Origin of the sequence: Paenibacillus sp. NPDC058367 (assembly GCF_042723305.1) — a bacterium.
Lineage (GTDB): Bacteria > Bacillota > Bacilli > Paenibacillales > Paenibacillaceae > Paenibacillus_AQ.
On record NZ_JBHXIZ010000001.1, the window covers coordinates 634,386 to 692,056 of the forward strand.

The window sequence follows — 57,671 nt, forward strand, 5'->3', positions numbered from 1 at the left end:
CCGTTCTTCTGCATTGCCGGCGAGCAGCGGACGATTCTGATCTCCACTAACGCGGGCAATAATCTCTTCTTCTGTTGCCGTTAGCGCAACCACATGCCCTTTACTCAGCATTAAATCTGTATTCCCCGGCGCCAATACCGCGCCACCACCAGTAGATATTAATTTATTCTCAGACTCTAGCATACGCTTTAGTACTGCTGTTTCCACGCTTCGAAAGTAATGCTCTCCATCTTCCGCGAAAATTTCTGCAATACTTCGGCCTTCAGTTTCAACAATGACATGATCCAGATCAACCAGCTCGTAACCCAGTTCCTCGGCCAAAATTGCGCCTACTGTTGACTTCCCAGTTGCCATCATCCCTACTAAAATAATGTTCTTATTTCTTTGCTCTTCGTTGAACTTTTTAAATTCTTCTGTATCCCCAGCCATGTCTATCCTCCAACCGCGATATTTGTCATATCATAACACAGGGTCAAAACATTAGACAATCTGCTTCACTTAGTAAATACACATCAAAACTTCAACAAAAAAGGCCCGAAAGCCTCCCCATTTCTGGTGAAGCAATTCGGGCCACTTTTTTAAAATATAAGAAAGTACAAGTTTCATGTTATACATTAACCTTATATTTCTCGCATAAACGCTTCTTACCGTCCTTTAGGGACGCCGAAGGCGTTATTGCTTATAACCGTAATAAACTAGATTATTCTGCAGACATCCAGTTGTGGTGGAAAACGCCTTCTTTGTCTACACGTTTGAACGTATGTGCGCCGAAGTAATCGCGTTGAGCCTGAAGCAGGTTCGCAGGCAGTCTTTCTGTACGATAGCTATCATAGTAAGCCAATGCGCTGGAGAATCCAGGTACTGGAACACCCATCGTTACAGCTGAAGCGATAACTTTACGCCATGCGGATTGGTAATTATCCATAACATCCTTGAAGAAAGGATCAAGCAATAGGTTCTTAAGATCTGCATTGTTCTCGTAAGCATCCGTGATGTTTTGTAGGAAACGGGAACGGATAATGCAGCCACCGCGCCAAATTTTAGCCAACTCGCCATATTTCAGATCCCAACCGTATTCGTCGGAAGCTACGCGAAGTTGAGCGAAACCTTGAGCATAGGATACGATTTTACTTGCAAACAATGCTTTACGCACGTTCTCAATGAATTCAGCTTTGTCACCATCAAATGGTGTAGCTTCTGGTCCGTTAAGCACTTTGCTTGCTTCTACGCGCTCATCCTTCATTGCAGAGAGGAAGCGTGAGAATACGGATTCGGTAATCATGGACAAAGGTACACCAAGATCCAGTGAGCTTTGGCTTGTCCATTTACCAGTTCCCTTTTGGCCAGCGGAATCAAGGATCACGTCAACCATTGGTTTACCAGTTTCTTCATCATACTGAGCAAAAATATCTGTAGTAATCTCGATCAGGTAGCTGTCGAGCTCACCGCTATTCCACTCTTTGAAAATGTTGTGAAGTTCTTTTGCATCCAGACCTAGAACGTCTTTGAGCAGCTGATAAGCTTCACAGATCAATTGCATATCACCATATTCGATACCGTTGTGCACCATTTTAACATAGTGTCCCGCACCGTCTGGTCCGATATATGTACAGCAAGGCTCACCGTTAACTTTAGCTGAGATTGCAGTTAGGATTGGTTCAACTAGCTTATACGCGCTTTCTTGACCGCCAGGCATAATGGAAGGACCTTTAAGAGCTCCTTCTTCACCGCCAGAAACCCCAGTTCCGACAAAGCGGAAACCTTTTTCTTCCAGATATTTACTGCGACGAACCGTATCAGGGAAATAAGCATTTCCTCCGTCGATAATAATGTCGCCTTGATCAAGATGCGGCAACAGTTGCTCGATGGTAGCATCAGTAGCTTTACCAGCTTGAACCATGATCAGAATTTTGCGCGGTGTTTCCAGCGAAGCTACAAATTCCTCAACAGAAAATGTGCCTACGAGGTTTTTACCTTCCGCCTCAGCAAGAAGATCATGTGTCTTCTCCGGTGAGCGGTTAAACACGGATACGGAAAAACCTTTGCTTTCGATATTTAGAGCCAAATTCTTGCCCATTACCGCCAAGCCAATAACGCCGATTTGTTGTTTTGCCATCTGGTCCTCCACCCTTTGCACCCTATATTTTTGGGAAATCCATTTCTCGCAGTATAAGAATACCACCCTTTATTAGAGACAGCAAAGCCTGCCCTGCGAATAAAGATCAAATTCATCGACAAAACCATTGCCAATATGAAAATGATCACAATGACTATTTTAACGTTTTTAGCACCAGAAGTGAACCCCTGTCTGCAAGTTATCAAACAAATCTAAGACACCCCGAAATTCGGGGTGCCCCTAAGCAACTTATTTCGGCACCTTGTTTACCATTCTAACATATACAATTCCTTCGTCAAAAAGGTAAGCTGAGCTCGGCATTTCTCCGCGCGAATCATATCCTCAGCCTTAAGTGCATCATTTAATCGATCCAGCTGCTCATCCACTTCAATCCTGCGCTGGCGAATTCGTTCCTCTCCTTCAACAGAATAATAGAGCTTGGTCAGCTCCTCATCGGTGAGCATAGGACCCTTCTGGTATAAGACTCGCTGCTGATAACCCGAGATTTCGACAAGACGAATCACTTCGCCGAACAAAATATTTTCAATAATAATCTGACGGTCTCTGAAGCGCTTTACAATGGCATGGCCTCGCATGTCCCCAATTAACTTCTCCATCCATTCTGACAAGCGAGCATCACGAATCATATAGTCACCCACGAGTTTATAGCCATCTTTGATCCTTTGAAAACGTAATTTCACCAGTTTACGACCCGTACGGACCGAAATTACAAAGACCTGTTCGTTCTCGCTCCAATATAGGGAATAACCTTTTTGAATCAAATCCTTGATCAGGTCCTGGATATGCTGTCTGTCGAAACGCAGCTCCAGGTTACAATACTCCACCTCGTCGTTTTTGTTCACGGCACTCCCCCCTAACTGCTTCACATCTGCAAAGCCAACACAATTGTTCAATTTCCGATTATTTATGGCTGCCGGACCTCTTCAAGTAGTAGTTACTTTTGCGTTCGTCTTAGTCTTATTTTATACTTCAGTTTATGTAGCGGTAACTTGGTTTATTGACTATTTTTACCCGCAACAGACTTTCTCCAAACGCTGATTGAATTTTTTATTTCTTTTAGTCCTTTTAATTCCTAAAAAAAGCCGCTGACAACTAATTCTCAGGTTGTCAGCGGCTTTTCACATCTAAGGTCAACTAGTTTTAAATTTCAACTTCGTTCTGTGTACAATTAGTAAATGCAGCCCAAAGAGTATCAACATAACAATTGCACTCATCAGAAACGGAACACCGTGACCTACATGGTCCCATAGTCTCCCTGATATCACTGGTCCTGCCACCATCCCTGAGCCTTGCAAGGTCAAGAAAAGCCCCCAGACAGTCCCTCGTTCCCCCTTAGGCACTTGCTTAGCCAGAAAGGCGTTCCATGCCGGGAGAATAAGCGCGTAGCTTATACCGACCAATGCCACCGCGATAAAAGCAAGCGGGAGCCAGCGTACCTGTGAGAACAGGGCAAGGGAAAAGGCGGCAAGCAAAAAGCCAATGTTCAGAAACACAGTTGTTCCTATTCGGTCCACCAGCTTGCCTGCTGGAATTAGAGCAAGCACCGTAATTCCCCCACCTGCAATCAGAAGCAGACTAAATTGATTCGGACTAACATGAAGCTCCGTACGTGCAAACAAGGTAACTACAGGCGTCATCAAGCCAATGGCAAAAGCCTGAAGAAATAAGGCCGGATATAGTAGGCGACTGACTTTAAGCGTCGTTCTGACCTGATGCAGTGTTCTTTTTATACTTTCTAATGGACTGATTTTTTTACGCTCAATAGCTCCGCCGAGCCCCTGCATGTCCCTTACAACTGCATGAGTGCCACTTGACGAGATTCTTTTAGGTAGAAAAAGCGCAACTACAACTACTACAGCAGCACACCCTAGCAGGACCAAAAAGGCTACACGATAGCTTTGTCCACCCTGATCCATCAAAAAATTCACTACAATCGGACCGATTCCCGTTCCTGCGAGCGATGCCATCTCTACAGCACCCATAGCTGCTCCACTGCTGCCGCTTTTAGTAGATCCCGCCAATTCCGTTATTCCGGTCATCACACAAGGCCAAAGCGGGGATGTCCCGATCCCAAGAATAAGACAGGCAATCGAGAGCGTAACTGCTGTTTTGGCATATATTATCATTCCAACAGCTACTAGGATCAACAACAAGGCACTTGTCATGGTCCAGCGAAATCCTATGCGCTCCATAACCCAGCCAGAAGGACTGCGGAATAGATTATCCCCCAAATACTGGAGTGCAAAGGCAAAGCCTACTACCGTAACAGATAGACCCAAAATATTCTCCATATATACGGGTAACAAAGCGACAAGTAGCGACCCTTTAACAAACTCAACTAAAAAAATAATTACCCACATCTCCATGATAAATGGCGACGTCAAACTGATATGTGTACGTTGCGCAGCTTTTGTGGACATTCTATCACATCCAAATCCTAGTATTCTGTAGATTGTTTTGTTATACTGATGCTTGCCTTAAATTTTAATATTCGCGAAAGGTTGTGACAGCATTAAATGAATCAACACCGTACTCCCCTCTTCACAGCTTTAAAAAAGCATGCCGCCGGCAATCCCGTTCAATTTCATATCCCGGGGCATAAGAAGGGGCTAGGAACCGATGCCGAATTCCGTGAGTTTATCGGCGATAACGCTCTATCCATCGATCTAATCAACATCGCACCGCTTGATGATCTACATCAGCCAACTGGAGTAATCCAGGAAGCTCAGAAGCTGGCTGCGAAGGCTTTCGGCGCCGACTATACGTATTTTAGCGTACAGGGCACGAGCAATGCCATCATGACGATGATCCTCTCTGTCTGCTCACCGGGTGATAAAATAATTGTGCCGCGCAACATTCATAAATCTGTGATGTCGGCCATTATCTTCTCCGGAGCCAAGCCTGTGTTTGTCTCGCCTGTTCAGGATGAGAATCTCGGGATAGATCACGGCATAACGACCAGTTCGCTGGAACGAGCGTTAAGGCGTCATCCAGACGCCAAAGGAGTTCTAGTAATCAATCCCACGTACTTCGGTGTATGCGCCGACCTGCGTTCGATTGTCGACCTGGCTCACCGTTACGGTGTACCCGTATTGGTGGACGAGGCACATGGAGTACTGATTCATTTTCATGAGGATCTGCCGGTATCGGCCATGCAGGCCGGCGCGGACATCGCTGCCACTAGTGTGCATAAACTTGGCGGCTCCATGACGCAAAGCTCGGTACTGAATCTTAATGCTAAGACGGGTCTGATTAACCCGCAACGGGTACAGACCATTATGAGCATGCTGACTACAACATCTACCTCATATATTTTATTAGCGTCTTTGGATACATCAAGACGTAATCTCGCGCTGAACGGTCATGAAATGGCGGAAAGAACCATCAGACTGTCCAACTACGCACGCGAAACGATCAATACCATCGAAGGCCTGTACAGCTTTGGAAAAGAGATCCTTGGGACAGAAGCAACATTTGATCATGACCCAACTAAGCTCAACATTCATGTGCGCCATTTAGGGATCACAGGATACGAAACCGAAAACTGGCTGCGCGAAAAGTACAACATCGAAGTAGAACTAAGTGACATGTATAATATTCTTTGCCTTATTACCCCAGGTGATACCCAAGAATCAGTAGATAAATTATTAGCTGCACTTAGGGTGTTGTCCGCCATTCATTACAGCAAGGGTGAAATCTACGAACTTAAGGTTCAGGTTCCAGAAATTCCACAGCTTGCTCTGATTCCAAGGGACGCTTTTTATGCGGATACGCAGTTAGTTCCATTCCGTGAATCTGCTGGCTACATTATTGCAGAGTTTATATATGTATATCCGCCTGGAATTCCTATTCTTCTCCCTGGCGAGGTTATCACTCAGGATAACATCGATTATATTATTGACCATGTGGAGATCGGACTTCCGGTTAAAGGTCCTGAAGATCGCAGCATCACGAACATAAAAGTGATTGTAGAAGCCGATCCTATTTCCTAAGATCCATCATTTTCCTAAAAAACTTCATTCATTTATACAAAAACCCGATACCATAATAAGTATCGGGTTTCTGTATATAAACATCAACTGTCATATACACAATAGAACAGCTTAATTTAGTCGCTAAAATCTATTCTTGCTGAGCAAGCAGATTGTTGTAAGCTTCTTCAACAGCTTTCCATTCTTCTTCATCTTCGATATTGTACAATACCATTTCTTCGTCTTCTTCTTCCATACGCAGAATAATGCCATCCGCTTCAGGATTTTCCTTTTCTAACAGCAGCGCGTATAGTTTCTCACCGATGTCGAAAGTTTCAACCAATACCATTTCAACATCTTCGCCCTGCTCGTTCGTCAAGGTCAGCACAAACTCCTCGTGCTCATGGTCGTGATCATGCCCGCAACCGCATGCTTCACCATGCTCATGTTTGTGATCGCTCATTGTAATACCTCACTTTGAATTGTATTATCCTACATCTGGTATACTACCACGTTAGATTAGTTCAGGTCAATTTAGAACCCTTAATTAAGAGCTGTAATTACCTTTTCTGACACAAGAACGTAATCCGCATTTTTGGAAGCTTTCATGTAGAAGCCTACCCGATATTTGCCGGTTTCTTTAAAATCATAAGTAAACTCCGAGGTCGGAAACCAGAAATTATCCTTCTGCGAGCCTTCAAGCTCCTGCGACTGAATATCCTTAACATTACCAGAGGGGTCCGTTATGGCTACTTTTACAGCTGAAACCTCTTCTGTTAAGCTATCTACCTGGGTTAATATTTTAATCTTAAGCTTGCCTACGTTTACGTTACCAAAGACCGTATTATCCTTAAAAAGAACAATATGAACATTAGGCTTAAGAATCGTCACTTTTCCAGATCCATCCCAATTCACTACCCCGCCCGCTTCTCTAGCGGGAATATATGTTTTTCCATCAATCAAATAACCGCCGTCTACAATTTCCGTCCCGTTGTTCCATACCCTGATTTTCTTACTCACAGAATCGGCGAACAATAAGGAGCCACCCATCAAGGAAAAAGCAAACACACATAAAGTGACTTTTTTCCATCTATTCATTTGAAACCCTCCAAATAATTCATGCTATTAATGTATACTTACTTTGTCTCAGCAAGTTGCGCTAATTGTAGGTAAATATTTCATTCATCTTCCGAAAAATGATATTATGTACTTGTTCAAAGTTGATATATTAGCTAACAGCGATTTCAGGAGGGTACTTTCTTATGAGTCTGAGCCTACAAATGCTAGGAACTGGCAATGCTTTTGCTAAAAACTATTTTAACAATAATGGCTTGCTACTAGCTGATGATTATACCCTACTGATTGATTGCGGGATTACAGCCCCACTTGCCATGCATACCATCGGGAAATCCTTCAGTGACGTTAACGCTACTCTAATTACGCATATTCATGCGGACCATGTTGGAGGTCTGGAAGAGCTAGCACTTACGCTAAAACACGTATACGGGAAAACAATGAGATTACATTTACCAGAGACGCTTGTTGAGCCACTTTGGAACAACACCTTAAAGGGTGGATTATATCAAAAAGATGCAGTAGCCTCCCTGACCGATATCTTCGAGGTTACATCTATGAAACCCGGAATTACGTACAAGCTCGCGCCTTCTCTTTCGCTCGAGATCATACATACGCCGCATATTCCTGGCAAAGATAGCTATTCCCTTCTAATAAATAATGAGATTTTCTACAGCGCAGATATGACTTTTCAACCGGATCTACTTATAAGCCTTGTCCGTGAGCGCGGCATCCGAATGATTCTGCATGACTGTCAGCTTGGTGGATCAGGTGTTGTTCACACCACACTGGAGGAGTTAATGTCTTTACCTGAAGATGTTCGACGTATCATCAAGCTCATGCATTATAGCGATGAACAACCTCAATTCGTCGGGCTTACTGGAGAGATGGAGTTTATTGAGCAGCATGTAATTTATAAACTCTGATTATGATTAAAAAAAGACCGTACATTGACGTCTGATGACGTGTGTACGGTCTTTGCCTTTAGAACTATGAGAAACTCGGAAGATTATCCAAATTGTTGGTTGGATCCCCATCCGCGTCGCCGCGAATATAAGTTCCTCCGTCTTTACCTTTAAAAGCATTCACTCCGGCAATATTTCCGGCCTGTACTTCTTGAAGCGCTTGATCATACGCCAGGACACGTCCTGTAGAGGTCTGGAAACTGGTTAAATCTCCGTCTCCATTTTTCTGTACAGCTACGAAACTTTCGCGTTCGTTATTTGGCACTTCAGTTCGCCCCTTGCTCTTGGATTTGCCATCATATGGCACATCCTAGCTTGCGTAATGAGACGGTAAATTATGTGTGCAAATCTTAAAGCGTTTTCTGCATCCGTACATGTAGAATACCTGCGTCATAAAAAGGTTCCGTTGAAATCACTTCATATCCTAGCTTCTTGTAGAAATTCTCAGCTTGGCACTGTGCATCAAGAATCGAAGCTTCCAGTCCAAGTTCCCGAGCAAGCTCTTCCATAGCTAGCAACAGAACACGTCCGTATCCTTTGACTCGATAATCTTTCAGTACGGCGATACGCTGCATTTTGGCTGTACCTGCTTTGTAATAAATCAATCTTCCTGTAGCCACAGGTACACCTTCATCTATAATTAGAATATGGTGCGCATTCGGACCGATAACATCGTATTCATCAATTTCTTCCTCAGCCGGTACCATTTGTTCCTCTACAAATACTTTGGTACGAATATCCAGCCCCATTTGAAGCTGTTCCTCTGTAGTTACCCGTAAGATTTCTGCCGCCATGTTAGTCCCAAACTCCTCTCTCTATATATATCCAACGATAGTTGTCTATTATATAAAAATTCGACTAGAAAGAAAAGCCTGAGCATGAGAAATCGTCTTCTGTCACTACTCTAATCTGCAGAATATACTTCTTCAGGAATCGAACGATTGTATGTGTCTTGCATCACTGGTGACAATGGAGGGTACTGACCTTTTGGCTTTCCATCTAGGTTAGTCATTTCTTTGATTTCCATGATTTTTGTTGGCTTCGCCTCGGAACATCCTCCCAAGACCATCAGTAACAGCAGACAAACGCTGACTTCCCATTTCAAAAATTTAGGCATGGTTTTACTCCTTTCACCGTTCAACTGCGGTTATTCTCATTACAGCTTTGACGGTTCATGAGTTTTATAAACCATTGGATCACTTCATTGCCCGATTCTAACCCTTATAGATTCACATTTCCAACGGCATGGACCATGTACATCATTCCTCCCAAAAAGCCAGCTAATACAAAATAAGCGATACCGTATTTCCAGCGTGAGCTAGCCGGCACATCGTAATACTTGTCGTTCTCATAGACAGAATAGCTGATATCACAATTCATCTTTAGATGAAGCCCATTCTCTAAGGTCACAGGCTCTAGCTGCGAGATACGTACCTTTTCAATGATGCATTGCTGCGGAAGCGTAGCTCTACCAATGTAGTTCAGTTGATCCCATCTCACCCCTACATACTGCTGTCTTTCCAAATCACTGTAAGTAGTAAAAGGTAAATCTCTTCTATGCTCTGGTCCTGGAATCATGTAGCCTGCATCTCTAAGTGGCTCTACTGGAATTAAGAAACTCTTCGTTACAGAATAAAGGCGATTGTTAGTGCGTCTCTTCACATATTTGTTATACAGATCGTAAGCAAATAACGCCCAAATAATAAAGAACAAGATCGAACGCATATAGATGATGATGGCTAAACCACCCACGAGCCCCACAAGCCACAGCCAGCGCGTCACCGCGGTTGCAATACGGCCGCCGTCAAGCGGGTGAATCGGCAGCAGATTGATCAGATTAAGTAAAAAACCTATATAAGCCAAGGAATAGAGAAGTGGACTATCCATGTAATAAGCCGCTCCAAAAACGGCTGTAGCCCCAATGGTTCCTAAGATCGGACCTCCAAAAGCAATATAAGCTTCTGTCTGGGCATCCAGCGGCTGTTTCTTCATTGTAATTAAAGCTCCCAAAAATGGTATAAACAGCGGAGCGCTGACTGGAAGCCCGATCCGTTTCGCTGCTATTACATGTCCTAATTCATGGACTAGCAGGAGCAGGACAAAGCCCACGGCAAACCCCCACGGATAAATCAAAGCATAAGCCCATATTGAAATCATCATTGATATTAACGGCCCGGCAATTTTACCTATTTTCAGAAGAGACAAAATCGCCTTTCCTTTAAATAGGAGCATCGCCGCCCCGCCCCCCAACCATTTCCATGGCGTGGAAGAATTCTTTTTCTGCTCATTTTGCGGCAAGATCTCAAGCTCCTTTTTCTTTCAATTTTTATCTAACTGCTGTACATTACCCTCCATTTTATCATAAGCGCTTAAGGAGTATTTCCATAAAAAAGCACTTGGTTAAGTATACGACGCAACTTTTAGAATCGTTTCAACGTCAAACAAACAGATAATGGATAATTTTCACTATTATTCAAGGGTAGAAAGTGATTCCGCTCCAATACACAACCACCACCTCACACAAAATAACCCAAATTTTATGGTTGCCCTATGGGCTAACGCCGTGAACGTTATAGGCTACGAACCATAGACTGTTATCAGGGTTATTCAATTGAGGAGGTTATTTATGGATACAAATGCAAATTTACATCAACAGGTCAGTTGGAATTGTATGAACAAATACGTTGGTATTACAACGACTGACGGTCAGTCCTTTGATGGCTTTATTGCCCATGTAGATCAAAACTATGTTACTCTTGCGGTTCCTAGCAACGAAATGGTAGAACGTTTAAACGGAATGCCTACACACGAATCGGCGTATAGACAATTTGGCTTCCGGCCTGGCTTTTTCCCAAGACGTCGCTTCTTTCCACGACGCATCCCTTTTTTCGGCATAAGCGATATATTTCTACTCCCGTTCTTTATCTGACGTGGCTCATGGGGATGGAGCGGCATCCCCTTTTCTTATTATTATTTTAAAGACTATGTAAACTATCATCCCTATAGATTGTAAAAAAAGAATTGCCATCCTACTCTATCGTATGGTATTATGAAATTCGTCGCAGGACGGTAGCTCAGCGGGAGAGCACTATCTTGACAGGGTAGGGGTCATGGGTTCGAACCCCATCCGTCCTATATCGAAAAGCCTTGAATTTCAAGGCTTTTTTTGTTTTCTATTCACTTATCATTCTATTAAAAACCCCTGTGATACGAATTTGATACGAATCGCGATTACTTTTCGTATCAGTTCATGTGATCCTCTGGGAAAATATCATCGCTTCTATCCTCCAACCAATTCCTAAATTCCGCTTTACTGATATATAATTTCCTTCCCACTTTTGCAACATGAAATACGTGGAAGCCTGTTTACAATCCTTTCAATTCTATCGCTGTCCATGCCATCTTCAGGCTCATGGAATCAGAGCCAAAAGAGAAAGAAGCCGCTACTGAAAGCAGCAGCAATATTCCTAGGAGTAAAAACAGACCGAAATACGATTTCCCTCTTAAATTAGGGATAACAGCTGTTTTATCATCTAGCTTTCTATTTTTTTCATATGTTGACACTAGCTTCTCAACTACAAAATCTAGCTGCTTATCAAAAGATTAGATATCGGAATAATACGAAAAATCAATATTTAGCCTTGCAGCTTATCCCCAGGCTCCATCACAGCATGTCGAATATCCAGCACATTAACGGCTGCATAAATCCATGCGGCAATATGATCTTCCAACTTCATCTTACATTTCACTCCGATCCGTTACACAATCTATTTAAGTTAATTACATCTCAAACATTGATAATGATTATCAATTATATCTGGAACCCTTTATCTCTCCTTATGGGGCCTCATCCCTATGATTCCTTATCTAAATGTTATTTGAACTAAACAGGAATAATCTCTCAATATTGCATCTCCTATAATTTAGCATTAATATAAAATAATGAGACTTACTGAAAATCGTTAATGAGTATCGTTTTGAGGATTATTGCATTTTCGCAAACTCACTAAGGAGTAGGAGTGTTTTTTATATGTTATAGGGGAAAACGAATATTGGGACCAATGACTGAAGCTGATGCTCTACGTGAATGGTTTACTCTTTCCGGTACAGTGAAGGACATTTATATTATTGAGGTTGATGAGAACAATAAAGTAAGGCGCCAGATTGGACCTACAAAGAAGAAAAAGAAATAAGCATAGCCTGCAGCAACCTACTATAACTTGATTGAAAAAGAGATAAAACGTAAAAAAGCCCCACCGACCTTTATAGGTTGATGGGGTTTTTTATTAAAATGGAAATTTAGTAAGGGAGAATATTAAGAGTACCATCCCAACAATCGAAGACAGAGCAGCCATTTTATCTTTAGTTTTAAAATAGGTAGCTCCTCCATTAAAAATCAGAGCTCCACACATCCCCATCATTGTCCAAGACATGATCACTTGATCCTGACCGCGGAAAAATAGTATTGCCAGAATGATTGTTGCTGCACTAAATAAAATACCGAACAACCTTAGTGCTTTCAGCAAAAAATCCCCTCCCGAAATATAATGGGCTAATGAATTTGCAGCTTACTCGATATTACAAGAAAAAATGTAGCCAATGGGCCACAAAGCAAAGAAATTAAAAACCAATTTAATCCACTCCTATTTTTACCTTGTGCTAACCCAGCATTTATTAATGCTAATGTACCCCATCCAACAAAATACCCATTATCCATCACGCACACGACCTTTCAACATCATTTTATAGGAATACGAATATCCAATATAATGGTTTCATCATAAGCAAATGTTGCAGGGATTTGTTATACATGCTGAGATTTCAACAACTACTTTATTCTTGTGGCGATAAGCTGGATCGTTTCATCAGAGTCTTTTACAAGACATTTCAAAGTAATGCCCAGGGCAAGTGAAAATAAAGAGATCATAAAACTTATGACTGTAATCATTGCTCCTCTTAAGTCATTTGTGAAATTATAACGCAAGATTTCTGAGAAGCTGCTAGTAGAAAAGAAAATAATAGTCAAAATAAAAAACAATCCAAAAACACAAAATAAAATGTTTGATATTTTATTAACTCTTTCAAAATAGCTCATATATTCAACTCCTCTGATCAAGATAATAATCCACCAAGACATAAATGGAACCGGCAATACCAAAAAGGATAATGGCTATACTACTATTCAAATGATATTCCTGTATAAAGCGTTCATCGTATGCCTTGTAAAAGAAAACATATCCCCCGATACCACTCAGAAGCAATATCATTATGCGGGTAATCAAAGGATTTGCAATCATTCGAACAACCCAAGAGAAAGGAAAAATTATAATTGGGTAAAGAACGGCTGAAAAAAGAAATGCTAAGAAAATAAAAACAAACCCTATATTTTGAAACCCATAGTATTCAGTCGTACTGATCTTATTTCCTTCCCATAGCTCTAATCCAAAAGTGGCCAAGGTGAATAAAATCGTCGAAACAAACCATAACATGATATGCTTTACTACACGCAAAGTAATCCCACCAATTTTATGCTTTATATATCAGCCATTTTATTCATAAGTTCTATTGTTAAATCTGCTTCCAATAATCATTTAGCACTTGGTTCTATTGAAGTTAAAAAAGGTTTTTGCCCTATTCTACTATTATAGGAAACAAAGTACTCCTCATTTATATTAATCAACTTAAATATTCCTTTTGGGATTGTGACTGTAGTTTGATCACCGCTCATATTTTGTACTACTATTTCTCTTTTATCTACTGACACTACATTAACAACAGCAGATGTACTTGCCATCAAAAGGTACCATATTATAAATAAAAAAATGATCAAAGGAAGAAATGAGAAGATTTTACGATTATTCATATCTATCACCTCAGAGTAAGGATCATCTAATGGGCATGGTAGTTACCTCCTATCCATTGCCGAACAATTCTTGTATGTATTTTTCCGACATATATTCTCTAAATTCTTTATCTAATAAGTATATTTCATCTTGTTTTATCCACTGGTAGTTAAAAACAGTTCCACAGTCCTCTCCTTCACCCTCTCCAGTGAATCTCCACTTTTCAGGTAATCTTGTTTCTGGAATCAGAAGGTAGTCATGTCTTTCAACATTTGCATCTATATAATCCTTATAATAATATTGTGTTCCTATTTTCTTTACTAATTTAAATTGTTTAAGTCCACTTTCTTCTTGAATTTCCCTGAATAAGGCTTCTTCTTCTGTTTCCCCGGCATCGACATTACCACCTACTAATCTAAAGGGTACTTCTGGTACATTAAGATAAACTAATAAGGTCTTTTCTCCAACTTCATTGTCTTGCAAAATAAATCCGTATACCTTCTTTCTAATCGGTTTCCCTATCTTCATCGTGTCCCCCTATTTAGCTTCTTATAAACGAAAATAAAAAAGTATTTGATCATTGATCAAATACTTGCTCAGTCGTAAGGTGTTATGAATATATGCTCCCTTGTGGTCATCTACGTTTACGCTATTCGAACATCCATAAATTTACTTTATTGTATTCTGAAAACCTAAATTAAACAAGTGTAACTCTTTAATTCCCACCGCTGATCAAAATAGCACTCCGCTTCTGTTTAGCACATTACAATCTATTGTGCATTTTATATAGAGAAGCTTAATAGAAAGGGGTGGATCAGAATGGCAACTCGTCAACCTGATTTGGTATTGATCACTTGGAGCAGAAATCCTTTGGTTCGTGGCTCTGCACGTAGGATTATTTCTGTCCGCATCATTGGAAATGCTGAGCCTTGTCGACCTAGCTTAAGACCCAACGGGCTACTTGACACCGCCTTAGCTTGTTTATTAGATAATGACATAGGTTTTAAAGTGGTGTTTCGTAAAAAAACTTCAAGGATTAGCGGCTATTTGCTGTTACAACGCCATTAATATTTTCAGAGGGCAGCTAAGTTGCTGCTCTTTTTTAACGTTGAATAGAACCTGAATCTGATCGAAATTAGGTGAGTCCATGAACTTACAAGATGTAAAGAAGAGCTATGATTTAATCGTAAGCTTAGGTATGTCTTGTGCTCCTGCTATAAATATGCAAAGAAATAACTTGAGAACATTCTCCATGCCTCTTGACTGGATGATTTCTTATTCATTAACTGATGTAAACAGACTTTATAAGAATAGATTTCAGAATTTCATGGAGTTAACAAATCTGAAAATGCTCGAAGAGACACATTTTTTTCTAGAGGATGGAGTGCCCGCTTATCCTAATGGAAACAAGAATGAGTTAGTGAAATCGTATTTTATTCAGGATACCTTTTATAACATTATCTCGGTACATGATTTTCCTATCACCTTAGGTAAACATTGGTCTACGACCTATCCATCTTATAAAGCAAAGCTGGATTTACGAATTAAGAGATTTTGGGACAAATTACTAAGCAGTAAAAAAATTCTATTCATTAGATGGTTCGCCACATACGAACAGGCTGTAGAGCTACAAGCGACTTTGTCTGATATATTAAAGCCGAACGAATTCACTGTCCTTATCCTTTATCCCGTTCGTGAATTAACATCAGTACGAGAAATCCATTGGAATATTAATCATATTTGTGTGTTAGAATTTCCTGATGATATGAACGATTATGATAGCTGGGATTATATTTTGAAAGATATACAAGTAACGAGCGATTAATTTATCTCTTATTAAAAAATGACCCTCTCATGGGTCATTAATGTTGACGGCTTCGGTCAATCAAATGATTAATCATTTCTTGCGCAGCAAAAACATATGGATTCAGATATAACCTACTGATACCTACAAATATAGCAATAGGGTTACTGACTCCAAAATCGCTTTGGCTCCAAAGTGATTTTGGATTTGTAAGTTCAGGCTGTACAAGATCATACTTTTCCATCAGCCTTTCCTTTGTTCCACTATCCATTACAGCTCCGTTTCCTTTATCCGCGAAGACTGCTCCTGATGAAAAACACGCCATGATCAGAACAAAGGAAAAAATGAGTATTGCTAGTTTCTTTTTACACATAATACAGCTCCTAATTCTTTCTATGGTCTACACTAAACTCTAAACCTTGTACCAACTCAAATATTTCTCGGGTAATCGCAGGAAATCTATGTATTCGACAATCTTGATCAGTTCTAGATCATATTCTATAAAAATAATGGGATAAAAAGTATTAAATTCTATAATACACCTTTCTCTATATAAAAACAAAAGCACCCCACAGCTATAATTAGTAGGGTACTTTTGAATAATTTCCGTATTTACAATAGCAACATCCCACTAAATATTCTATGGGGTTGGAGTTCCGCCATTGGCATTTAGCGTTTCGCCACTTATATAGCTCGATTCCTGGCTAGCAAGAAATACATATGCCGGAGCCATCTCTGCAGGCTGTCCCGGACGGCCTAGTGGTGTGCTCGCGCCGAACTCCTTCAGCACTTCCTCTGGTTGCCCACCCACCACCTGAAGAGGTGTCCATACGGGACCTGGTGCCACTACATTAACTCGAATGCCCTTATCAGCGACTTGCTGAGCGAGAGATTTACTGAATGTATTGATCGCAGCCTTGGTCGTCGCGTAGTCCAATAGGATCGGCGAAGGGTTATAGGCTTGAATGGAAGAAGTGTTGATGATGGTGCTACCCGGCTGCATATGTTTCACTGCCGCTTTACACAGCCAGAACATGGCATACACATTCGTCTTAAATGTATCGTCAAAATGCTTCGTAGTAAGATCAGCAATATCGGGGACGAATTGCTGTTTGCCCGCTACATTGGCTAAAATATCAATCCCACCCAGCTGCTTGACCGCAGTATCGACGAGCTGTTCACAGTACTCCTCGTCCTTAAGATCACCTGGGATGGCGATTGCGGTTCGTCCTGCTTCCTGCACCAGCTTGAGAACCTGCTTTGCATCCTCTTCTTCCTCCGGCATATAGGATAAGACAACATCTGCGCCTTCACGAGCAAAAGCAATCGCAACAGCTCGGCCTATCCCGCTGTCTGCCCCTGTAACAATCGCTTTTCGTCCAGTCAGACGTCCGGTGCCTTGATAGGTATCTTCACCTGTATCAGGCACGGGATTCATCTTCTTCTGAAGCCCCGGCTCTTGTTGCTGCTGTTGAAATTCAGGTCCTGCCTTGGTGTACTGAGTGGTAGGATCTTGCATCGTATATTGGTTAGACATCGATCAATTCCTCCTTTATTTTTAGAAAACCATTTTTTATTTAACGAACTCTTTTTTTATGTAAACACAACAGTACACCGCTAAACATACCTCATCGATAGCATAGTCCTGAATATTTCCACAAAAAATACCCCAACTACCTGTTAAGGTAGCTAGGGTATCTCATACTTTAAGTATCATTAATCATTTAATGGCCTTAAATTTCCTCTGATCTGTCTGGAACCGACTCATAACGAGTACGTATTTCACGATTTTTAGCGTAGATGTATAAATCTAAAGCCACTATTCCTCTACGTGCCAATTTTACTAGCAGGACGAAGAAGTAGATTCCCAAGCCAATTGATATCAACCAAATTAAAAAGAACAAAACACCTACTCCCCCTCCGAAAAAAAGACCTGTGTGTTCCATACGATTTATCCGCTCCTTAAGCAATTTTCATTTTTTATCAGTCTATATTGCATAAGCTTAAATAAATATATGGAAACTCACACATGAATCGGGACACCCTCCATACAGTTTCGCGTATACATTACATAAAGGAGTGATAAATCATGGGCTTTTTTATTTTCCTCTTTGTTCTGTTAGCGCTACTTAACATCTTTTTCCCACGATTCGGATGGTACATGAGATACGGATGGATGGTCAAAGGTGACGTTGAGCCGAGTGAGGCTTATTTATTAATGACCCGCGTCAGCAGTATAGTGGCACTTATTGTCCTCTTTTTTATCTGGTCTAGTTTCTGACTTATCCTAACGCTCTTAATACATCCTCAATCTTACGCTGATGCGACAATACGCCGTAATTCATCCAGGCCATGAAATCCACCTCATATACGCTGCCGTTACGTACAGCAGGTAAGTTGCGCCAGAGTTGTGTATCCAGCAGTTCCCGTCCTCCCCCTTCAAGCTGATCAAAGGTAATAAACAAATGATCCGCAGTCAGATTGGCAAGCTCTTCTTTTGTCAGGTTCACCCGATTCTTTCCACGGGTCAACTTCCGAACCAAGCTATGGGGTTGCAAGCCCAAATCATGATGAAGCACACTTCCTGTATACCCCAAATGCTCACATCCATAAAGAGTGATTCCGTAGACTGAGATTCTTAAACAAGCTATGGTCTGACTATGGACGGAACGGGTAAGCAGCTGCTTGGCTTGCTGTGCCTGATGCTCATAATTGTCGATCACTTCCTGGACACGTTCCGTTCTGCCAAAGACGGCTGCTGCGGAATACAAAGTGGCACGCCAATCCTCTTGATGAACAGGTAGCTTGAACAACGGAGCGATCCGGCTGCACTCCTCCAGATGCCAACGATGAAAGCCATTATCCAGCAAGATCAATTCGGGCGTATACCGGGAGAGCTCCTGCCAATTACGAGTCGAAATATCTACCTCAGGCACATTGTGGAGAGCCAAGTACTCTTGTTTGCCCCACTCGGCGTGAGAATATTGCGCCACAGGCGTAATATCCAGAGCCAATAGATAATCTTCCAAAAAAGGAGCAAACACCCTCAATCCATCCTGATGGAAGCTTCTGTATTGGCCTGGAGTAACACCCACCGATCTTTTAAAACGCCGATTAAAATAATACTCATTACTATATCCGACGGATACCGCGATATCATGCATACGATCATTCGTCAGCAGTAGCTGCTGCTGCGCTCTTTCGATACGAAGCCCGTTCAAATGCTCCAAGGGAACCCTCCCTGTCACCTCTTTAAATGTTTGTGTGTAACGCGCACGTGTAATACCTGCAACTTCAGCCAACTGATCAACGGTTACGGCTTGGTTATAATGCTCCTCCATATAGTGAATGGAACGCTGTATTGCCTCATGATCACCCGTGACCTGAACGAAAGAGGAATTTGCACGCATGATTAGCAGTAGCAGCTCCTGAAAGCGCGTATGGCCTGCGAACCATTCGATCTCATCTGTGCTTCTACGGCTATGGTAGATAGCCTCTAGCAGTAATTTACATTGTGAAAAGGGTCTACAGCTTAACAAACCAGATCGAAGGATGTCCTCTTTAGTCCTTCCTTCTATTTCACTCTGCCTGTTTTCCCCGGTTTCGATGATTTCAAAAGTAAGCCGATAAAAGCTAAGCCCCCGCTCCTCGGCATTGATTTTGCTTAATAACCCTGGTTCGAACAAGAACCCAGTACCTTTTTCCAGTGGAAACTGCCTCAACTCAGCCTCAACATACCCCTGTCCTTCCGATACAATGAGTAATGTATGATCCTGAAACACCTCACTCTGTCCGCTTCCTGACAGGGATTGGGTTTCTATATTTATCAAGCTATAGAATAGCTTCCTTCTATGGCTGTCTTGCAAATCTTTTGCCATTCTCCCGCCCCCAATTGAGAACCATTTTCATTCACTTCAGTGTAAAACAAAAAATAAGGTCTATCAAGGGTGCTGATAGACCTTATTTTTGCTATTCCTTCAAGGCGGCTGCCATTTATTTCACCATAGCTTCCAGCAGGTCATCAAGCTTCATCGAATTGGCCGTGATGGCACCAGTCTGCCAGTGGGAACGTTCCATTCTATAAACATTCCCGTTCTTCACTGCGGGCAGGCTCTTCCACAGCGGCCCATCAAGAATTTGGATCGCTTCCTGATTACCTTCAGTATCCCAGCCCCCGTTGTCAGGGAATACGATGATATGATCCGCTTCAAGCTGAGGAATAAGTTCTTCGGAAATAATAGATTGATATTCGGTCATTTCTGCAGCCATAGGCACGGGTGTCAGGCCAAATTGAGAATAAATCACACCGATAAAACGGTTTTTAACACCGAACAAAGCAAAGGTCTTATCCGCTACGTTGAGCCGGATCACTGCTACTTTTTCTTGCCCCAGAGCCTGTTGCAGTTTAGCTTTTCCATCTGCCACTTTCTGATCATACTCGGCGAGCACAGCCTCAGCCTTCTCCGGAATACCGAGCGCATCTGCAATCGCTGTAAGCACTTGTCTTGAGTCCTGCAGCGCCGCCTCAGGGAGACGATACGTTGGTGCTATCTTGGAATATTGTTCATACCTCGCCGCATCCGCGCCTCCGTCCGCAATAATCAAGTCAGGGTCTTTCTCCAACAACGCTTCCAAGCTTCCGGTGATATCAAATTCTGGCACATCGAGATTTAAGTAATCCTGTTTGCCCCAGCTTGGATGATACCACTGAACCACCGGGGTAATCCCCAATGCCTTCAAATAATCTTCAAGGTAAATCCCGGCCACCCGTTTAGGGTTGACTGGAATCTCAACATCTCCGAATTCCCCTGTAATCGTCCGAGTTGCAACCTCTTCCGAAGCATTTCCACTTCCTTCGCTCGGTGTGCTGCTAGCTGAGGTTGATTCCTCTGCATTCTCTGTTTTAGCAACATTATCTTTCGTAGTATTGCTATTCGTTCCGCATGCCGCCAGCGCGGTCAATGCCATAATAAGTACTGCTGACCATAAAAACTTCCGACCCCATCTTACCATTATCCCTTCACTCCAATGCTATATTTTCATTGATTATCATTCTCAATAATCATTATCACAATAGTAGCATGACTTTTATAGCTTTCAATGCACTTTCTCTGCAAAAATCTTATACAAACTATTAACTAGTTTCTTCCCTTCTTCACAAATTTCTTATTATTTACGATTGATTTATACAATGCTTTCGCTTACAATAAACTCATAAACGCGCGTTTATGAAAAGAGGGGAAACATGCGCAGCGAAGATATAGCTAAGTTGGCCGGGGTTTCCCGAAGTACGGTATCCCGCGTGATCAACAATTATTCCAACGTCCCTGAAGAGACCCGGGCCAAAGTGCTGCGGGTGATTGAGCAACATCAGTACGAACCGAACAGCTTTGCAAGGGCTTTAGCCGGTAAGAAGACCGATACGATCGGACTCTTCGCCATCAGTATGAACGAGAAGGAGAATACTACCCGAATTTATCAGAACAATTACTTTGCTCCATTCGTTGATGCCGTAGTCGACACCTCGAATGCCCGCGGATGTTATGTACTGATTCATACAGTTTACTCTCCCGACGATTTCATCAAGGTAAAGCAAGCTTTTCTTCAAAAACGGATTGACGGCGGTATCATTGTCGGCACTCAGAAGGATATTAATATCGTCCGAGAAATGGTAGGGCTCGACTCTCCTCTCGTATTAATTGATTATGATATTTCTGAGATTATGTCGGAGCATCTTGACCGCAATCATCTGGCCATTGTGAACTCCAAAGATTACGAGGGCACCACTGAAGCGATTGAATATTTGATCGCTCTGGGTCATCAAGAGATTGGCATCATCTGTGGGCAAATGAATACGTACTCTGGACGAGAGCGTTATACGGCTTATGAAGATACGTTGAAGAAACATGGCCTGCCTGTAAATGAGAGATTTATTCTGAAAGGTGATTTTCTGAAAGAGACTGCTTACGAAGAGGTTAAGAAGCTTCTCGCTTCTGGAGAACCTTTGCCAACGGCCTTCTTCTCCTCCAACGATGATATGGCTATATCAGCGATGGAAGCGTTCTCCGAGCACGGAATCATTGTCCCTGAAGATCTCTCCATGGTTGGATTTGATGACATTCAGCTAGCATCCCGTATTCAGCCTAAGCTGACCTCTGTACGCTTGCCGATCTATGAAATGTCTAAGGCTGCAGTTGAAAAAGTAATCGAGCTGTGTGATTCACAGCAGCCGACGTTTAGCACGATCAGCTTTCCAGCTCGTTTAGTGGAGAGAGATTCCTGTCAACCGCCGAAGAAATAGCTTAAGATCAATCCTTCGCTGAAGAAATCTACATATTTTTCCGTGAAGCTGCTATTTGATTCGGTATCGAAACTACTGCTTTAATTGTCTTGCTTAAAAGCATTGAAAAAACTCCCTTCCCTCGAGGGAATTTTTTCTGAAACTTATAAACGCGCGTTCACAATCGAAAGGAGACTTTCTCACATGAAATTCGGAACCTTTGACGACACTCGAAAAGAGTATGTAATTAACACACCTAAAACCCCTTACCCTTGGATTAACTATCTTGGTAATGAGCAATTTTTCGGACTTATTTCCAATACAGCTGGTGGCTACACCTTCTATAGGGACGCTCGTCTCAGAAGATTGACCCGTTACCGTTATAACAATATCCCACTGGATACCGGCGGCCGCTACTACTATCTTTATGACGATGGTGATTTCTGGACCCCAGGCTGGATGCCAGTAAAACGCGATCTCGACTTCTATGAATGCCGTCACGGTCTTGGCTACACTTCCATTACTGGCGAACGGAACGGAATTTCTGTGAACCAGCTTGCTTTTGTCCCTATGGGTCATAATGCTGAAGTACATCGTCTTGTAGTGAAGAACACGAGCTCTGCTAAAAAATCCGTGAAACTGTTCTCTTTTGCAGAGTTCTGTCTCTGGAATGCACAAGATGATATGACTAACTTCCAACGCAATCTCAGCACCGGTGAGGTTGAAGTGAAGGATTCCGTTATCTATCACAAAACTGAATATCGTGAGCGCAGAAATCACTATGCTTTCTACTCCGTAAATAAAGAAATCGCTGGTTTCGATACTGATCGTGAAGCTTTCGTAGGGATGTACAACGGTCTGGAAAGCCCACAAGCTGTAGTTGCAGGCGAACCTACTAACTCCGTAGCTAGCGGCTGGTCCCCTATCGGATCACACGCACTTAACATTACGCTTGAACCAGGTGAAGAACAAAGCTTCATCTTTGTACTCGGCTACATCGAGAACCCTGAAGAAGATAAATGGGAATCCCTGAATGTAATCAACAAAAAACCAGCAGAAGCTATGATCGCGCAATTTGCTACAGATGCACAAGTAGACGCTGCGCTCGCTGCACTTGCTGCTCACTGGGATAACCTGCTGTCTAAATATCAAATCCAAAGCGGCGACGAGAAACTGGATCGCATGGTTAACATCTGGAATCCATATCAATGTATGGTTACCTTCAACATGTCCCGTTCTGCTTCCTACTTTGAATCCGGTATTGGCCGTGGTATGGGCTTCCGTGATTCTAACCAAGACTTGCTCGGATTTGTTCATCAAATTCCTGAACGTGCTAAAGAACGTATTCTCGATATCGCGGCTACACAATTTGAAGATGGCAGTGCCTATCACCAATACCAACCACTCACTAAAAAAGGTAACAACGAAGTCGGCACCGGCTTTAACGATGATCCGCTTTGGTTGATCCTAGGAACGGCTGCTTACATTAAAGAAACTGGCGATACCTCGATTCTTGATGAGCAGGTTCCTTTTGACAGCGATCCGAATAACACCGCTACGCTGTTCGAGCACTTGAAACGTTCCTTTGAGCATGTGACTAACAATCTCGGACCTCACGGCTTGCCACTGATCGGGCGCGCAGACTGGAATGACTGCTTGAACCTCAACTGCTTCTCTACTGAGCCGGGTGAATCTTTCCAAACCACTGCCAACATCGAAGGTCGCGTTGCGGAATCTGTATTTATCGCGGGTCTGTTCGTCTTCGTTGGACCGGACTATGCTGAAATCTGCCGGATGCGCGGACTTAACGATGTAGCTGTGGATGCAGAAGCTAAGATTGACAACATGAAAGAAATCACATTGACGCACGGCTTCGATGGCGATTGGTTCCTGCGTGCTTATGATCACTATGGCGACAAGATCGGTTCCAAAGAAAATGAAGAAGGTAAAATCTTCATCGAACCACAAGGGATCTGCGTAATGGCCGGTATCGGTGTGGAAAATGGTCAAGCTGAAAAAGCTCTATCATCCGTACAAGAGCATTTGGATACTAAATACGGTATCGTATTGCAACAGCCACCGTATTCCAAGTACTATCTGAACCTGGGTGAAATTTCTACGTACCCTCCGGGCTACAAAGAAAATGCCGGTATTTTCTGCCATAATAACCCTTGGATCATGATCGCTGAAACTGTACTTGGACATGGCGACAGAGCGTTTGAAATTTACGCAAAAATTGCTCCTGCTTACCTGGAGGATATCAGCGAAATTCACCGCACAGAGCCTTATGTCTACTCCCAAATGATCGCAGGTAAAGATGCCGTTCGTCACGGGGAAGCTAAAAACTCCTGGTTGACTGGTACTGCTGCATGGAACTATGTAGCCATCACTCAATCGATCCTTGGCATCCAAGCGGATTTCAATGGTCTGAAGATTGATCCTTGTATTCCTACTGAATGGGATAGCTTTGAAATCACACGTGTCTTCCGTGGAGATACTTATGTGATTCAAATCAAAAACCCGAACCATGTATCCAAAGGTGTAGTTAGTCTTACCCTGGATGGCACAGCTGTAGAAGGTAACATCATTGCTCCAGTTGGAGACGGTGCAGTACACCAAGTAGTTGTAGAACTGGGTTAAAAAAATCCGCTCAACCGTTCACTTGAACGATTGGGCGGATCTATAATTAACGCTGGATGACTCCTGAACTCTTCAGGGGTCTTTTTTTTACCCTTCCACAACATCTGCTCTTAAATCACTCGCAACCTCAAGCATTCTCGGGATCACAGCTTCATTATTTCCAGAAACGTAAATATCCCCTTGATAATGCCTAAATGGGATTGTAGTATCACCAAAGCTCCACATAAAGAAATCTCCCTCAATGGACATCGTAGTGGCGCCTGCTACTGTATAAACTGATGTATAGGTGAAATCAGGTTTGGATGCGAAATACTGCTTGCACTCTTCTAAAGATATGGTTTGTGTTGAACCTCCATCATTTTGCATAGCTCGTGTAATTCGATAACGTTTGCTCATTGTGATGCCTCCAATATTTTCTGTAAAATGATCAGCTACCTTGTCCCGATCAAATATAGCATACAATAAAGCGTAAATCCCTGCTATCCTAAACCTTAAATTACTTTGCCTGTCCCATAACTCACATACTACCTTCCGGAATCCATACCTTCATTTCACCACTGCCACGATTGCCCCACAAGTAATAGGGAACAGCTTTGACCTTAACGGCTTGAAGAGGTGCTTTCTCTCTGCTGTAAAGTCCACCACTCCAGCTCTCTTGATCAACACGCAGTCCATCTGCCTCGACAACAACAGCGCCACCAAGCAAAGTCTCATCAAAACTCGCCGTGAGTTCACTGTCTTCTTTTAAAGAAATAGAGCTTAAAGGTTCACCATTATCGATACTTTCAAGGCAATACACAAGCGGTCCGCGTTGAATCGTTACTTTTTGAGCATCTGCTCGCAAATTGGGATGAGCGTAAATGCGATGTGCCTCCATTGGGTCATTCACTTCGATTATGTCTCCTGCTCTCCACATTCTCCGAATAACAAGGTATCCCTGCTCGATGTTCTCAGCAGTGTTCAGCGCTTCACCATTGACTCTGATCTCCATTCCTAGACTCCACGATGGAATCCGTAAAGCAATTCCGAACTCCGCTTCGTCTGCCGGATTGATCTTCATCGAGACTGTACCTTTCCATGGATAGTTGCACTCTTGCTGAATCGTAACATCCGTTCCACTCAGCTTAGTGTTCAGATTACTTCCAATATACAAATTCGTATAGAGTGTATCGCCATGAACCGTGTAAATATATTGATTGAGCGAAGTTAGTAGACGCGCAACATTCGGAGGGCAGCAGGCGCAGCCAAACCAGCCTTGACGTTCAGACTTCACATGATGTTTCTCCGGGTTGCAACTGCATGCCTGAGGCCATACTTCCAGTGGGTTCACATAAAAATAGTGCTTGCCATCCTGTGCCATCGAGCCCAGTACATTGTTGTAAAGCGCCCGCTCCATGACATCGGCATAACGTGCATCCGGTGATATTCTCAGCATACGCTGTGCAAAAAAGATCAACCCAATAGAGGCACAAGTCTCTGCGTACACCGAATCGTTAGGCAGATCATAATCGAAGGTGAACGCCTCCCCTCTATGTGTAGAGCCGATCCCGCCTGTAATGTACATTTGCTTGTTCGTAATGTTATTCCACAGTCTCTCGCATGCTTCACGAAGTGATTCATCTCCAGTAATAGCGGCAAGATCAGCCATAGCAGTATACATATAAACCGCACGTACAGCATGGCCTACAGCCACCTTCTGCTCTCTTACTGGAAGATGACTCTGGTAATATTTTAAATCAAGATCCCCCTTCCGACCTGTGAAAAAATTGATCTTCCCCAGATTATCCCATTGTTCCTTTAAGAAATTCGGCTGTTGACCTCGCTCATTAATAAAAAAGCTGCTGAGCTTCAAATATCGTTCCTCACCTGTCAATCGATACAGCTTAACGAGCGCGAGTTCAATCTCCTGATGCCCATCATAGCCCTGCATTTTACCTTCTTCCGGTCCAAACATAGAATCAATATGATCAACCATTCGGCACATGATGTCGAGCAGTTTTCTTTTGCCAGTAGCTTCATAATAAGAAACGGCAGCCTCAATGAAATGTCCAGCACAGTACAGCTCATGACAATCGTTCAAATTGGTCCAGCGTTTACCCGGTTCTTTTATCGTAAAATAAGTATTTAAGTATCCATCTTCCTGCTGCGCCTCGCCAACGAGGTCAATCACTTCATCCGCTTGACGCTCTAGCTCAGGATCACGTGTGATGCTTAAGGAATAACCAACAGCCTCCAGCCACTTAGCCACATCACTATCTTGAAATACCCAGCCGTAAAACTCGCCAGTCTTCCGGCCCGCAGCAATCTCAAAATTAGCAATGGCATGACTGGGTTCAGCTCCCAGTGCTCTATCGTGCAATGCCTCATATTGATAGGGGATAACAACGTTCTGGACCAGCCTAATGTATCCGCCCCAGAAATCATCTTGAATGGTAACAGTTTGATCTTTTACAACTTCTTGATCCTGTATAATTTTGTTCATCTTCATCTTCCCCTCAGCCTTATTTCATACTCGCTAATAATAATTATAGGGGGTAGAATAGATTAAAAATACGATCAGAAGCAACCCCTTTTTTGTACTATTTCACACTTTAGAAAGGAGGGATAATTACAAAATGGGCCTTTCATTTATACATTTCGCTGCGCCGCCATTTCCTTATTTTCTAGAATGCAATCGCACGGTTTATCAACCCGGGGATCAGCATCCAAATAGAAGCCATATTGGGGTGTTTGATCTACTTATTGTAGAACAAGGCTGTCTATTTATCGGGGAGGACCATAATCAATGGGAGGTTTCGGCGGGACATACACTGCTATTGCTGCCCGATCGCTATCATTACTCCGTTAAGCCATGTGATGAGACCACTTCATTTATATGGATTCATTTTCATACCCTTGCAGATTGGTCTAGCTCTGAGGGTGGACCCGTGTATATCAACCGTGAAACACATTTTCGGCAGTTTCTTACTCATCCGTATACCATTCGAGTGCCACAGTTCGGTCCCCTCCCTGACCCTTTTGAACGGAGTGGACAAGCCGAGATGCTATTACAGCTGTCTACGGGCCGGCGTTCCAGCGCAGTTTGGCAGCAGCAACGGATATTTGAAGAAATACTGCGGATGATGGATCTGGCACAGCATGATACTTCAGAAAGTCACGCGGTGGAAATCGCAGAGCAGACGGAGACTTATATCCGTAATCATTATGCGGAGCCTCTCTCCAATGCCTCACTAGCGGACGCACTGCATTTTCACTATAACTACCTTACTCGCTGCATGAAACGAGTATATGGGCTGACTCCGATGGAGTATTTGACGGATTACCGTTTGGAACAGGCTAAGCTATTGCTGCTTAAGACTGAGCTTTCTATAGCCGGAATCGCAGAACGTACCGGCTTCGAGAGTGCCGCCTACTTCTCGCGTCGATTTGCTCAGCAGATCGGAATCTCTCCGCTTCGCTTTCGTAAGCGTTACTTCCGTTAAAAACACAAGCAGCACGTCTCCGATTATTGGACACGTGCTAATTCCTCCATACAGTAACATTCATACTTTCATTTCTGAATTGTTTACGCTTAGTTACTTGGTGTCTTTTGAGCGTTAGGAACCGGCTATCCCTCACACACTATGTAATATAAGACTTTTTAACCCTGATTCATAATCAGGTTTTTTTGTTCAACTGCAATTTTTTGGAAGTGACAAGCATATTTATAGACATGCCTTTAATGTGGAGATGTTAAATATGCGGCCATTAAGATACCTTATCATACTTTTAGGAAGCTTACTCGTTGCTGCGGGAACTAATTTTTTTCTCGTACCATATAAAATCTTGGATGGGGGAATAATAGGGATAGCCCTCATTATTAATTATTTATCCGGCGCTAAAATTGGCGTAGCTATAATTCTCTGCAGCTTTCCTATCTTTCTGCTCGCTTGGTTAAAGGAACGCGATATCTTTTACAACAGTGTACTCGGCCTATTGATCTCATCATTTCTGATCGAGCTTCTCGGTCCTTTCCAATATCACTTTCTATATTATTTTGAGTTTGGTTCCATTTCTAGCGCCATTATTGGCGGTTTTTTGATGGGAACGGGACTTGGGATTATGCTGCGGTTTAAAGCAAGTACGGGGGGCACCGATCTGCTCGCTCAATTTATAAAAAGGTATGTCCCGCTGAACCTTGGATTCATCATTTTTTTGACCGACTTTATGATTATCGGCGCGGGAGGACTCCTGATTTCCAAGGAAACCTTCTTCCACTCCATCCTCACGATTATCTCTGGGGGCGTGGCTACGGGTCTATGCACACTTGAGACGAAATAAATGGAAATAAATAAGAATACACACGATCATACGTTCGTATTATAATAAGGAGAAAAAATATAAGGTATCTCTACCTCACCTGGAGCGTGTGAACCTATGAATAAAGAGCGTGTCATTATGCTATCTGATTGCCAAAGCTTCTATGCCTCTGTGGAAAAAGCCTCTAATCCGCAGTACAGCAATAAGCCGCTGATCGTTGCTGGAGACCCAGCTAGACGGAGCGGTATTGTGCTGGCTGCCTGCCCTATAGCCAAATCCTATGGCATTACTACCGCTGAGACGTTGAAGGAAGCGCTGGCAAAATGCCCCGAAGTCATCGTGGTCAGACCACATATGCAGCAATATATCGATGTCTCCTCTCAAATCACAGATATTTTACGTAAGTTTAGCGACCAGGTAGAGCCCTATTCTATCGATGAACAGTTTATTGATGTCAGCGGTAGCCTCAGCTTATTTGGCAGTCCAAGGGAGATCGCTACCGCCATTCAGGATCTAATTCGTAGAAACACAGGTGTGCGTGCGCGCATCGGCATTGGATATTCCAAGGTTACCGCCAAAATGGCTTGCGACCTGTGGGCCAAGAAGAACGCGGATGGTATATTCACCCTCGCTAACGAGGAGCTTCCGAATGTGCTCTGGCCTCTCCCCATTAGCGAGCTGTTCATGGTAGGTCGCCGCATGTCCGCCCATTTCCAAAGCATGGGTATTACGACAATTGGACATTTGGCACAGATGCCGCTAAGCGAGCTGAAATGGCGCATGCGGGAGAAATTTCACAAAAAATGTGATATCGACGCCGAGCTATATTGGCGGATAGCCAATGGCATCGATGACAGCCCCGTGAGCCCAAGCACCTATGAAGTCGCACCCAAGAGTGTCGGGCACCAAATGACGCTGCCAAGGGATTACTATAAGCTGCAAGATATTAAGACCATCATTCTTGAGCTATCTGAGCTTGTATGTAGACGTTGCCGCAAATTGAAAGTACATGGTGCAGTCGTGTCTATCGGCTGCCAAGGTGCCAGCTTTGATGACCCCACAGGCTTCTCAAGACAAACTACAATGAGCGATCCTACGAATGCCACCTTGCTGGTATATGAGGCAGCTCTTTCTCTCTTCAAGCTCCACTGGGACGGTCAGCCTGTGCGTAGAATCCATTTAAGCCTGTCCAATCTATCTGACGAAAGCCAGTACCAGCTAACCCTATTTGAGTCTCGCCCTCGCTATCGTGAACTCGAACGTGCGACCGATGCCCTCAAGAATAAATATGGGGAGACGATCATTGGGCGAGCAGCTTCTTTTACAGATGCCGGGCAGCTTAAGGACAGATCTGGAAAAATCGGCGGACACTATAAATAAAAACTATATTAAAATACACACCTTATCGTTTATAATGCTATATTGGGATTGTTATTTTCACGTAGATGAAGCGACAATCGAAATATGTAAACATAGATAATCACATTCCAGAGGAGGACCGGAGAAGTTGGATAGCACGAGCAACACTAACACTACGTATTATGAAATCGTTGATCTCTGTCTTCTTGCTGGCAAGATCATGCTGCAGAATGGTGCAGAAACATCCAGAGTTGAAGATACGATGACACGAATGGCAGGATCCCTCGGGTTCCCAGGAGCACATAGCTATGTGACGCCAACCGTTATTATGTTCACCACAAATAGAATAGAACCTGTTAAGTTATACAGAATTGCGGAGCGAACAACAGATCTGCAGAAGGTATCGGAGGTCAATGACATTTCTCGGCGTCTAAGCGAACGTCAGATTACAGCTGAGGAAGCTCGTGCAAAATTAGGAGAAGTCGATGAAGCCTCACCTGTCTATCCCGTATGGCTGCAGATCTTAGCAGCCGCCCTTACTGGTGCTTGCTTCACCGTTATGTTTAAAGGCAGTTTGTGGGATGCTCTCCCCGCCTTGCCGATTTCCGGACTGGGCTTCGCTGCGGTCATTTATCTGCATCGTTTAGTGCAGACTAAATTCTTCGCAGAGTTTTCTGCTTCCTTCCTGATCGGACTTCTAGCCTTCTGTTCTGTAAAGCTGGGGATTGGTCAAGAGATGGACAAAATCATTATCGGCTCCGTTATGCCTCTAGTACCCGGACTACTCATTACTAATGCCGTTCGTGATCTGATGGCCGGTCATCTGGTCTCAGGCATATCCAAGGGAGCCGATGCCTTTCTAACTGCATTTGCGATCGGTACAGGTATCGGGCTTGTACTATCACTATTTTAATATCCATGTGAAAGAGGTTAGCCCTTCATGATTTTGCAACTTATAACCAGTTTTATCGCCGCGGCAACCTTCTGTATTCTATTTAATGCGCCTAAGCGCTCACTACTACAGTGTGGTTTTGCCGGAATGGTGGGCTGGATGGTGTATGTGCTTCTTAATGTAGAGTTCGGGCCTGTGGTAGCTACGTTTGCAGCTAGTGTAATAGTGGGCATCGTCAGCCAATTTTTTGCGCGATCCTTCAAAATGCCGGTTATTATTTTTAGTGTAGGTGGTATTATCCCGCTTGTTCCGGGTGGTCTCGCTTACGATGCTATGCGTAAATTTGTGGAAGAGGACTATACTCTGGCTGTTGAAATCGCTGTTCGGGCATTAATGCTCTCTGGCGCCATTGCAGCTGGACTTGTGCTAAGTGATGTAATTGGACAAATGTTCCGTCGTCGTGCAATCAAATAACAGCATACTTCTTCAAAAAAAAGAAATCGCCTGTTGGTACAATGGTGGTCACCCATCCATCTCCCAAGGAGCGATTTCTTTGTTCATCTCTATGCAAATAACGCTTCAGGGAAGACTAAAGGCGCAGCACCCGGATGAATACTATTGATGCTAGTGTTCTTGATCCAGGACAGCCCTACAGTACCCTCACCCGCATGAACAGCCACAGCAGGAATATAGGTCATAATCTCAGTTCGTATGTCAGGCGCCATTGCTTTGATGTCCTCTTCTAGCTTGAGTGCCATCTCTAAATTATTCGAATGCATGATACATACATCACTAACAAGCCCTACATCCTGTTTAAATATCTCCAAAAGCGCTTGTTGCGTCTTCTTCATTGTACGGATTTTCTCCACAACAACGACCTTCCCTTCGTCAAAACGAAGCAGCAAGTTTATACGCAGCAATTGGCTAAGTACAAATTGTGATCCAGAAACACGTCCACTGCGATGAAGCTGTGTCAAGCTTGCAGGAATTAAGTAAAAGGACATATTCTCAATAATATTTTCAATCTTCGCTTTAATTTCTAGTCCAGAAAGACCCTTCTTCTGCCAATGTATACCGCGCATGATCATTTCTCGGATTGGATAAGCGCCAACCTTGGCATCAATTCCAATTACATTGGCCTCCGCTATTTCGGCGCCTTGCATCGAAGCATTGTAAGTGCCACTGAGCTCTGAAGAAAGATGTACAGCAATAATTTCATCGTATTCTTCCTTCAACCGTTCGTATAGCTCAATAAACTCACCGATTGGAGGCTGTGAGCTGCCTACCTTTTCATGCTGGCGCATTTTCTCATAGAAGTCATCGATCGTAATATCTATATTCTCTTTATAACATTCGTTGTTAATAATAATCCGTAACGGAATAATATATACATGATTATTCTTAGCGAACTCCGGATCTATGATACTTGTACTGTCGGTTACCCAGGCAATTGATTTCATGGTCATTTGTCACTTCTCTCTCTCATAAAAAGGAATAGTAGAATGAAAGAGGAGACAAGGGCCAAGAATTCCAGACCAGTGAATCACACGCTCATCCTGAATAATCAACTTAAGAATTGAACAGCGGTTAAGTAATCCGCGTATTCGTAAATTATACAGGATAACAAGCGTTAATATAGGCAAAACAGGTCTTTCATGCAAATTTCAATCCATTTAATTCAACATTATTCGACATTTTTTCACATTATATATGACGAATATACCTATCCTAATAGAGCCACTTCATGTTATGAAAAAGCTAAACCACAGCAAAAATATCCCCGTTCCCGGCATCTGTCAGTTTTCCAACTTCAACTCATCCATCTGCTTCTGAATCTGAGCGACATCTACCGTTCTTTGAAAACGAACCTCCGAGCGACTGTAACGATCCTGAGTAATGGAAGTCTGTTCAAGCAAATCGCTAAGCAGCTTGCGTAGCTGTAGCATTTTGTCCCGTTCCGCTAGCGCATCGGCGATCGATTGATCACTCGGATCAAAATCGTCTGTTCATTCACAGCTCTTTCTAACTCCTGCAAAAGAGCTTCAGGTTGTTCAGCCGGCTCCTCACCCTCTTGAACTTTAACGACTCGCTCCAGCCGCTGCTTTAGCTGCGCGATTTTACGGGTTAGATCACTTCGCTTCACTAACGCTTCCGCAAGTTTCAGATCTGGATTCCCCCTAAAATTTTCTGATAGCTAGCGAATAAAGCTCGTGTGAAGAGATGCCGTGGTGTTCAGTACAGCTAATCCTCCCAAATCGATGTCTCTAAATGATCTACGAACTTGCGTAATTTACCAGCTAGCTTGCGGTTAATGGTTCCATCCTGATACATTTGCTGCACCTTATCCCGCTGCTCTTGAATGGCTTTCAGCTTCATTTCAAGCTTTTGATCATCAACAAGCCCATCCTTTGTCCAGCCTTTCCCTTGCTCCAGACGAGAAATTAACTGCTCATAACTGCATGCAACCTTCTCAGCTGCACTTCGGTTGTTCTCGTTCTTACAGACATTAATAGCAGCTATAGCAGCATGGGCCATGGCAATTTTCGCTTCTCTAGCACACTCAGCCTGTTGCAGCATTTGTTGGCTAGCTTCCCCTTCATTCTGACCTGAGAACATTCCCGCAAACAGTCGTCTGATCTCGGTAATCGATATTCTGATTTGTGAATTTAGACTTCTGGCTAGAAAGACCTCACTATGATCCAAGAATTCTCCCAGCTTCTGAGCCACTGAGGCGGGAATCTCATTGTTCTCTAGCAATCGGTTCAGTTCTTTACGTTCAGCTTGCAGACCCACAATCCTCGCTTCAACACCCAGTCGGCGGAAGTTCTCGAGTGCTGGATCATTCGATTGGTCCTCACGGTTTAGACTATAAACCTTTTCTCTAAATTCACTCAAAGCCGGTTGTGCGGATTCCTTACTTTCTTCTGTCATCATACTTTGCAGCATGGTCAAACCGGCAGCAATAACTTTAGACTTGGCCGCCTGCTCGACTCCTGTCTCACCTGATTCAGCAACTGGCTCTTCTTTACCTGCTAGAATTGGCAAAAAGATACTAGCGATCAGCAGCGACATTAGAATAACACCTGCGGCGATAAAGATGATTAAATCACGCTCAGGAAATGGCGATCCATCCCCAAGAAAAAAGGGAATCGAGAACGCACCGGCTAAGGTAACCGCTCCACGCACTCCTGAAATCGTGAGGATTAATAGTGACTTAACAGATGATTTCTCCATTTTCCGCAGACGAGATCCTACTAAAGAGAACACATACACCCATACAAACCGTAGTACAAACAGCAGCAAAGTAATGGCTAATACATAACCTACAACTATAAGATTATCCACGGCCGTATCACGGTAGATCACTTCAATAACATCTGGAATAGATAAGCCAAGAATAAGAAAGACCAGGCCATTCAATATATAGAGCAGAACAGACCATGTACTAGCGGATACCAGTTGTAGCTTATACTGCGGAGATACGGCACGGTCCTTCTCAACCGCATGAATAATTCCCCCTGCAACCACTGCCAAAATGCCAGATACCCCTATCTCTTCACTGATCAAATAAATAATAAAAGGAGTTAGGATTTGCAGCAGCACATGCACTGTGATATCCTCCATCCCCAGTCTGCGAATAATTACGCTTAGCCGAATCAGAAGAAAAGCCAATAATGCCCCAACGATCAACCCACCTGCAGCTATAATTACAAAGCTAATGGAGGCTTTCGGTAAAGAAAACATACCCGTAACTGCTGCAGCAATGGCAAAGTTAAAGGCAACAAGCCCGGAAGCATCATTCATTAATGATTCGCCCTCTAGAATGCGGTGAATACTCTTAGGAAGATGCACTCTTCCAGCGATTGCGCTGACCGCGACCGCATCTGTAGGTGACAAGATCGCTGCCAGAGCAAATGCAGCTGCTAGCGGGATCGTTGGAATCATCCAGTTGATCGAATATCCAGCAATAAGCACCGTAGCAAAAACCAATCCCAGCGCCAGCATTAATATCGGACCCCGTAAGTTCCATAATTCATTTCTTGGCGTCCGTTTCCCATCATTGAACAAAAGCGGTGCAATAAACAATACGAAAAACAGCTCTGGTTCCAATGTCATATGTATTCCCAAAGGCATTAACACAACCATTACACCCAGACCAATTTGAATTAACGGTATTGGCACAAAGGGAATAAATCGGTTTATGATGTTGGAAATTGCGATAAGGCCCAGTAGGACGAGTACAACTAGAAAAGTCTCCAAACCACATCAACTCCCTTTTTTATTTGGTTATTATATCGTAAAGCTTCGGGTAAGGGAAAAATATAGAAATAGAAGTTCTCAACAATAATGTCCCCTAGAAATCACACAAAAAATACACCAGATATATATTGACAAAAATATTTATTTATGTTATAATAATAAATTACGCTATTGAAATTACATTTTATTTTAAGTATTATATGCATTAGCCTAACGGCATCGCTCTTATCATCAATCATGGAGGGATCTTATGCATATTGCTAGTGGAATAGAAATGTTAGAGATTACAGCACAGGTTATGGGCGGGAGTGATACGATTTACCCCACGCTGCTCTGGGATCAAAATTCTGCTGTACTCGTAGACACTGGATTTCCGGGCCTGCTCCCAAAATTCAAAGAAGCTCTAAAAGAAACCCATGTGCCTTGGGAACAACTGCGCACCGTAATCATCACACATCAAGATCTAGATCACATCGGGAGCTTACCTGATTTACTGTCAGAAGAATGTCTAGAACTGACAGTTCTGGCTCACGAAATCGAGCAGCCTTATATTGAAGGAGAGCGAATGCTCCTTAAACACACCCCCGAAGCTTTAGCTGCGGCAGAAGCCATGATCCCCCCTCATGTACCAGAGGAATGGCGCCGCGCTTTCCTATCCGTGTTATCTCATCCCCCTAAAGGAAGAGTAGATCAAACCATAGTGGATGGGGAAATACTGCCTCTTGCCGGTGGAATTACGATTATCCATACACCAGGACATAGCCCTGGACATCTGAGTCTATACCATCATGATAGCCGTACGCTAATTGCCGCGGATGCTCTTACCGTTCAAGGCGGTGAACTGCACGGCCCCACTCCTTCGGCAACGCCTGACATGAAGCAAGCTTTAATCTCTCTGACAAAGTTCGCCGAGTATGAGATTGAAACGGTCATTTGCTATCATGGCGGAATTTATCGCGGACACGCAAACAAACGGATTGCTGAAATTGCGGAAGCAAGAGAATAGACTGATGCAAGAAAGCAGAGCCCTTATCTGGCTCTGCTTTCTTTTTATATATAGTCCTTACTCGTTATACTCACTTATGATTCCGAAACAACTGTAAACCGTTCACGAATATGCTGCGGCTGTTCAATTTCATCTACAATAGCAATCGCATAATCTTCATAGCTGACATAGCTCTCACCTTTGGAATTCACAAGCAGATGATCTTTGCCTTTCACATAAGAACCCGTTCTTGTCCCAATTGCAAAATTAGCGGATGGACTAACGAAGGTCCAAGACAGCGAGTCTGTACCTTGCAGGATCTCCAGGTTCTTCCCTTGATTCGTAGCCGTTGGCTTGATAAAGTCAGGGAAATCAGGGGTATCTACCACTTTAAGCGTCTTAGCTTCATCTACATATAAACTTCCCGCACCTCCAACTACAATCAATCTTGTATTAGGGGCATCCTTTAATGCTTCAATAAGCACATTTCCGGCATCCACATGCAGATGCTCTTGTCCAAATGGTGCTCCAAAAGCATTCACAACAACATCAAAACCCTTCAAATCTTCAGCGGTAAGTGCAAATACATCCTTTTCGATGACCTTTGCCTTACGATTTGCAACTTTCGATGCATCCCGTACAATGGCTGTAACTTCATGGCCTCTATCTAGCGCTTCCTGAGTGATTCGGCTTCCGGCTTTTCCACTTGCTCCTACAACTGCGATTTTCATATTATTTCCTCCTGTATATGTTTACGATGTTTTTACTTTAGTATTTATATCAAGGAGATCCTGAACGATGCTTCTGTCGATATCGAGATCAAACTTTCTCCCCCAAAAGCATTCTGTACCCGTACTAGTGATCCGGTCATAATCTTCTATCGTTAGTGTTCTTGGATAATCCGGTCCTGTTTCCCAGTCTGTATACCTCTTAATTTCACTCCGTACATTGTTCTTAAACCCACTATTCAAAATAATCGTATGGAAGAAGATTTCATCTCCACATAATGTGTTCTTAAAAAATCTAACATACTCTGGAGAAGTAGAAGTAAACTCCATGATGTATTCCATACATTCACCTGTAATAGACATCCAGTTAGAGCCTTTATACAGCGATTTTGGCAGAACACCCAACCTTCTATGCAAGAATGGAACGTTCATTACTGCTTTAATATACCTCATTCTAATGGCAGCCATACGCCTGGTTCTTGAGATCAGGAATCTAGGATAATAAACCGACACCCGCTCATAACATCCCCACGTTTCAGAAGTATTCGGTAATTGCTGATGCTTCACAAATTCGTTCCCCTGATTCTTCTTAAAGAAATCAAGAATAACTTCGTTGGAAGCTAAGGGCAGATCCTGACCACTTATGATGTGTATATAATTGAATTTCCCATGTTCTTTGATCAGCGCAAAACACTTCAAAACACATTCAATCTGACTGTAATGTCCCCACCTTACATCAATAGGCTCTTTCACAAAATGAATATCGTTACGATGAGTAATATCACCTTCAATACCACTCTTCTGATCGACATGTAGGAAAAACTCGACGGAGTCATTAGTTAAACTATCGATTAGCATATTGATCTGCTCAGGATTTTTGTGACAAAGGATCACATACGCCATTTTGAATGATTCCAACAACCTTCACCCTTCCGCCCATCTTTTTTCCAAATATTATAAAATAAATGGACAAAAATGGATAGTTCTTTCTATCCAGAAAAAGGTGAATTCGCTGGGTGATTAGTTACTTCGTATGACTTTTCACTATAAGTCTGATTCCAATGTTCCATGGATCTTTGAATGTAGGGGCTCCATTCTCTTCAACAACGGTGTAACCCGCCTGCTTAACACGCTCCACTACAGACGTACGCTCCTCTTCATTCGGAAGAAGTAAGGTGAAATAATCAATTCCTACTGCATCAGCAGGTGCCACAGGTGCGCCTTGCCCTGCCCATATATTCAATCCAATGTGGTGATGATACCCACCTGCTGAGATAAACATTGCCGCACTGCCATAATTAGCTACTAGATCAAAACCAAGCAAACCAACGTAGAACTCCTTCGCCTTAGTTAAATTACCCACATGAAAGTGTACATGTCCGATCACCGTTCCGGCTGGCAGCCCGTTCCATTGTAAACCTTCAGAAGCCGCCAACAAACCATCTACATCCACTGGGTCCGTTGTCATCATTACATGCCCTTCCGCATCATACTTCCATGTATCCCTAGGACGATCTCTATAAATTTCGATTCCGTTGTTATCCGGGTCCTGAATATACAGTGCTTCACTCACCAAATGATCTCCCTGACCCACTTCAATTCCCGATGCGATCAAATTGCGTACAACGAGTCCCAAGCTAGGACGATCCGGAACAAGGATAGCAAAATGATACAATCCAGCCACTGAGTTCGGACGAAGAACCTTTGCATTCTCAATCTCCCGCAGAATCAATAACACATTCTGACCGTCAGCAGTCATTTCCACCTCACGGCCAGATTGCCGCAAGACACTTAACCCCACCACGTTCTGATAAAAAGTGAGCGAACGCTCTAAATTACTTACTCTAATTTGTACCAGACCAATCTCTACATCCGGATGAAGTGTTGTTTTAGTTGTCATTATATTTCCTCCCACTATTCCTGTAACTTAATCAGTTACAAATTAACTATCTTTAGTATAGTTACCTTCTATATGTTTGTCAATTACCAACAAAAAAATCATGCTGACTGATTCACAGCCAAACATGATTCATAAGAACACCTCATCCTTAGGAGTGCCATTCCTGTAAATATTCAGATACACTGGATTCAAGAAGTCCAATTAAGTCTTCATCCATATACTTATAATCATCTGATATATTCAAACAAATTATTCTTTTGCCGATTACACCGTCTCTGAATTTATCTTGAATTCTTCGAACATGCTTCTTCTCCATCACAAAAATAACATCCGCCCAGCCCACATGTCCTTCAGAAAGTTTGATTCTGGCATGATCCTCTGTTCCAGCAGATCTCACTTCATGACCATCAATTCCTTGAAATATCTTCTCCGCAGTTAAACTCCGCCAGCGATTCTGGCTGCAGACAAACAGTAGTTTAATAGAGAGCACCTTCCTTATCCGATTAATACCTTATTTCGTTTGTCGGTTTAGATAAACCCTCCTATTTAAGGAGGCATCCGAAACCCATGTTGTTAATAAGTCTTTGTTAAAAAGATATTCATTACCAACTCTGATATAAGGGAACATAGTCCCTTCAAAAATGCCCGATCTACTTAAATTCTCATGCTCCGTTTTAATAATATTCATCACTTGATCTTCAGTCAGATTTAAGTATAAGGCCGTCTCTTTAATATCCATCAAAAGCTTATCTGCCGTTACTATGGATGGAGTCTGGTCTTGATCAACTTCCAACTCTTTATCGCCATTAGTTATTGAACATCCAATAATAAATGAAATCCCTAGAATAAGACTCGCCACGATAATTGAGATTTGATTAGACTTCATTGATCACCTCCACCGTACACTTCATAAAGAGGTCTGTAGCTTGGGTGTTCTTCGATTTGCGTAACGACAACACCTTGCTCTGAGTCCATCACACGGTAGGCTTTAGATTCTTCTCTTGTCGACATCACCTTATATTCATTATCCTTGTAGATGATGGCACAGTTATTATCCACTGCGATTCCGAGCAAACCTCCGTCTTTTACCATACGCGAAAAATCCTCAACCCGAATATCCTCATTATAATGCGGACAATGAATACCTGGCAGAATCCCCATCGCTTCAAGCTTAATATACTGCCAGTTCCCTTGGTCGTCGAACGCTTCAGAGTCACTATGCCCATATTCAAACCAGCAAATGGAACCTGCACTCAGCCCTGCCAAAATAGTCCCCGAGTTGTACGCTTCTTTTATAAGAGCATCTACGCCGGTATTTTTCCAAATCTCCAGCATCTTTCGGGTATTACCACCACCAACATAAATCAGATCAGCGGATATAATTAACTCTGCGATTTCTTCATGGGTATAGGTTTGGCTCACAAGCAATAAATGACTTGTTTCACATCCTAGAATCTCGCCGTACACTTTGTTGAACGTATCACAATAACCTGGTGCATCACTACTAGCTGTTGGAATAAATAACGCTTTCGGATTAACTTTCTGGGTTAACTTCACAACTTCACGATCCATTTCAAGCGTTTCTAAATCGATTAGCTCTCCCCCACCGATTACCACGATAGTCCCCATAATCTCCCCTACTTTCACTAGGATCTGTTTTCTCCCTTTCTGTATTCCTCTGCAAGAATGCTGTAAATCTCCAAATCAATGAGCCCTTTACCTGACCATACATGGGCTTGTCTTAACGTCCCCTCTTTCAGAAAGCCACTTTTCAAAAGGACCCGCTTGGACCGCTCATTAAAAGGCATGACTTCAGCTTGGATTCGATTGACCTCTGCCGTCTCAAATAAATATTTTTTCACCATTTCAACGGCCTGAGTTGCAATCCCTTTCCCCCAATAAGACTCCGCCAAAAAATAACCAATCGTGACCATATCCACTTTTTGATTAAAATCCATAGCTTCGATGATACCTAGCAGTATGTACGGATTATTTTTACGGAAAATTCCCCACTTCACTCTTAACCCTTTATTAAAATCACGTTCGAAATGTCCGATCATATTCTTTACTGTATCTTTATTATGTTTCGGAATAATTCCGCAGTACTCAAACACTTGATCATTGCTATAAATTCCAAATACCTCTTCAAGGTTACTAACTTCAATTTTTTTCAGTGTTAGTTGTTCGGTTTCTAAAGTAGGGAATTGCTCAAATACATGACTAAGCTTCAATTCGTTCCCTCCGTTACTTTTTGATGTTGCGAATCAAGGTTACCGCTCGAAAGCTCATCTTCTATCCCCGCGCATTCCCTCTATACTGCGCAGTTCTAAGCTCTCGAATATAGGGCTCTGTAGCTGGCATAACTGCATCTATGGCTTGTTGAATGGCTAACTCAATATCATAAGGAACTCTTACAAATTGTATATTAAAAGATGCTGTTGTCAGGCCTCCATACTCCCCCTCCAAAATCACATAAGATGCCTGAGTGACATCTAGAGGATTCCCCACACTGCCAACATTAAATAAAGTCTTCCCTTCTAAATGTTGTATAAAAGCATTGTGAATGTCCCCATAACCTACGATATCCGCTTGTCGCTTCTCCTGGCAGAGATCAGAACAACCAAACATAGATAACCGCTTCTCATAATCGTCCCAAGGCTGAATCCGTTCATAGTAGCTTCGCGGTGAAGCATGAAATAATCGGATAAACTTACCACTCATCATAAACTCAATCGAGAACGGTAATGTACCTAAATAAGCGAGGCGGTCTTTACCTAACAAATTCCGACTCCACCGGGCCATTTCAAAGTCAACATCCTGATTCATTAAATCATCCCAGTTTCCCATAACACTGATTTCACAATTGTTCTTAATGATATCAACGGCTAGATCTGAATTTGGTCCTTTACCAACAATATCACCTAGACAAAATATCCTGCTAATTCCACGCTGCTTAATATCCTCTAATACGGCTGTCAAAGCCGGGATATTTCCATGAATATCTGAAATTAATGCGATTTGTTCCACTGTAAATCCTCCGTTCATTTTCCACTTCAGCATATTAGAGTTTCCCTATATGAAGTATTATCTGTTTTATGCCTTCTAAATACAGATTCTATGATTACGCCCTACTTCCCTTCTTTAAGTCACTACTCTCCTGACCCGAGCCATTCGGAGCCTCTTGATATGTTTCCAATAAAAAAAGACCACAATCACGTTAGCACATGTTGTGGTCTTCATTCTACGTTGCGATATGGAGTGGTTATATTTCAGGCATTTCATTCACAATCTGCTCCAAAGTAACCTCCTGAAGGACATTCTCCATCGCCTTTTGCGCGAGCGAGAATACCGGCACAATGGCGCTGGCTATATTTTTGCCGACTGGACAATCCGGGTTAGGGTGCTCATGAACCGAGAACAACGAATCCTCCTCCACCGCGTTTACTGCCTTATAAATCTGAAGTAGTGTAATCTCAGCGCTACTACGTGAAAGTGAGGCTCCTGCGACTCCGGGGCGGGCCGTTACCAGTCCTGCTTTTTGCAACATACTAGTTAGCCGGCGGATAACTACAGGGTTGGTGTTCACACTACCAGCTATCCACTCCGAGGTACTTTTACCCTCTTTATTACTGTCGATTAACGTTAATATATGAATGGCTACCGCAAATCGGGTGCTGATGTTCACTATAAATCTCTCCTTTTGCCATACTACCCGGCTAGCAACAAGTGCATTAATCAGATGCAACAATAATAGTTACATTTTATGCATTTGTCAAACACTTAAGGAGATGCACTTCAGGATCTTAATTAGTGAATATTATGCTTTTTGAAATTACCACCCTTAACTTCTGCTACATCATATACTACAACAAAAGCGTTAGGGTCAATTTCATGAATGATTTCCTTGATTTTGCTTTCTTCCAGACGGTTAATTACACAGGTAATTTCTTTGAATTGTTCATTGGAGTAACCACCGTATGCATCAGTATAGGTTGCCCCACGTCCCAATCGGTCACGAATCGTTTCCACCATAATTTCCGGTTGAACGGTGATGATTTTGAAAGTTTTAGATCCGCTCAAACCTTCCTCAACGATATGAATCACTTTAGAAGCAATAAAATAAGCAAGTGCGGATAGAATCGCCCCTTGTAGACCAAATGCAGTTGAAACAACAATAAAGACAAACATGTTTAGGAATAAGATTAGATCACTTGTCCCAAAAGGTATTTTTCGTGAAAGCAATACAGCCAACATGTCGATCCCATCTAACGCTCCACCATTACGTAACGCTAAGCCCATACCAAAACCGATAATAATCCCGCCTACAACAGTAATTAATAATGTATCTCCTTCAATAATCGTTGGCACATGGTGCATAAGGCTTGTACCAATGGCTAATGAAGCAATACCGATAATGGAATAAATAGCAAAGCTTTTACCAATTTGCTTATACCCTAACCAAACAAATGGGATGTTAATTATAACAATTAGCAGCCCTAACGGTAATCCAAACAGCTGTGAGCCAACGATACTTAGGCCTGTTACACCACCATCTGAAACGTTGTTAGGTATTAATACGGATTCCAGGCCATATGAAGTTATAAGTGCCCCTATAATAATTAATATGACTTTTGAAAATATCTTCAGCTTATTTGATTTTTGGTGCTGTCTTATTCCATGCATTCCATTTCCCCACTTCAAATTAGTTTTTTATATCACTGCAAGTGAAAAACATCCACTGGACAAAAGCCGACAAAAAACAGTCTATAATAAATGTCACCACTTTGGCAAATCAGACGCCGCTAGTATGATATCTATTATTTTACCCATATGACTTAAAATAATCTTATCGTTCCATAAAAAATGAAAAAACCAGACTACGAAAATTCGTAATCTGGTACTCTTCTCTATCACACCTTCAAGTATTCGTTATATAATTCCTCAAAAGTATCGTATCGTTCAACTTTCCTTCCCACCTTATTATATTCTTCCAGATATTCATCCATGACCTGCAGGAACTGCTCTTTAAATAAATGCAGATGATCTGAATCAAAATACTGCATAATATCAAACTTTTTTGTTCCCCTTGATTCTGTCATTTCATCAAGAAAATTTTGTGTGCCCATGGCTGCATAATAAGCATAAGATTTATCATTTAATTCCACACTTGCTATAACCTTATTGCGGCAGTTACACCATAATTCCTCAAAGGTGCCACCAAGATTATCATAGGTTGGGACAGGCTGAATCACAAAATCCTTATACATTTTATTATATAAATCATTGACGCTTTCTAAAAATCTATATGATGCACTTCTGATTTCAACGATAGTCTTCGCATCGATCACAGCCATATATATATTTTCAAAATCATCAGGAACATAACGATACGTAGCTATTTCCTCCAGATATCTCTTAAGTCCCCTTTTAAAATAAGTATTGTTCAAATGTGTTAGAGCATTTACCGAATTGTATACAACTTCGCATGAAGCATACCTCACTGCTCCGATATCTTCAGAAAGTAATGTATTCGTATATTCTTGTTTTGCTATGTCTATATTCTTTTTCGCTCTACTAATACATTCACTCCCTATAGGCTTAGCCAAAGCATCGAGAGCTCTTTGTTTATATAAGTTTAGCTTTTCCAGATATTCGGGTTTCGCACAATATAACAGCTCTAAATCTATCAGACACGAAATCATTGGGCTCTCAAGATTCGCTTGATCTTCTATCCTTGTTTCCCATGGCGTACAATAGATGTCGTATCCAACATCCTCCAGAATAAAACACGAAGATATCCCCCAGCCTTGGGCCGTGTTATTAATTATAATTAGATCAAGATCGCTTTTTTCATGAAAATCTCCGGTACTGAAAGAACCTGTAAGCCCAATGATTGCAATGTCATCAGGAAAATCTCTCTTAGCACGTTCAATAACCATACTAATAAGTCTGTCATTTTTATTTAGAATTTTTTGTCTAATATCAGCATCCATATCCAATTCTCCTCTTACTCCATTTTAATTCCATTGTATATGGATATAGCTCCAGTAAGTATTCCGACTTTATATATATTCAATCTATACCAAGAAAATTTCATCTAAAGGTCTTCCGTCACAAGGATTAAAATCAATCCCTAAAATCTTTGCCATCGTAGGAGCTATATCTACCATTTTGAGATCCCCTATAGGAAAATCACTTTTCACCTTATTCCCTGAGATCACCAAGTTGCATCTATAATCCTCTTTATCGGGAGAGTAGCCATGCGTAGCATATTTAATCCCTTGTTTGTCCAAATCAACAATCGTAGGTTCATCCATGCTCTCATCGAAACAATAGCCTCTCCTAGCTTCAAGCATATATTTAGTAGATGGGCCCACATGAAGTTGATTCAGCCGCTCTCTAGTATACACTTCCTCTATACCTGAAGCGTCATCATCCATATATTCCTGAATAACAGCTAAAGCTAATTGTTCAGCTTCTTCATCACCTTCTTTAATATGCAGATAAGCGGATCCGCCCCCACACTGAAAGTAAGCTCTCCACTTCATTTCGCCGTTCTCTTTATAGATCAACCCTTTTTCCTGCAAAAGGTTGTTCAAATGCACTTTGTACCGAACATTGAACTGGCCATGGTCACCCAAAACTAAAAAAACCGTGTCATCCTTTATCCCGGCTTCATCCACTGCTTGCATAATATCACCTAATCTCTTATCCATACGTGTGATTACCCGCTTCACTTCATCGCTGTCAGTACCGTAGACATGCTTGGCGTCATCCAGATCAATCAAATGCATCATAAGAAGATTAGGCTTTTTACGCTTAATCGTTTCCATCGCACACTTTGTCGTGAAGTCATCCAGATAAGGCTGTTCAATTCCTTTTCGAAGCCGTCCATATTTCAGCTCCATTTCAATGCAATATAACGGGCTCCCGCTTTTTAACACCTTCAGTGCCTGATTTTCGTTGTTGATGGCTCTGATTTCAGGGATATTATATTGGATTGAGGATTTCCCTGATACCGGCCAGAGGATTCCTGCGGTACTCATGTTATGCTCGCGCGCAGCATCATAAATCGTGGGCGCCTTTATCGCATTTCTGAACCAGAACCAGCTTTGCTCCTTTTCCTTCACAAACGGCTGAAATGGATTGTTATGGTGGATACCATGCTTATCTGGATATACACCGGTTGCTATCGTAGTGTGTACCACATAAGTGAGCGTGGGATATACACTTTTTAATTGATTACTATGCGCTCCGTTCTTAATCAATTTCGATAGGTTTGGAAGACGGCTGGCCATTTCCCATTGGTCTTCTGAAAAGGCATCGTAAGAGATGACAATCAGATGTTTGGCCATTGCCGTTTGTTCTTTGCTTGACTTCATAGGATAAGTCCCTTCGGTTCATCTTGTTCAAGCTTCTCTTTTGGTAAAGTTATAAATACGAAGAATCCAATAATGAATAGTGGGATAATCGCTAAAATACTAAATTTAGCGTTGCCTGTTAGGGTAGTTGTTAATGACATTACAGCAGGACCCACAATCGCCGCAAACTTGCCAAAGATATTGTAAAAGCCAAAGAATTCATTGGATTTTTCCTTAGGAATAATCTTCGCATAATAAGATCTGCTAAGCGCTTGAATCCCTCCCTGGGCAGATCCAATTAGCGCTCCCAGAATAAATATATGCCACACTGAAGTAATAAAGTAAGCCGCGATACAAGAAATGATATATGTAAAAATCCCCACGATGATCATCGTTCTAGCTGAGTATTTTTTGGCAAGATTACCGTACAGGATAGCACACGGAAATGCGATGATCTGGATAACTAATAAGATCCCCAGTAAAGTAAAGGTATCAAAAGCATCCGCACCCAGTACCGATGTGGCATATGGCACTACCATTTTAATAATCGTATCTACCCCATCAATATAGAGAAAGTAGGCGATCAAGAATACAAATACTACTTTATGCTGTCTGACATTTTTAAACGTGTCTCCCAGTCTTTTAAAGCTATTAATGACCGGTTTGGGTTCAGGTTCTATGTAATATCTTTGCTGCACATCCTTGATCATAGGCATGGTCAGCAGTCCCCACCAAAGGGCAGTGATTATAAATCCAATCTGATAGCCGATTGATTTATCCATCCCCATAAACAGAATCAGCAGTAGGCTGATACCGAATGGAATAACGCTGGCGATATATCCAAAAGCAAACCCTTTTGAGGATACCTTATCCATCCTTTCATCCGTGGTTACATCCACCAGAAAAGAATCATAAAAAATATTGGCCCCGGCAAATCCTATGACTGACAAAATATAAAATACAATCAATAACTGCCACTGCCCACTCGCAGGTGCAACGAAAGCCAGCGAAGCAGTAGCTATCACGCCGATCAATGAGAAAAATATGAAGAAGCGTTTTTTCTTATCCTTATAATCTGCCATCGTCCCTAAAATCGGGCTAAGGATGGCCACCAGAATACTCGCTATGGAATTAAAATACCCCAAATCCATGCTGTTGTTAACATTCGAAAACATCCCAAATACAATAGGCAGTAAAGCCGTTGTAACCGCCATCGAATACGCCGAATTTCCACAGTCATATAAAATCCATGATTTTTCCTCTTTACTTAGTTTCATCTAACAGCCACCTTTTCACCTAGTTCCTTCTGTTATATCACTTAAGCATATGTGGCATGTTAAATGCATGTAAAACTACACTTCATAATTCCAATGGAGAGCTGATCCTCATGTCCTCTCCTGTATTGTCAAACTCTTAAGGACCTCAGCAACCTGTAGAGCATACTTTTTACTCAAACGTGACTTACCAAGATTACTCTTCACAATCTTAATCATTCGGGTATCTCGGCTCTTAGCGAATTTCTCCAGCATGGCAAAGCCCGCTTCAGGTTCACTCGCCACAAATACACTTAAGCTGTATTCAAGCCCCTTAGATAATACACGAAAATGCTCAGCGTCCTCATATTGTACTTCCCCACTAACCATATTTTCCATGATTCGAGTAGCCAACTGAAGACAATAAAGCGTATTCTCTTTCTCTTTTAAAAGAGGAGGATGCGCTAACGCTGCTACAAAAGCTCTTTGTTCAAGCCCGTTCGCACCCTCCTCCCACATGTCGATCAACTGCCTGATAAGGGCAAAACCATCCTCCCCTATACTTTGCAGCGCCATAGCAGACGCTTCACGCATCCTCCATCTGGAGTCGTTCATGGCTGTCTTAATGATGCTCTGAATCATAATTCGTTGCTCTTCTTCAGCGTAGCTGTAATAAGCGCCCAGCGCTCTAACCGCACAAAACGGCAGAAACTCACGGGGATCATTCACCCCAGCTTCTGCCTCTGTAAGATTAGCCCAGGAATTAAGAAACTCCCAGTCTGTCTCTGTTAGTTTAGGATGGGCAAAATGTTTGGCAAATTTGCCTGATAGCTCCAAATTCACTCGTGGTCCGGGAAGATTGCTCTCCTTCATCAGCAAATCTCTAAGCTGTACCCACTGCTCCTTATCGCTTACCCATTGCTGAAACAGCATATCAATCATTTTTTGTCCATCCATCTCTGGTCCCTCCGGTATTTACCTTTAGATTTGAACAATCCCCTGCATCTCGTATGGATAATCAATCTGCTTTTTTACCGAATTCATCGCTGCTTCTCCAGCCAAGCGTGAAATCAGATATAACCCCAGATCAATGGAAGTGGACACTCCACCACCTGTAATCACATTACCATCATGCACAATACGGGTCTCCACAACTTCTTCACAGTAAGGTTTTAGTAATTCATAGGCAGATGGATGGGTAGTAGCTTTCTTCCCTCCTAGCAGCCCCGCAGCCCCAAGCAGCAGTGAGCCTGTGCAGACAGATACCTTATAAGGAACATTGTGAGCACCAGCAATCCACGAGACAAAACCTTCATCATAACGAAGTTTCCGTGTCCCCATCCCTCCAGGTACAAATACCATGTCATACTCCGAAAGCTCTGGCAGCACTTTTCCAGCTTTAACTGTGAAACCTAACTCATCCGTCACTTCCTCCGACGCTGCACATATATCCCAAGACAAATTTTTGCCGATTTCAAATTGCCCCAATCGATAAATAACATCATAGAACCCCGCAAAATCTAAGAACGTAATCCCGTCAAAAAGTATAAAGGCGATTTTCAATTTCGCACTCTCCTCTTTATGGCTTGGTTAGGATAATAGGCTCACCTTTAGTCACAATAATCGTATGTTCAAACTGTGCTACCCGGCCATTGTCTACGACACTCAGTGTCCATCCATCCGACTGCTGCTCCACGTAATCTGCTCCAGTAGAAAGGAAGGGTTCAACCGTAATCACCTGTCCCTCTTTTAACACTGTAGTCACTCTTGGATTGTAGAAAGGTAAGATTTCAAAAGGCTTCTCATGGAGTGATTTGCCAATCCCGTGGCTGCACAGATTACGTACCACTCTATAGCCGCGTTTCCGAGCTTCGAGTTCCATCATTCTGCCAATCTCATTGACCTTCATCCCTGCTCTCAGATGATTGATCACGCTCATCATAGTTTCCTCTGCACTCTGGCATAGTCGAAGAATGTCATCATTATAAGGTGGTAGTTGAAACGAAACTCCGGCGTCCCCATAATAACCATTCAGTTCAGCAGATACATCAATATTGATCAAATCACCAGCATTAATCACTCTAGGACCAGGAATCCCATGAGCAACCTCTTCATTCACACTGATGCAGGTGCTGCCTGGAAAATTATACGTTATCATTGGGGCTGAAGATGCACCGAATTCCGCTAGAATTTCAGCTCCAATCTTATCAAGCTCCGCTGTTGTCATACCTGGAGTTACTTTCTTTTTCATCTCGGCGATGGTATGTCCTACTACTTTCCCTATGGCTTTTAGCCCTTCTAAATCTTGTATGGTATCACTCGTCATCTATCACACAACCCTCTCACTTCTGGTATGAATCACTTGTCTAACTTCTGAAATGCACTTCCATTCCACTGAAAAATATCTTCCATCTGTTTACCCGCTACATTATCGTAATAACTTCTCTTGAAGCTATGATCATCCACTTTATCAAGCTTTATCGAATACCCCTTTGGACTGCTGATAAATAAATCAGAGCCGAGTTTGATCCCTAATTCCTCTATAACGTTATTTTTTCTAAGCGTAAATAGCTTGTAGTAGTAACCGTTACTGGATCCGTACTGACCAATCGTAAAATCCGGATCGCCGTCGCCATTATAGTCCTCAAACTGAATTTGAAAAAAATCATTAAATATTATGGGATCCTCAAAATGTTCACTGAGTGGAAAGCTATTCAAAGTTCTCCCTTGATTATCGATAAGAACAAGCCCAAATCTGCCACTCCAATTCCTTCCCATCAACGGACCTGGTATTGTCCAATCCTCACTGTAGGTTCCATCTAAAAGCTGCAGATTCAAGAATCCAGTTCTATTAGTTAAGGGATAGAGATCATTATGTGATATCGTTACTGGCCCTGTAACCTTAACAGAAGACTCCAGCGACTCCGTCTGTTCTATGTTCGCCTGATCTGCTGTTCCATAGATGAGTTGTCTTATTTGATCTGCGTTTTTCACCGGAATAGAGTAGCCCTGACCACCATTCTCAGCTGTAGTAAATACTCCTTTATAACCGGGTTCATCACCTATTGCTATGTAATAATCCTTCGAGTAGCCATCACCATAAACAAGTTCCATTTTAAATTCAGGGGCCCAATCCAGCTCCCCCGATAATTTATTGCTCTTGTTCATAGCCTCCGAAAGCGCCTTAATCAGAGCGGAGTCCTTCAGTATTAGGGTCTCAAAATGTTCGGGTCGATCAACTTGGTTCTGATCACTAGTTGTTACAGGAGTTAAAGACACTCCGGCGATCCACCTTGCATTGATGAAGCCCACCTCATTCTTACACCCGCTTAAAAGAGCAACCAAGAACAAGGGTACAACCCATAGTAATTTCCTAATGCGAACCACCTCCAAGAAAAGAAACATAACCTAATTATAACAGCGTCCATAAATATAAAGAAATCGACTTTCCGAACCGTTACAAGCATAAACGCCTTCGGCTTCCCTATAAGGACGGCAAGTGTTTAAGCGAGAAATATAAGGATAATTTATAGCATGGAGCATATAAATTCTTATATTTAAAAAAAAGACTATAACCTGCTCCTTTAATGAGTGGTTCTAGTCTTATAAAATCAAGTAAATATGTAGTGATATGATCAGACGATTAAGCTTGAATTGCGCTAACCGTCTTAAGCCAAGCCTCTGCAATAAGTGCATGGCCCGCAGGTGATGGATGTACTCCATCCGGAGCCCAATAAGCAGGCTCTGCTTTCACGGATGCCGCAGCAAACAGGCCATCCAACGGAACAAGTAATGCACCATATTCACGTGCCAATTCACGAACAATGTGAATTTTAGGGTCCAAATCCTGGCGCCAAGTTCTACGATCTTCTGGGACAGGCAACACAAATGGCTCGATTAAGACTAAATTAGCAGCCAGCGAATGCTGCGTGCGTTCGATCAGGTCACGATATGCAGCTTCAAATTGTTCAGGCGTTGTTTCCTGACCAGAATCAAAGCGGCGCCAAGTGTCATTTATCCCAATATATATGGACACCCAAGTCGGCTTCAGATTCAGGCAATCCTTCTCCCAGCGTTCCTGCAAATCTACTGCACGGTTGCCGCTAATTCCACGATTATAGAACGTAAGATTCTTCTCAGGATATAAATGCCCCAGACGAGCGGCGACCATCAATGCATAACCTACACCAAGCGATGAAGCATCATCATAATTACGACCCCAATCCGTTATACTGTCGCCTTGAAACAGAATGACATCGTTTTGTCGGAATAACATCACGTAATCCTCCCCTATTTTCCCCTGTTAATATTAGCCAATATAGTATATCAAAAATGAATACTACGTACTAGGACAATCATTAACAATTCATGGTAGAAACCACTAGAGATCAACAAAAAAACCTGCTCAAATTAGAGCAGGTTTTCCAATAATACAATTAATAAGCTAAGCTAAACAATCCTTTAATGTGGGACAAGTAACGAATATTACTTGCTTCCTTCATCAAGGTTGCAGGCAATCCTTTTAGCGGAGTTGAGCTAGCACCAACGATGGCTACACCGTCTTTACGACCTAAGCTCGCAAGCGTACCTGAGTTGATCGGACTAAAGGATTCAAATGATTTATCCTTCAAGTATGCATAAAGATTGTACCCGATCAATTCGCCCATTTGCCAAGCGATTTGTGCAGTTGGTGGATATGGACGACCATCTTCGGCAAAGACAACGGCGCTGTCACCAGCAACGAATACGTCTTTGTGTGATGTGGATTGCAAGAATTCATTTACCGTTGCACGACCACGGTTCACTTCAAGACCGGACTCACCAATCAGTGGATTTCCTTGTACGCCGCCAGTCCATACGAAGGTGTTAGCAATAATTTTTTGACCATCTTTCAAGTCAATGACATTATCCGCTACATTCGTAACAGGTAGTCCTGTCAAGAATTGAACACCACGTTTTTCTAAGCTTGCCACTGCGCGTTCGATCAATGCATCTGGCAATACTGGTAAAATCTTAGGGCCTGCTTCAACCAGCATCAGTTTAATTTCTTTAGGATCCACGCCATATTTCTTAGTGAGTGTTGGCAACACATCAGCGATTTCACCAACAAGTTCAACACCTGTTAAGCCACCGCCACCGATTAGGATGCTTGCATCCGCTGGATTTTTAGACTTCGCATATTCACGGATACGCTCATCAATATGACGATGAATTCTGTTAGCATCTGCTGCCGATTTCAAAACCATACTGTATTGCTCAAGACCTGGAATGCCAAAATAAGCCGTAGTGCTTCCAAGACCCACAACTAAAGCATCGTAGGACAATGTCACACCATCAGATAGTGTAATTTGTTTGTTTTCAACAGAAAAAGAATTCACCTTTGCAATTTTCAGGTCGATATCTTTACCTGCAAAAAGCTTAGCTAATGGCATAGCAACAGCACCTTCTGCAACACTACCCGCTGCAAGACGATGCAATTCTGTAATAATTTGATGTGTAGGATATTGATTAACGACTGTAATTTTAGCTTCGTCCTTCTTCAGGTACTTGCGTACAGTTAAGGCGCTTAGTAGACCACCATAACCTGCTCCTAGAATGACAATATGTTTAGACATGATGTTTCCTCCGTCCTTACGAATGAGATATAAAAAATATTATTTCTGTTGACTGCGTTCGCCGGCAACTTGAAGATAAGCATTTACGAAACGGAAAAGCTTCTGTGCTTGTGGATCTTTCATCATCTTCATAAGACCAAATACACCGATCACATCGGTATTTTTATTCGCACGATCTTGCGCTTCGATCACTGTAGCTGCCATATTCTTCGCCGAATGCACCACTGGTTCAGCAAGTTCTTTAATTGCACTTACCGTATCACTTTTCAAGACTTCATCCGCAGCAACAGTTTGAACAAAGTCATATGACTTTGTGAGCACGCCGACAAGCTCTGTTAATTTTGGCAACTGTTCCACTAAGACAGTTAACGACTCCTGAACTTCAGGCTTCAATAGCTGCTCTAGAACATTCATTTGTTCTTGAGTGACAGCTAATTTTGGTGATTCTTGCTCAGGTTGTGTTTGAGTGATTGTTTCTGACATATCCGAATCTCCTCTGCAAATAAGCTTTGCTGCTTAATAGTAATAAAAAAATAAAAACTTATAACGCCATATTTCTATTATAGCACTTATCAAGTTATAAATGTCACAAAGTTTTTGATTTTTTCTAAAGTTTTGTGATTTTTATTACATTAAAATAAATTAGTCATAATTTTCGATATTTTTTATACATGTATAGATGATTAAATGCTTATTGTGTAAATTCATTCAAATTCATCTCCGCTTTCAATAAAACCTCGACCATTGCCGGATTGTTCTTTAATGGTAGCAATCTAAAATACAGAGAACGAACGAAATTTTTGGTGTTCACACGAGCAACGTACTGGCCACGGCTTCTCGGCCACCCCCCACATTGCTCCAAGTTGCGAATCCAGTCGACAATAAGTTGTTGTGGAAGTAAATGATGATCTATCATTGTAGCTACAATCGTAGCGATCCGTTCATCTTCTTCGTCGCTAAATATGTGCTGATCGTTGTAAAGCATCCTTTGGATGACTGCCAAAACCTCTTCCCTTATTGCAGCATCACTCTCCGAGCAGAGTACCAGTTCATCCAAGGCATCTGCGCCATGGGCTGCAGCATGAGCCCAGCCTTCTTCAGGCATAAATCCTCGTAAATCCTGTTCTTCCTCATAATATCTAATCAGCGCTTCCTTCACATTTGTAAACTCTGCGCTTGCTAAAAAAGCCTGTTCCCTATGCCGCTGAAGAATCAGCGCAACGATCAGTACCGAAAACGTTCTTGTGAACACAGCCTGATCTTCTTTGCTGCCAACGTGATAGAACAAACGCTGCTCGTCAAGGAGAATCAAAAGTAGTTCACGAAGCTCCGCATCACTAAACCATTGTTTCTCGTTAATCCATTTGTAGAAGGTGGAATAGATCAAGTCATCTCGTAGCTTCGGCTGTGGATCTCCTATGTACTCAAGCATCAATTTCACATAATCCCTTAATTGCTCCCCACTTCTAAGCTCGTAATCGTTCTCTTCAATTCTTTGCAAGTCTTTTATCAACTGTTCTCTAGTATCGTTCAACATTCCCACCCTTTCATTAATAAAAGCAATTTAAATTTTTCGTATCCTAATATCCTAATTTACATCCCAATATTTTACAACATAGTATTTATTCTTCGGCACTCCAAAGTGCTTAGCGAGCTGAATGTAAATGTAGTGAATTTAATCATTGACGAATATAATTAACTGTGCTATTTTGAGTTAGTAACTAATAGTTAGTTCATTTATAAATATCACTTATTTATAATTAACAAGCAAATACATAACATATGGAGGAATAACTCATGAGCGCTTTTACAGATTTGATTGAATCCCGCAGGTCTGCTATGAATTTTGTTGAAGGGGTGAAGATCCCTCAGAATGAACTAGAGGAAATGTTCTCTTACGCCAGATTGGCTCCATCTGCATATAATCTTCAACATGCCAATTATAAAGTGGTTGCTAATGAGAATTTAAAAGAAGAGATTCGTAAAGCGGCTTACGGTCAATATAAAATCCACTCCGCCTCAGCGGTAATAGTGGTACTCGGGGATAAGAATGCTTATCTGAAAGCCCCAGAAATCTTCGGAGGACTTAAAGCTTTAGGGGCTATGAGTCAAGAGGATTATGATGCAGAGATAGAAACGATTAACAATGCATACAAAGGAAATGATGCTTTCCAAAGAGATGAGGCTATTCGGAATGCTTCACTCTCTGCCATGCACTTCATGCTGATTGCCAAAGATAAAGGCTGGGATACCTGCCCGATGATCGGCTTTGATCCGGAAGCGATTCAATCCACTTTAAATCTACCCGATCATATGGTACCGGTTATGCTGATCACTATCGGCAAAGACAAGAAACATAAAATCAGACCACGTGGTTATCGTAAACCGGTCAATGAATTCGTTGAATTTATCTGAGGGTTATTGGAAGATATCGATAGATATAACAAAAGCGTTTCATCCGATATTTGAAGTTCGGATGGAACGCTTTTTTACTAAGGATGTGAAGCTTAAATCTTTCTTCACTACTTAGCATACTGAAGAAGTGCAATTGCTGCTCGTTCCCGTCGTTCGGCGTTCTCACTAACAAGAGCTTCCTTCAATATATCGAGCGCCATTGATAATGTCTCTTCATCCACATGCATTCGATTACTCATCGCTTGCTCTGAATCAGAAGAACCTGTAATCCACAGATCCACACGAGCACTAGGCATCGGCCCCTTATACTGTTTGACCACTCCACTACTGCTAAGAAACTCTTTTATCCCTGCGTTTAGATCGGTTATAGGAAGACTTTTCAGCCAAGTTACACCACGTCGATGGCATGTACCGATGTCTGGCGTGTCAAATAATTCATTGTAAAAATAATCGCCTAGATCACCTAAATGTACCCAATCCCCATCACACACCAGCACATAATCGCCATCCTGCATCGTATGTACGAAGAGTTGAATGGCTTGTATATGTTCTGTAAGCTCCAACTCACTGTATTGGTATGCATGAATCATCCGATCACGGAGCTCCACTTTACTGATGTTCTCCAAATCCCCTATTCCGGGATATCCGATACTCACATAATTATCCTCTAAAAATGCTGTGATTCGTTCGGTCCCAAGCGGCTTTGATCCCATCTGAAACAGATTCATAGATCATTCCTCCAAGTAATTAATATAATATTTTTTCAGCAAAGAGAACTCTTCTTAGCAAGCTCATATGCCTATCCTCCATCCTGCGTCCTCATTGGTGTAATTAAAAAAAGTGTGGACGAAGTCATGTCTACAGGCTGTATCACCAGTGGTCTTTCTTTTCCAGCAAACCTTATTCTAAGCGTCTCACTATCGATCGCCCGAAGGATGTCTCTGAAATATTTCCCGTTAAAAGCTACTCGAAAATATTCACCTTCTAGATACTCCAATGGAATCTCCTCCTTTGCCTCACCCACATCGGCGGTCCTGGATATTAAATGAAGTATACCGGAGGGATATACACCGAGCGTTACACTTTCACCAGCCAATATAGCAATACGTTCAACCACACGTAACAAACGCTCTGTCTTAACGATCATTTCGGATATATATACCTGTGGAATTAAATTATCGACATAGGGATAAGTGCCCTCAAGTAGCGCAGACTGAACCCTCAAGCCATCAGAAATAAATCTGATTTGTTTCTGACCTATCTCGATTTGGATGCTGCTGCCCTTATCATCGTTTATTATTTTTAAAAGATCCTCAAGGGTGCTGCCCGGTATAATGACATTTAAAGGACTTGCTCCGTAATCTTCTACGGTTTCAACAACATGCTGAGCGAGGCGGATGCCATCAGTCGCGACTACGCGAATGTTTTGATTATCTATTTGAAGTGAAACACCTGTGAGCACAGGTCTAGTCTCCAACGAAGAGACCGCAAAAACCACATGTTTAAATATTTGCTTCAAAAGCGTGTTCTTCATGCGTATCTTTTTGGTGTTTGGATGATCCACGTAATGGATTCTCGGAAATTCTGCAGTGTCCATCCCGCATAAACGAAACTGAGTATTGCCCGATTGGATATTTAGAATCAATGTCTCTGCGATTTCCAGCCTAATTAAACCAGGGTCAAGCTTGCGGATGATCTCATAAAAATAACGAGCGGGCACTACGATCTCACCTGGTTTGTGTACAATCATCGAATCCATCTTCACAGGAAGCTTATATTCAATGGTCATTCTTATATTGCTGGCTGTTAAAGTCAGACCCTCCGCTTGCGCCTGAATATGTATTCCGGAAAGAACACGGGAGGAACTATTCGCGGATATAGCTTTTAAGG

General features: G+C 42.3%; 63 protein-coding genes, 1 tRNA gene and 1 pseudogene (2 of these 65 cut by a window edge). 17 read left to right on the plus strand and 48 right to left on the minus strand.

Annotation, left to right across the window (positions count from 1 at the left end):
* From ACFWMP_RS02905 to ACFWMP_RS02920, 4 genes are all read right to left on the minus strand, one after another.
* Positions 1–429 carry the 5' portion of a shikimate kinase gene (locus tag ACFWMP_RS02905; protein WP_042187307.1) on the minus strand. Its footprint begins 120 nt before the window's first position, so only the first 429 of its 549 coding nucleotides appear in the window; its start codon is at positions 427–429; its stop codon lies beyond the left edge, outside the window.
* Between the two features lie 271 nt (positions 430–700).
* A complete protein-coding gene (gene gndA, locus ACFWMP_RS02910) occupies positions 701–2,116 on the minus strand; it encodes an NADP-dependent phosphogluconate dehydrogenase (RefSeq protein ID WP_042187305.1) in 1,416 nt (471 codons plus the stop codon).
* 266 nt (positions 2,117–2,382) lie between these two features.
* Positions 2,383–2,979 (minus strand): hypothetical protein, encoded by a 597-nt coding sequence (locus ACFWMP_RS02915; protein ID WP_042187304.1) that lies wholly within the window; start codon positions 2,977–2,979, stop codon positions 2,383–2,385.
* A 288-nt stretch (positions 2,980–3,267) separates the two neighbouring features.
* The gene (locus ACFWMP_RS02920; protein WP_042187302.1) at positions 3,268–4,557 is read right to left on the minus strand and encodes an MFS transporter; all 1,290 of its coding nucleotides are present in this window, start codon (positions 4,555–4,557) and stop codon (positions 3,268–3,270) included.
* Between the two features lie 96 nt (positions 4,558–4,653).
* Here ACFWMP_RS02920 and ACFWMP_RS02925 point away from each other — a divergent pair, with 96 nt between their 5' ends.
* The gene (locus ACFWMP_RS02925; protein ID WP_042126789.1) at positions 4,654–6,129 is read left to right on the plus strand and encodes an aminotransferase class I/II-fold pyridoxal phosphate-dependent enzyme; all 1,476 of its coding nucleotides are present in this window, start codon (positions 4,654–4,656) and stop codon (positions 6,127–6,129) included.
* Between the two features lie 130 nt (positions 6,130–6,259).
* Here ACFWMP_RS02925 and ACFWMP_RS02930 read toward each other — a convergent pair whose 3' ends face one another.
* Together ACFWMP_RS02930 and ACFWMP_RS02935 are read right to left on the minus strand one after the other, a co-directional pair.
* Positions 6,260–6,571, minus strand: coding sequence for a DUF1292 domain-containing protein (locus tag ACFWMP_RS02930; RefSeq protein WP_042187300.1), 312 nt, complete (start codon positions 6,569–6,571; stop codon positions 6,260–6,262).
* An 80-nt stretch (positions 6,572–6,651) separates the two neighbouring features.
* Positions 6,652–7,206: a copper amine oxidase gene (locus ACFWMP_RS02935; protein ID WP_042187298.1), complete on the minus strand. Its 555-nt coding sequence runs from the start codon at positions 7,204–7,206 to the stop codon at positions 6,652–6,654.
* 164 nt (positions 7,207–7,370) lie between these two features.
* On the opposite strand from ACFWMP_RS02935, the gene ACFWMP_RS02940 reads away from it, so the two are divergent.
* Positions 7,371–8,108, plus strand: coding sequence for an MBL fold metallo-hydrolase (locus tag ACFWMP_RS02940; protein ID WP_379421880.1), 738 nt, complete (start codon positions 7,371–7,373; stop codon positions 8,106–8,108).
* A gap of 64 nt (positions 8,109–8,172) precedes the next feature.
* On the opposite strand, the gene ACFWMP_RS02945 is transcribed toward ACFWMP_RS02940, so the two are convergent.
* From ACFWMP_RS02945 to ACFWMP_RS02960, 4 genes are all read right to left on the minus strand, one after another.
* On the minus strand, positions 8,173–8,412 hold the full coding sequence (locus ACFWMP_RS02945; protein WP_042187294.1) for a DUF3892 domain-containing protein: 240 nt from the start codon (positions 8,410–8,412) through the stop codon (positions 8,173–8,175).
* A gap of 85 nt (positions 8,413–8,497) precedes the next feature.
* Positions 8,498–8,941 carry a GNAT family N-acetyltransferase gene (locus ACFWMP_RS02950; protein ID WP_042187292.1) on the minus strand — a complete coding sequence of 148 codons (444 nt, stop codon included), beginning with the start codon at positions 8,939–8,941 and terminating at the stop codon, positions 8,498–8,500.
* A 110-nt stretch (positions 8,942–9,051) separates the two neighbouring features.
* Positions 9,052–9,264, minus strand: coding sequence for a hypothetical protein (locus tag ACFWMP_RS02955; RefSeq protein ID WP_042187290.1), 213 nt, complete (start codon positions 9,262–9,264; stop codon positions 9,052–9,054).
* Positions 9,265–9,368: 104 nt separating this feature from the next.
* Positions 9,369–10,445 (minus strand): site-2 protease family protein, encoded by a 1,077-nt coding sequence (locus tag ACFWMP_RS02960; protein WP_042187288.1) that lies wholly within the window; start codon positions 10,443–10,445, stop codon positions 9,369–9,371.
* A 328-nt stretch (positions 10,446–10,773) separates the two neighbouring features.
* Here ACFWMP_RS02960 and ACFWMP_RS02965 point away from each other — a divergent pair, with 328 nt between their 5' ends.
* Positions 10,774–11,076, plus strand: coding sequence for a hypothetical protein (locus ACFWMP_RS02965; protein WP_042187286.1), 303 nt, complete (start codon positions 10,774–10,776; stop codon positions 11,074–11,076).
* A 134-nt stretch (positions 11,077–11,210) separates the two neighbouring features.
* Positions 11,211–11,282, plus strand: a tRNA-Val gene (locus ACFWMP_RS02970).
* Positions 11,283–11,513: 231 nt separating this feature from the next.
* Here the strand turns inward: ACFWMP_RS02970 and ACFWMP_RS02975 are convergent.
* Positions 11,514–11,711, minus strand: coding sequence for a hypothetical protein (locus ACFWMP_RS02975; protein WP_042187285.1), 198 nt, complete (start codon positions 11,709–11,711; stop codon positions 11,514–11,516).
* A 488-nt stretch (positions 11,712–12,199) separates the two neighbouring features.
* Here ACFWMP_RS02975 and ACFWMP_RS02980 point away from each other — a divergent pair, with 488 nt between their 5' ends.
* A complete protein-coding gene (locus ACFWMP_RS02980; protein ID WP_156113100.1) occupies positions 12,200–12,340 on the plus strand; it encodes a hypothetical protein in 141 nt (46 codons plus the stop codon).
* 93 nt (positions 12,341–12,433) lie between these two features.
* Here the strand turns inward: ACFWMP_RS02980 and ACFWMP_RS02985 are convergent, their stop codons facing one another.
* The 5 genes from ACFWMP_RS02985 to ACFWMP_RS03005 form a co-directional block, all read right to left on the minus strand.
* On the minus strand, positions 12,434–12,673 hold the full coding sequence (locus ACFWMP_RS02985) for a hypothetical protein (RefSeq protein WP_076282962.1): 240 nt from the start codon (positions 12,671–12,673) through the stop codon (positions 12,434–12,436).
* 302 nt (positions 12,674–12,975) lie between these two features.
* Positions 12,976–13,242, minus strand: coding sequence for a hypothetical protein (locus ACFWMP_RS02990; protein WP_076282964.1), 267 nt, complete (start codon positions 13,240–13,242; stop codon positions 12,976–12,978).
* A gap of 4 nt (positions 13,243–13,246) precedes the next feature.
* Entirely contained in the window at positions 13,247–13,657 is a 411-nt protein-coding gene (locus ACFWMP_RS02995; RefSeq protein ID WP_149644140.1) for a hypothetical protein, read from the minus strand.
* A 77-nt stretch (positions 13,658–13,734) separates the two neighbouring features.
* A complete protein-coding gene (locus ACFWMP_RS03000; protein WP_379421884.1) occupies positions 13,735–13,941 on the minus strand; it encodes a hypothetical protein in 207 nt (68 codons plus the stop codon).
* A gap of 118 nt (positions 13,942–14,059) precedes the next feature.
* Positions 14,060–14,518 (minus strand): NUDIX domain-containing protein, encoded by a 459-nt coding sequence (locus ACFWMP_RS03005; RefSeq protein WP_052404253.1) that lies wholly within the window; start codon positions 14,516–14,518, stop codon positions 14,060–14,062.
* Between the two features lie 291 nt (positions 14,519–14,809).
* On the opposite strand from ACFWMP_RS03005, the gene ACFWMP_RS03010 reads away from it, so the two are divergent.
* Together ACFWMP_RS03010 and ACFWMP_RS03015 are read left to right on the plus strand one after the other, a co-directional pair.
* Positions 14,810–15,058: a hypothetical protein gene (locus ACFWMP_RS03010; protein WP_076299475.1), complete on the plus strand. Its 249-nt coding sequence runs from the start codon at positions 14,810–14,812 to the stop codon at positions 15,056–15,058.
* 79 nt (positions 15,059–15,137) lie between these two features.
* Positions 15,138–15,815: a DUF1796 family putative cysteine peptidase gene (locus ACFWMP_RS03015; protein WP_340968951.1), complete on the plus strand. Its 678-nt coding sequence runs from the start codon at positions 15,138–15,140 to the stop codon at positions 15,813–15,815.
* A 37-nt stretch (positions 15,816–15,852) separates the two neighbouring features.
* Here the strand turns inward: ACFWMP_RS03015 and ACFWMP_RS03020 are convergent, their stop codons facing one another.
* Both ACFWMP_RS03020 and ACFWMP_RS03025 read right to left on the minus strand, forming a co-directional pair.
* Positions 15,853–16,167, minus strand: coding sequence for a hypothetical protein (locus ACFWMP_RS03020; protein ID WP_340968949.1), 315 nt, complete (start codon positions 16,165–16,167; stop codon positions 15,853–15,855).
* Between the two features lie 267 nt (positions 16,168–16,434).
* Complete coding sequence (locus ACFWMP_RS03025) at positions 16,435–17,331, minus strand: SDR family oxidoreductase (RefSeq protein WP_042187274.1); 897 nt, start codon at positions 17,329–17,331, stop codon at positions 16,435–16,437.
* A gap of 552 nt (positions 17,332–17,883) precedes the next feature.
* Here ACFWMP_RS03025 and ACFWMP_RS03030 point away from each other — a divergent pair.
* Positions 17,884–18,075 carry a DUF6199 family natural product biosynthesis protein gene (locus tag ACFWMP_RS03030; protein WP_042187270.1) on the plus strand — a complete coding sequence of 64 codons (192 nt, stop codon included), beginning with the start codon at positions 17,884–17,886 and terminating at the stop codon, positions 18,073–18,075.
* Between the two features lies 1 nt (position 18,076).
* Here ACFWMP_RS03030 and ACFWMP_RS03035 read toward each other — a convergent pair whose 3' ends face one another.
* Together ACFWMP_RS03035 and ACFWMP_RS03040 are read right to left on the minus strand one after the other, a co-directional pair.
* Complete coding sequence (locus ACFWMP_RS03035; protein ID WP_379421888.1) at positions 18,077–19,672, minus strand: helix-turn-helix domain-containing protein; 1,596 nt, start codon at positions 19,670–19,672, stop codon at positions 18,077–18,079.
* 115 nt (positions 19,673–19,787) lie between these two features.
* Positions 19,788–20,807, minus strand: coding sequence for an ABC transporter substrate-binding protein (locus ACFWMP_RS03040; RefSeq protein WP_256989875.1), 1,020 nt, complete (start codon positions 20,805–20,807; stop codon positions 19,788–19,790).
* Positions 20,808–21,039: 232 nt separating this feature from the next.
* Between ACFWMP_RS03040 and ACFWMP_RS03045 the strand changes: the two genes are divergently transcribed.
* A complete protein-coding gene (locus tag ACFWMP_RS03045) occupies positions 21,040–22,095 on the plus strand; it encodes a LacI family DNA-binding transcriptional regulator (RefSeq protein ID WP_379421892.1) in 1,056 nt (351 codons plus the stop codon).
* A gap of 183 nt (positions 22,096–22,278) precedes the next feature.
* A complete protein-coding gene (locus ACFWMP_RS03050) occupies positions 22,279–24,714 on the plus strand; it encodes a glycoside hydrolase family 94 protein (protein WP_340968939.1) in 2,436 nt (811 codons plus the stop codon).
* Positions 24,715–24,801: 87 nt separating this feature from the next.
* On the opposite strand, the gene ACFWMP_RS03055 is transcribed toward ACFWMP_RS03050, so the two are convergent.
* Together ACFWMP_RS03055 and ACFWMP_RS03060 are read right to left on the minus strand one after the other, a co-directional pair.
* On the minus strand, positions 24,802–25,110 hold the full coding sequence (locus tag ACFWMP_RS03055; protein ID WP_042187261.1) for a hypothetical protein: 309 nt from the start codon (positions 25,108–25,110) through the stop codon (positions 24,802–24,804).
* Between the two features lie 121 nt (positions 25,111–25,231).
* Positions 25,232–27,196 (minus strand): glycoside hydrolase family 127 protein, encoded by a 1,965-nt coding sequence (locus ACFWMP_RS03060; protein ID WP_340968936.1) that lies wholly within the window; start codon positions 27,194–27,196, stop codon positions 25,232–25,234.
* A 133-nt stretch (positions 27,197–27,329) separates the two neighbouring features.
* Here ACFWMP_RS03060 and ACFWMP_RS03065 point away from each other — a divergent pair, with 133 nt between their 5' ends.
* The 5 genes from ACFWMP_RS03065 (at position 27,330) to ACFWMP_RS03085 (ending at position 31,738) form a co-directional block, all read left to right on the plus strand.
* The gene (locus tag ACFWMP_RS03065) at positions 27,330–28,196 is read left to right on the plus strand and encodes a helix-turn-helix transcriptional regulator (RefSeq protein WP_379421895.1); all 867 of its coding nucleotides are present in this window, start codon (positions 27,330–27,332) and stop codon (positions 28,194–28,196) included.
* Between the two features lie 247 nt (positions 28,197–28,443).
* Positions 28,444–29,034, plus strand: a complete 591-nt coding sequence (locus tag ACFWMP_RS03070) for a YitT family protein (RefSeq protein ID WP_042193725.1) — start codon at positions 28,444–28,446, stop codon at positions 29,032–29,034.
* 96 nt (positions 29,035–29,130) lie between these two features.
* On the plus strand, positions 29,131–30,393 hold the full coding sequence (locus tag ACFWMP_RS03075; protein ID WP_076299479.1) for a DNA polymerase IV: 1,263 nt from the start codon (positions 29,131–29,133) through the stop codon (positions 30,391–30,393).
* Positions 30,394–30,520: 127 nt separating this feature from the next.
* Positions 30,521–31,285, plus strand: coding sequence for a threonine/serine exporter family protein (locus ACFWMP_RS03080; RefSeq protein ID WP_042187254.1), 765 nt, complete (start codon positions 30,521–30,523; stop codon positions 31,283–31,285).
* A gap of 27 nt (positions 31,286–31,312) precedes the next feature.
* A complete protein-coding gene (locus tag ACFWMP_RS03085; RefSeq protein ID WP_042126727.1) occupies positions 31,313–31,738 on the plus strand; it encodes a threonine/serine exporter family protein in 426 nt (141 codons plus the stop codon).
* An 89-nt stretch (positions 31,739–31,827) separates the two neighbouring features.
* On the opposite strand, the gene ACFWMP_RS03090 is transcribed toward ACFWMP_RS03085, so the two are convergent.
* The 3 genes and pseudogenes from ACFWMP_RS03090 to ACFWMP_RS03100 form a co-directional block, all read right to left on the minus strand.
* Positions 31,828–32,730 carry a DegV family protein gene (locus ACFWMP_RS03090; RefSeq protein ID WP_331281430.1) on the minus strand — a complete coding sequence of 301 codons (903 nt, stop codon included), beginning with the start codon at positions 32,728–32,730 and terminating at the stop codon, positions 31,828–31,830.
* Between the two features lie 330 nt (positions 32,731–33,060).
* A pseudogene (locus tag ACFWMP_RS03095) lies at positions 33,061–33,428 on the minus strand (DIP1984 family protein).
* A 77-nt stretch (positions 33,429–33,505) separates the two neighbouring features.
* Positions 33,506–35,524 carry a Na+/H+ antiporter gene (locus ACFWMP_RS03100; protein WP_379421898.1) on the minus strand — a complete coding sequence of 673 codons (2,019 nt, stop codon included), beginning with the start codon at positions 35,522–35,524 and terminating at the stop codon, positions 33,506–33,508.
* Between the two features lie 250 nt (positions 35,525–35,774).
* On the opposite strand from ACFWMP_RS03100, the gene ACFWMP_RS03105 reads away from it, so the two are divergent.
* Positions 35,775–36,530, plus strand: coding sequence for an MBL fold metallo-hydrolase (locus ACFWMP_RS03105; protein WP_339247317.1), 756 nt, complete (start codon positions 35,775–35,777; stop codon positions 36,528–36,530).
* Positions 36,531–36,604: 74 nt separating this feature from the next.
* Here ACFWMP_RS03105 and ACFWMP_RS03110 read toward each other — a convergent pair whose 3' ends face one another.
* From ACFWMP_RS03110 to ACFWMP_RS03210, 21 genes are all read right to left on the minus strand, one after another.
* Positions 36,605–37,240 carry an NAD(P)-dependent oxidoreductase gene (locus ACFWMP_RS03110; RefSeq protein ID WP_042187246.1) on the minus strand — a complete coding sequence of 212 codons (636 nt, stop codon included), beginning with the start codon at positions 37,238–37,240 and terminating at the stop codon, positions 36,605–36,607.
* Between the two features lie 21 nt (positions 37,241–37,261).
* Complete coding sequence (locus ACFWMP_RS03115) at positions 37,262–38,155, minus strand: beta-1,6-N-acetylglucosaminyltransferase (protein WP_156113098.1); 894 nt, start codon at positions 38,153–38,155, stop codon at positions 37,262–37,264.
* 106 nt (positions 38,156–38,261) lie between these two features.
* Positions 38,262–39,137 carry a VOC family protein gene (locus ACFWMP_RS03120; protein ID WP_076282982.1) on the minus strand — a complete coding sequence of 292 codons (876 nt, stop codon included), beginning with the start codon at positions 39,135–39,137 and terminating at the stop codon, positions 38,262–38,264.
* A 148-nt stretch (positions 39,138–39,285) separates the two neighbouring features.
* Entirely contained in the window at positions 39,286–39,618 is a 333-nt protein-coding gene (locus ACFWMP_RS03125; protein ID WP_179086694.1) for a low molecular weight protein tyrosine phosphatase family protein, read from the minus strand.
* A gap of 30 nt (positions 39,619–39,648) precedes the next feature.
* Positions 39,649–40,023 carry a hypothetical protein gene (locus tag ACFWMP_RS03130; protein ID WP_076282983.1) on the minus strand — a complete coding sequence of 125 codons (375 nt, stop codon included), beginning with the start codon at positions 40,021–40,023 and terminating at the stop codon, positions 39,649–39,651.
* Entirely contained in the window at positions 40,020–40,766 is a 747-nt protein-coding gene (locus ACFWMP_RS03135) for a Type 1 glutamine amidotransferase-like domain-containing protein (RefSeq protein WP_379421901.1), read from the minus strand. The genes ACFWMP_RS03130 and ACFWMP_RS03135 overlap by 4 nt, the downstream gene beginning before the upstream one ends.
* A 17-nt stretch (positions 40,767–40,783) precedes the next feature.
* Entirely contained in the window at positions 40,784–41,368 is a 585-nt protein-coding gene (locus tag ACFWMP_RS03140; RefSeq protein ID WP_339247307.1) for a GNAT family N-acetyltransferase, read from the minus strand.
* A gap of 61 nt (positions 41,369–41,429) precedes the next feature.
* The gene (locus ACFWMP_RS03145; RefSeq protein WP_379423486.1) at positions 41,430–42,164 is read right to left on the minus strand and encodes a metallophosphoesterase family protein; all 735 of its coding nucleotides are present in this window, start codon (positions 42,162–42,164) and stop codon (positions 41,430–41,432) included.
* Positions 42,165–42,399: 235 nt separating this feature from the next.
* The gene (locus ACFWMP_RS03150) at positions 42,400–42,822 is read right to left on the minus strand and encodes an Rrf2 family transcriptional regulator (protein WP_042187235.1); all 423 of its coding nucleotides are present in this window, start codon (positions 42,820–42,822) and stop codon (positions 42,400–42,402) included.
* Between the two features lie 122 nt (positions 42,823–42,944).
* Positions 42,945–43,820, minus strand: coding sequence for a YitT family protein (locus ACFWMP_RS03155; protein WP_179085712.1), 876 nt, complete (start codon positions 43,818–43,820; stop codon positions 42,945–42,947).
* A 227-nt stretch (positions 43,821–44,047) separates the two neighbouring features.
* On the minus strand, positions 44,048–45,130 hold the full coding sequence (locus tag ACFWMP_RS03160; RefSeq protein ID WP_339802822.1) for a nucleotidyltransferase domain-containing protein: 1,083 nt from the start codon (positions 45,128–45,130) through the stop codon (positions 44,048–44,050).
* Positions 45,131–45,214: 84 nt separating this feature from the next.
* Positions 45,215–46,519 (minus strand): alkaline phosphatase family protein, encoded by a 1,305-nt coding sequence (locus ACFWMP_RS03165; protein WP_379421905.1) that lies wholly within the window; start codon positions 46,517–46,519, stop codon positions 45,215–45,217.
* Positions 46,516–47,775 (minus strand): MFS transporter, encoded by a 1,260-nt coding sequence (locus ACFWMP_RS03170; protein WP_042187227.1) that lies wholly within the window; start codon positions 47,773–47,775, stop codon positions 46,516–46,518. The genes ACFWMP_RS03165 and ACFWMP_RS03170 overlap by 4 nt, the downstream gene beginning before the upstream one ends.
* Before the next feature lie 108 nt (positions 47,776–47,883).
* The gene (locus tag ACFWMP_RS03175; RefSeq protein ID WP_379421907.1) at positions 47,884–48,708 is read right to left on the minus strand and encodes a hypothetical protein; all 825 of its coding nucleotides are present in this window, start codon (positions 48,706–48,708) and stop codon (positions 47,884–47,886) included.
* Positions 48,709–48,732: 24 nt separating this feature from the next.
* Positions 48,733–49,314 (minus strand): DJ-1/PfpI family protein, encoded by a 582-nt coding sequence (locus ACFWMP_RS03180; protein WP_339247294.1) that lies wholly within the window; start codon positions 49,312–49,314, stop codon positions 48,733–48,735.
* A gap of 16 nt (positions 49,315–49,330) precedes the next feature.
* The gene (gene map, locus ACFWMP_RS03185) at positions 49,331–50,077 is read right to left on the minus strand and encodes a type I methionyl aminopeptidase (RefSeq protein ID WP_076299489.1); all 747 of its coding nucleotides are present in this window, start codon (positions 50,075–50,077) and stop codon (positions 49,331–49,333) included.
* Between the two features lie 32 nt (positions 50,078–50,109).
* Positions 50,110–51,030, minus strand: coding sequence for a YhfM domain-containing protein (locus ACFWMP_RS03190; RefSeq protein WP_379421910.1), 921 nt, complete (start codon positions 51,028–51,030; stop codon positions 50,110–50,112).
* A gap of 364 nt (positions 51,031–51,394) precedes the next feature.
* Positions 51,395–52,027, minus strand: coding sequence for an SGNH/GDSL hydrolase family protein (locus tag ACFWMP_RS03195; RefSeq protein ID WP_076282991.1), 633 nt, complete (start codon positions 52,025–52,027; stop codon positions 51,395–51,397).
* A gap of 160 nt (positions 52,028–52,187) precedes the next feature.
* Positions 52,188–53,366 (minus strand): NAD(P)/FAD-dependent oxidoreductase, encoded by a 1,179-nt coding sequence (locus ACFWMP_RS03200; protein ID WP_042187216.1) that lies wholly within the window; start codon positions 53,364–53,366, stop codon positions 52,188–52,190.
* Positions 53,367–53,405: 39 nt separating this feature from the next.
* Positions 53,406–53,849 (minus strand): helical membrane plugin domain-containing protein, encoded by a 444-nt coding sequence (locus ACFWMP_RS03205; protein WP_379421913.1) that lies wholly within the window; start codon positions 53,847–53,849, stop codon positions 53,406–53,408.
* A 208-nt stretch (positions 53,850–54,057) separates the two neighbouring features.
* Positions 54,058–54,900 (minus strand): DUF2785 domain-containing protein, encoded by an 843-nt coding sequence (locus ACFWMP_RS03210; RefSeq protein WP_379423488.1) that lies wholly within the window; start codon positions 54,898–54,900, stop codon positions 54,058–54,060.
* A 263-nt stretch (positions 54,901–55,163) separates the two neighbouring features.
* Here ACFWMP_RS03210 and ACFWMP_RS03215 point away from each other — a divergent pair, with 263 nt between their 5' ends.
* A complete protein-coding gene (locus ACFWMP_RS03215) occupies positions 55,164–55,781 on the plus strand; it encodes a nitroreductase family protein (RefSeq protein ID WP_339247283.1) in 618 nt (205 codons plus the stop codon).
* 107 nt (positions 55,782–55,888) lie between these two features.
* Here ACFWMP_RS03215 and ACFWMP_RS03220 read toward each other — a convergent pair whose 3' ends face one another.
* On the minus strand, positions 55,889–56,509 hold the full coding sequence (locus ACFWMP_RS03220) for a hypothetical protein (protein WP_379421915.1): 621 nt from the start codon (positions 56,507–56,509) through the stop codon (positions 55,889–55,891).
* A 71-nt stretch (positions 56,510–56,580) separates the two neighbouring features.
* Positions 56,581–57,671, minus strand: the 3' portion of a protein-coding gene (dnaN, locus tag ACFWMP_RS03225; RefSeq protein WP_379421917.1) for a DNA polymerase III subunit beta. It continues 37 nt past the right edge of the window; the window shows 1,091 of its 1,128 coding nt (coding positions 38–1,128); its start codon lies beyond the right edge, outside the window; its stop codon occupies positions 56,581–56,583.

Bases quoted from the DNA above. Each gene is read 5' to 3' on its own strand.
- gndA (WP_042187305.1), bottom strand. From the start codon at position 2,116: ATGGCAAAACAACAAATCGGCGTTATTGGCTTGGCGGTAATGGGCAAG.
- ACFWMP_RS02920 (WP_042187302.1), bottom strand. From the start codon at position 4,557: ATGTCCACAAAAGCTGCGCAACGTACACATATCAGTTTGACGTCGCCA.
- ACFWMP_RS02925 (WP_042126789.1), top strand. From the start codon at position 4,654: ATGAATCAACACCGTACTCCCCTCTTCACAGCTTTAAAAAAGCATGCC.
- ACFWMP_RS02930 (WP_042187300.1), bottom strand. From the start codon at position 6,571: ATGAGCGATCACAAACATGAGCATGGTGAAGCATGCGGTTGCGGGCAT.
- ACFWMP_RS02935 (WP_042187298.1), bottom strand. From the start codon at position 7,206: ATGAATAGATGGAAAAAAGTCACTTTATGTGTGTTTGCTTTTTCCTTG.
- ACFWMP_RS02940 (WP_379421880.1), top strand. From the start codon at position 7,371: ATGAGTCTGAGCCTACAAATGCTAGGAACTGGCAATGCTTTTGCTAAA.
- ACFWMP_RS02950 (WP_042187292.1), bottom strand. From the start codon at position 8,941: ATGGCGGCAGAAATCTTACGGGTAACTACAGAGGAACAGCTTCAAATG.
- ACFWMP_RS02955 (WP_042187290.1), bottom strand. From the start codon at position 9,264: ATGCCTAAATTTTTGAAATGGGAAGTCAGCGTTTGTCTGCTGTTACTG.
- ACFWMP_RS02965 (WP_042187286.1), top strand. From the start codon at position 10,774: ATGGATACAAATGCAAATTTACATCAACAGGTCAGTTGGAATTGTATG.
- ACFWMP_RS02990 (WP_076282964.1), bottom strand. From the start codon at position 13,242: ATGAGCTATTTTGAAAGAGTTAATAAAATATCAAACATTTTATTTTGT.
- ACFWMP_RS03000 (WP_379421884.1), bottom strand. From the start codon at position 13,941: ATGGCAAGTACATCTGCTGTTGTTAATGTAGTGTCAGTAGATAAAAGA.
- ACFWMP_RS03005 (WP_052404253.1), bottom strand. From the start codon at position 14,518: ATGAAGATAGGGAAACCGATTAGAAAGAAGGTATACGGATTTATTTTG.
- ACFWMP_RS03010 (WP_076299475.1), top strand. From the start codon at position 14,810: ATGGCAACTCGTCAACCTGATTTGGTATTGATCACTTGGAGCAGAAAT.
- ACFWMP_RS03015 (WP_340968951.1), top strand. From the start codon at position 15,138: ATGAACTTACAAGATGTAAAGAAGAGCTATGATTTAATCGTAAGCTTA.
- ACFWMP_RS03020 (WP_340968949.1), bottom strand. From the start codon at position 16,167: ATGTGTAAAAAGAAACTAGCAATACTCATTTTTTCCTTTGTTCTGATC.
- ACFWMP_RS03025 (WP_042187274.1), bottom strand. From the start codon at position 17,331: ATGTCTAACCAATATACGATGCAAGATCCTACCACTCAGTACACCAAG.
- ACFWMP_RS03030 (WP_042187270.1), top strand. From the start codon at position 17,884: ATGGGCTTTTTTATTTTCCTCTTTGTTCTGTTAGCGCTACTTAACATC.
- ACFWMP_RS03035 (WP_379421888.1), bottom strand. From the start codon at position 19,672: ATGGCAAAAGATTTGCAAGACAGCCATAGAAGGAAGCTATTCTATAGC.
- ACFWMP_RS03040 (WP_256989875.1), bottom strand. From the start codon at position 20,807: ATGGTAAGATGGGGTCGGAAGTTTTTATGGTCAGCAGTACTTATTATG.
- ACFWMP_RS03045 (WP_379421892.1), top strand. From the start codon at position 21,040: ATGCGCAGCGAAGATATAGCTAAGTTGGCCGGGGTTTCCCGAAGTACG.
- ACFWMP_RS03050 (WP_340968939.1), top strand. From the start codon at position 22,279: ATGAAATTCGGAACCTTTGACGACACTCGAAAAGAGTATGTAATTAAC.
- ACFWMP_RS03055 (WP_042187261.1), bottom strand. From the start codon at position 25,110: ATGAGCAAACGTTATCGAATTACACGAGCTATGCAAAATGATGGAGGT.
- ACFWMP_RS03060 (WP_340968936.1), bottom strand. From the start codon at position 27,196: ATGAACAAAATTATACAGGATCAAGAAGTTGTAAAAGATCAAACTGTT.
- ACFWMP_RS03065 (WP_379421895.1), top strand. From the start codon at position 27,330: ATGGGCCTTTCATTTATACATTTCGCTGCGCCGCCATTTCCTTATTTT.
- ACFWMP_RS03070 (WP_042193725.1), top strand. From the start codon at position 28,444: ATGTTAAATATGCGGCCATTAAGATACCTTATCATACTTTTAGGAAGC.
- ACFWMP_RS03075 (WP_076299479.1), top strand. From the start codon at position 29,131: ATGAATAAAGAGCGTGTCATTATGCTATCTGATTGCCAAAGCTTCTAT.
- ACFWMP_RS03085 (WP_042126727.1), top strand. From the start codon at position 31,313: ATGATTTTGCAACTTATAACCAGTTTTATCGCCGCGGCAACCTTCTGT.
- ACFWMP_RS03090 (WP_331281430.1), bottom strand. From the start codon at position 32,730: ATGACCATGAAATCAATTGCCTGGGTAACCGACAGTACAAGTATCATA.
- ACFWMP_RS03105 (WP_339247317.1), top strand. From the start codon at position 35,775: ATGCATATTGCTAGTGGAATAGAAATGTTAGAGATTACAGCACAGGTT.
- ACFWMP_RS03110 (WP_042187246.1), bottom strand. From the start codon at position 37,240: ATGAAAATCGCAGTTGTAGGAGCAAGTGGAAAAGCCGGAAGCCGAATC.
- ACFWMP_RS03120 (WP_076282982.1), bottom strand. From the start codon at position 39,137: ATGACAACTAAAACAACACTTCATCCGGATGTAGAGATTGGTCTGGTA.
- ACFWMP_RS03130 (WP_076282983.1), bottom strand. From the start codon at position 40,023: ATGAAGTCTAATCAAATCTCAATTATCGTGGCGAGTCTTATTCTAGGG.
- ACFWMP_RS03135 (WP_379421901.1), bottom strand. From the start codon at position 40,766: ATGGGGACTATCGTGGTAATCGGTGGGGGAGAGCTAATCGATTTAGAA.
- ACFWMP_RS03155 (WP_179085712.1), bottom strand. From the start codon at position 43,820: ATGCATGGAATAAGACAGCACCAAAAATCAAATAAGCTGAAGATATTT.
- ACFWMP_RS03160 (WP_339802822.1), bottom strand. From the start codon at position 45,130: ATGGATGCTGATATTAGACAAAAAATTCTAAATAAAAATGACAGACTT.
- ACFWMP_RS03165 (WP_379421905.1), bottom strand. From the start codon at position 46,519: ATGAAGTCAAGCAAAGAACAAACGGCAATGGCCAAACATCTGATTGTC.
- ACFWMP_RS03170 (WP_042187227.1), bottom strand. From the start codon at position 47,775: ATGAAACTAAGTAAAGAGGAAAAATCATGGATTTTATATGACTGTGGA.
- ACFWMP_RS03175 (WP_379421907.1), bottom strand. From the start codon at position 48,708: ATGGATGGACAAAAAATGATTGATATGCTGTTTCAGCAATGGGTAAGC.
- map (WP_076299489.1), bottom strand. From the start codon at position 50,077: ATGACGAGTGATACCATACAAGATTTAGAAGGGCTAAAAGCCATAGGG.
- ACFWMP_RS03195 (WP_076282991.1), bottom strand. From the start codon at position 52,027: ATGTTATTCCGACAAAACGATGTCATTCTGTTTCAAGGCGACAGTATA.
- ACFWMP_RS03200 (WP_042187216.1), bottom strand. From the start codon at position 53,366: ATGTCTAAACATATTGTCATTCTAGGAGCAGGTTATGGTGGTCTACTA.
- ACFWMP_RS03205 (WP_379421913.1), bottom strand. From the start codon at position 53,849: ATGTCAGAAACAATCACTCAAACACAACCTGAGCAAGAATCACCAAAA.
- ACFWMP_RS03215 (WP_339247283.1), top strand. From the start codon at position 55,164: ATGAGCGCTTTTACAGATTTGATTGAATCCCGCAGGTCTGCTATGAAT.
- ACFWMP_RS03220 (WP_379421915.1), bottom strand. From the start codon at position 56,509: ATGAATCTGTTTCAGATGGGATCAAAGCCGCTTGGGACCGAACGAATC.